Raw genomic sequence first — 56,904 nt, forward strand, 5'->3', positions numbered from 1 at the left:
TGACCAGCACGATGACAGCGCCGACGACGGCGACGAGCAGGCTGTAGAGGTTGAAACCCGAGACGCCGGGCTCGCCGAACTGGTTGAACAGGAAACCGCCGACGACGGCGCCGACGACCCCGAGCAGGATGTCGACGACGAGCCCCTGGCCGGTGTTGTTGACGACCTTGCTGCCGATGAAGCCGGCCACGAGGCCGAGCACAATCCAAGCGAGAAGTGACATGGTCCGGCTCTACTTTCTCTCGGCGTGCGTCCGCTCGCGACCCAGCATCACGTGCGGGTCCAGCGCTTTGGTCGCGGCTCTGGGTTCGACGACGCGTATGCGGCTTCGATGGCGGCGATCTCGGCGGTGGCCTCCGCCTGGATCGCGTGGTCGCCCTCGATGATACCGATGGCTTCCTTGATCAGGGCTCGGATATGATCGGGCGAGAGCACCTTCCGACCCCCGGCCACGCGCATCTCCTCGTATCAACCCCTCGGGATGATCTTCTGAGATGCTCGCGTGAGCAGAGCTACCACCGTGTAATCAGGTGATTTAGTAGAAGTTCCGACTATTTACATAAAGTACATTTACACCAAGTTGGCTTGGTAGTTCTGTCACGGTTTTCGTCGTTCTCAGCCCCGGTGCCGTGTGTTCGGCCCGATACCGCGCTCCTGCGCCCACACCACCACCGCGCTGCGGCGGTTGACCCCGAGCTTGCGGTACAGCCCGGACACGTGGTTGCGCACCGTGTTCGGAGACAGTTTCAGCTCGGCGCCGATCTCCCGATCGGTCGCGCCCCGACAGATCCGCGTGAGCATGTCCTGCTCGCGGATCGTCAGGTTCTCGACACCGACCGACGGCCGACCGGAGCGCGGCGGATGGCGCAGGGTCGCCAGCTTGTCGATCACCCCGTGGCTGAACCACGATGCGTCGGCCATCACCGCCTCGATGGCGCTGATCAGCTCGCGCTCGGAGCGCTTGCGACTGGTGATGTCCTGCAGGACGCATAGAACGCACGCCTCGTCGTTGATGCGCACCCGCTCGGCCGAGACCAGACAGTCGATCTCCGTGCCTACCGCATCCTGCAGCACGGCCTCGAAGCCGCGAACGCTGCCGAGCCGCCTCAAGTCCCGGGAGAACCTGCGCTGCTCGGCGCGGTCGACCCAGAGTGCGAGGTCAGCGAGCGATCGGCCGTCCGCAGTCTCGGGGGCCTGCCCGAAGGTGGTGACGAAAGCTTGGTTGACGCTGGTGATCTCCAGCCCGTCCGCGTCCATCAACGCGCTCGGCACCGGTGAGAGGTCGAACGCCTTGGCGAAGCGCTCCTCGCTGTGGCGCAGGGCCATCTCGGCTTTGCGGCGATCCTCCAGGTCGGCGAAGGTGAACAGCATGCACGGTTCGATGCCGCCCGGGCCTGGCATCTCGATGGCGTGCCCGGCCACGATCACGTAGCGGCCGCGGCCACACGGCGTGGCGAGCTGAGCCTCCATCTGTGGGATGGTGCGGCCCTCGTGCAGGCGATGGATCGCCATCTCGCGCCGCTCGGCCTCGCGCAGCAGGTCGATCTCGCAGAACGATCGGCCCAGCACATCGTCGCGATGGTAACCGGTGAGGTCGAGGAAACCGTGATTGACCCGCACGAAGCGCAGATCGGTGATCCGGCAGATGATCGCCGGGGCCGGGTTGGCGTTGAACATCCGCTCGAACCGGGCCTCGGCCTGGTAGCGCTCGCTCACGTCCTGCATGACAAGGGCGAGGCCGTTGGGCGTGCCATCCGCATCGGTCGTCACTAGGCTACGGATGCGGTGCATCCACCTGTGTCTCGGATCCCGGGTCGGGGTCAACTCGACGACGATATCGCGGAACACCTCGCCGGCCAGCACGCGGTCCAGGGGATGCTGCAGCGGGCCGATCTCGCGATGATTGCGGTAGTGCAGCGTGAAGTTCGCGCGGTACTCGGACACGGTAGCGCCGAGATCGCCGACATCTGTCACCCCATGCATCATCACGGCGGCATCGTTCGCGTAGGCGATGGTCTGATCCGGCTCGATCAAGATCACGCCCTCGGACAGGCCGGCCACGATCTGCCGCATCTGCATGTAATGAACCGCATCGGCCATCGGCGTATCTCCATCCGAAGCGCCAACGCTCGAATGCGAGGAAAAGCTCAGACTGCCGCGTTTGAGTGTCCTTGATCTGACCGATCGCCCTGAATGAACTGGTCGAGCAGATCTCGGGCCGGGGAATTACGTCTATGAGCGTGCGAGGAGGTTGTTACACACAAGTTGCAGTTTGGGCCGGCGGCTTCCGGTGATGAACACGACCTCGACCGTGCCTTCATCCATTGTCGTGACGTGGAGGCGGTAGCCCATATTTGTCGCCAGCATACGCGCCTGGTCCAGCGTGCCGGCGGCCAACAACATCGAAAACTCGGCTATGCCGGATGCAAGTTGAGCCGCGAGGAGACCGATTTCGACACCTTCGTCAAAGGTCTCGTCGCGGCCAGCGAACCGCAGGCGCAGACCGGGCACGACGTGGATGTGGCGCATGGCTAGTCCCTCTGGACACCTCGCACTGCACAATCGATGTGGTTAACGTCGCGTTAGCGGCGGCGTGCTCTCGGAAGATCCAAAATCCTACGCGACCGCTACGAGGTGGGAGCAGCCTCTCGAACCCGGGGACACGCTCGGTTCCAGAACGCCGCGTTATGCGAAGGCAGCGCTAAGACGGAGGAGTCGACGAGCCGTGCGTCTTGAGGGCGGTCCTCACCTTCGCCAAGCCCGCGGAGGCGACATCGGGATAGGGGCAGATCCGTGCCATCTCACCGGCCCGGCGGCGCGCCGTGTGCGGCTTGGCTAGCAGCGGCACCGTGGCGAGCGCGTCGAAGTAGTCCATCCAGTACCGAGGCTTCATGGGCCGTGGATCACTCGATCTTAAACCCTTCGCTGACGGCATGGTCGTTTCCGATCGGCAAGCTGCATACTGGAGCGAACATCCTACCAAAGGGGTGAACGCAGCCTCAATCGCTCGCGCCGATGACAAGCGGCCATGTTCCAGCGTGGCCGTTCCAATGATCTGCCTTATTGGAACGCAACGGTAGGTAGTGCGATCATCTATGTACGAAAAAGGACCGTTTTCCCGACGATCGCTGGGCACGCATGTTGGGCCGCCAAAATGGCTGCAAGCCCGTCGGAAAACCGCGTCGGCTATTCAAACGTCGGCAAAACGTGGCTTTCTGACCCTAGGGGCGAGTATGCTATGAGGTCCGGTTTCCTGCATCGCGCAACCGAAAGCAGACCAGCGACTTTCGGCCAGGTTAGGTCATCCGCAGGACCTCTAAGGGCGGAGAAACGGACGCTCCGAAAGTGAGAGCAGCGTCGCCAACAGTCCTAGAGATGATTTCACTGCTGGGCTCAGACCTTCAGATGTCGATTTGATCATTCCGTTGCCGACCAACAATCTGCATCGAGTCCGGAGTGCAGGGGCAGCCGCCAGACTGGTAAATTTAGGGAACGATTTCAGTGCATTGCAAGCCGCCTCTCGGATGACGTTTACTATGTGGTCTCTGATGGCGGTTCGCTTCTTCAACCCGCAGTTGGATCTTCGTGCGCCGTCACGGGTGAGGTTTGAGACGAGAGAGGTCGCCCCATTTGCATTTTGTTCCACCGGATGTTTGCGAAATGAAGTGCCCGAACCTTGGTGGACGCTTGAGGAGGCCGTCTTGCCGGAGAGCAAGGCTTCGCCGGCCGGCGGCGAAGCCAGCTGAGATCGTGCAGCCCGAACCTCGAAGCCACGCCGTCGTCAACCGTCGAGCCAGGGATGCAACCTTGTCAAAGGCAGGCCGGGGTTGGGCTGTCGGCCTCTAAACATCGCTTCCCGCCTTTCGGCGGCCAACGCGGACGGACCCCCGCCCTCAGGCTCGTGGAGACGGGCATCGTCTAGGAGGGCTGGGGCGACCCGTTCCTCCATCCTGAGCGGCAACGTTGCCGATGCCGCCCTTGCCGCCGATGCCCTTCGGTCCTTGCGATCCGGCGATCCCCGTCCCGCCTGGCTGGCGGTGGAGGCTCGGAGCCCGTTGTGGGCTGGCTATAGCCAAAGCTCCATCCAACATTTTCTCAACACCTTCGCTGGTGTTCGACGACCGTTGCCGGTCTTAGGAGCGGGTGGTGAGAAATGGTTACGACGCCGCTGCTACCTATTTGCGCCGCTGTGTTTCGTCGATCGCCGCCGCGATGGTCGTGTACGTCAGCAACAAGTTGATCGCCGCCCAGACCCGTCCTGTGGCGTAGATGTTGCCGGTCGAGACGGGGTGGTTTGGGGTCATTGGCGCCCCCAGGTAGTAGAGGAAATGCGCGGGGATTTCCTGCTCCGTCGTGTCCGGAAAGTGTGGGTGCCACCGGGTGATCACCTCGTAGCGATCGACGTGGTGGATTTATTGCAGCCGCCCGCCCCAGCGGAAGGCCATGTAGTTCGGCGGCTGCGCCGGCCAGCCGAAGGCCGGGGGATGGAAATACCCGCGGTGCGTTGTGACGACTTCGACGAAGCTCGGCAAACTCGAAACCGAGTGCCGCTGCCCATCTCTGTGGAATGCAGATCCGAGCTTGATACCGCCTGTTTTGGACACAAGGCGTTCAGTTACCCATCGCGAGGAGCCTAGCTCGCAAGGCCACCTAAGCTGCCCTTAGTTCCTGAATCACCTGCAGCGTGCTCGCGCGCTGCTCGACCAGACACTCAATCAATGATGTCAGGTCGGCACCCGCTCGGGCGGCTATCTCGACCTCATGGCATAGCCGCGATAGGCCGACGAAGCCGAGCGCGCCCGCTGCCGAGACCAGGGTGTGTGCGTCGTAGGCGATCTGCTGCCGGTCGGTTTCGTGCGGGCGGAGGCGTTCGGCAAGTTCGCTGGCGAGAAGGCCGAGCATGTCGCTGAACCGGATGGCTCCGAAGCTCTCCTTCATCTCCGTGAGCACCACCGTGTCCAGCACAGTGGGATCGATCCGGGGACCATGTGTCGGACCCGCCATATCGGCAGCCGCGAGCCGTTTGACAGGGGAACCGGCCCAACGGTCGATGACGGCGAGCAGTTCATCGCGGCGGAATGGCTTGCCGACGTGATCGGTCATCCCGGCATCGCGAAACTCGGCAACCTGCTGCGGCAGCACGTTGGCGGTCAGCGCGATGATCGGCAGGGCGGATGCGGAGTTGTCCAGGCCGCGGATGCGGCGCGTCGCACTCATCCCGTCCATCACTGGCATCTGCACGTCCATCAGGACGAGATCGTAGCGTTCAGCCCGGACCGCGCGCACCGCCTCCGCACCGTCGGCAACCACATCAACCGTATGGCCAGCCGCCTCCAACAGGGCACGGACGAGATCCTGGTTGAGCGGCACATCCTCGGCGAGCAGGAGGCGTCGGCCCTGGCGTACCGGGTTGGCACCAGCCTCGGCCACCATCGGTCGGGGAGATTGCGCCCGGTGCAGGCTGACCTCGAACCAGAAGGTCGATCCCTGCCCATCGTCACTCTCGACGCCGATCGCCCCGCCCATCAGCTCGATGAGCGACTTGGAGATTGCGAGCCCCAGGCCCGTGCCGCCGTAGCCGCGTCTGTACGAGCCATCGACTTGGCTGAAGCGCTGGAACAGGCGGTCAAGCTTGTTTGCCGGAATGCCGATGCCTGTGTCGGCCACGGTGACGGAGAGCCGGACGGGGTCGAAGCCGGCACCGACGGTGACGCGCAGCGCGACCCGACCCACTGTGGTGAACTTGATGGCGTTGTTGAGCAGGTTCAGCAGCACCTGCCGCAGGCGATCCTCGTCGCCGGCGAGCCAGACTGGCAACGCAGGGTCGAGATCGACATCGAGGGCCAATCCCTTCGCCTCCGCGAGCCCGCGCACGATGGACACCGCATTGTCGATCAGCGTGACAGGCGAGAACGGCCGCACCGCGATCTCGACCTCACCGGCCTCGATCTTCGAGAAGTCGAGGATGTCGTTGACGACGGTGAGCAGCGCCGCGCCGGCCGAGCGGATGCGCTCGCCGAACTGGCGGACACGGCCGCCGATCCCCGGCTCGTCGAGCAGCAGGTCGACGTAGCCGATCACGCCATTCAGCGGCGTACGGATTTCATGACTCATCGAGGCCAGGAACTCGCTCTTGGCCGCGCTGGCGCGCTCGGCTCCCTCCCGGGCCGCAAGCAGTGCCACCTCGTCCGCCTTCCGAGCATCGATATTGCGCACCGACGCGACGAACCCTGTGATCTGACCGGCATCATCTTGCAGCCGCTTGAGCGAGGCTTCGACCCAAACCCAGCGTCCGTCGCGATGGCGAAGTCGGTTTACGTGCACGGCTTGCTCGCGCTGGCCGGCCGACATCTCGGCGAGGAGGGCGTTCAGACTGGCTGCGTCCTCGGGATGGATCGCCTGCTGCGGGCTGGTACCGAGCAGCTCGCGCGGTTCGTAGCCCAGCAACTCGCGACTGGCGGGCGAGACGTAGAGGCGCCTGCCGGACAAATCCATGTGCGTGACCATGTCAGAGGCCGCCTCCGACAACAGGCGGTAGCGCGCCTCGCTCGCGCGCAGCGCTTCGTCCGCCGCGCGGCGAGCCGTGATGTCACGCCCCGAGATTACGACTGTACGGTCGTCCGGGGTGCGTCCGCCGAGCTTGAACACCGACTCGATCCAGACGTAGTGCCCGGCCTTGTGGCGCAGGCGGTGGACATGTGTGGCCTGCGGGTGCTCCGGCGAGAGGGTACGGTAGGCGGCAACGACTCCAGCCATCTCGTCGGGATGGATGATCTCGGCGGACGGCAGGACGGCATATTCCTCGGGCTCCCAGCCCAGGATTGGCCGCACCGCCGGTGAGACGTAGCCGCGGCGCCCCGTCATCGTGGGCTTGAACACGATCAGATCACTCGTGTTCTCGGCGAGCAGGCGGTAGCGCTCCTCGCTGTGCGCGAGCTCGACCTCCGCCTGTTCTCGCCGTCGAAGATCGCGGAGCAGTCTCAGGCCGAGCCCGATGAGGACGGCGAGCAGCAGAACGAGGACGGCGGTGCGCCCGAGGGCACTGGCGCGCCAGGAAGCCAGAGCCTCGTCCTCCGAGATGGCGGCATAGGCGACCACAGGGAACACGCTCGCCGTAGCGAAGCCGGCAAACCGGGTCGTGCCATCGATCGGCGAGACGTAGCGTCCTACCCCGGATGGGCGCTTGGGGAGGTCATCCCGGAAGAGGGGCGTGGCCGACAAGTCACGTCCGATTAGGTCATTGAGAAGAGGTTGGCGCGCCAGGATCCTCCCTTCGCCTGTCAGCAAAGCGATCACCCCACCTGATCCAACGTCGAAGCCGGACAGGCGTTGGACGAAGCGCTCGACGTTCACGGTCGCGGCCGCAACGCCGGCAAAGGTGCCGTCCGGGTTCTGCAGGCGTCGGGAGACGAGGATGATCCAAAACCCCGAGGATCGGCTCCGGATAGGCTCGCTCAGATGCGGGGCGAGCGAGCCGTTGGCCTTGTGGAACCGGAAGTAGGCCCGGTCAGCGTTGTTTACCCCCGCCGGTATTTGGGCCAGCGAACTCGCGATCCAGTTGCCGTCGGCGTCGTAGACGAACAGCGCGCCGACGTTTTCCAGCGACCGCGTGGCCGTGGCCATGCTTCGGCTGAGTCGATCGAGAGCTTCCGGAGACCGTCCACTGTTCTGAAGCCGCTCCGTGATGCCGAACAGGACCGTATCCGCCAGCCTAAAGGTGGCATCGGCCTCCCGCGCGACGGCACGTGCGACGTTGAGTGCGGACTTTTCCGTTTGTTGGATGTCCGCTGCGCGCTGGTCCCATTCATGCCACACCTCGAGGCCAACGAGCATCGAGCAGATGATCGCTCCGAGAAGGGCGAGCCGTCGGCTGACGTACCCGGCCGCGAGTGCTTTCATGGTTGGGCCAGCTCGGTGGTCGACAGGCGCGGTTCCGCTTCCGAGATCTTGGTTCACACTTCAATGACGTTCGGTAAATGTCGCTCTGCGCGTCGACATCGAACGTCTCGGATCGCGCTGCGTGCTGGCCCTGACGTTCCGCCGGAACACCGACCGGTAGTAGTGCGCGTCGAGGAAACGGAGAGCCGGCCTCAAAACCTCTTCCATCGCCGGCAGCGAGCTACTCGCGGGAATGGTGAAGCGGGCGCGGTCTGCAAACGGCTGGTCGATTGGGGGGATCAAGCGACGGTTCGCACCTCTACGATATCATGGATCGCCAGCTTGGCCCGCTGAAGGGCGGCCGTCTCGTCCGATCCGGTCGAGATGGCCCTCTCAAGAGTTTGGCACGCTGCCGCCAAGCGCGTGTAGCCGAGGCTACCAGCCATGGCGATCAAGGCGTGCGCCTCCTGCGCGATGAGCGGGCCTGCCGCCTCGGGCGGGAAAGCGGCCTTGATCCGCGCGTGCAGGTCACCGGTGAGGCGTTCCACCTCGGCCGCGCCGATCGCCTCCCGGAGGCGCTGAACCCGCGCTTGGTCGCGGATCGGGTCCAGGCTGGGTTTTGGCGGTACGGTCGGGGCGACGGTCAGGCCGGCCGTAGCGGCAGACAGCCCGGCCGAGGTCAGCCTTACGATCAAGCCGTCCTGAGCCGGCTCGCAGATCGCCAGGTCGTGCTCAGTCAGAAACAGGATGGCCGCCATCGCGGCGCTGCGTTCGAGGCCCGCCGCCAGGACCGTCGCGGACACCCCATCGGCGGCGGACAAGGGCAGGCTGCGTTCCCCGACATAGAGCCAGGCCAGCAACTTGCAGGCGGCTGCATCGCTGTTCCGGATGGTCGCGGCGAGCGCCGCACGGCGCTCGCCAAAGGCGCGGCAGATCTCCGCCAGCCCGGTCCACGCCCTCGGATCGTTCACCCGGAAGGCGGTGTCGCAGGCTCGCCCGAGACGTCCGGTGAGGTCGATGGCGGGCAGAAGATGCGCGGGGCTGCCGGCCGGGTGGGCCCGGAGCTGCAGGAGGCCTTCTTCACCGCCGATCAGGATGACGTCGGCGACCTCGACCGAGCCGACGACGAAGGCGTGGCCCACGGCGGCGATGGCCTCGGCGCCGAGATCCGGGTACAGGACGGCCCGCGGCCGCCCAGCCATTCCGCGGCGGCGCCAGAGCGCCTCGGCGGGCAACTCCGCGGCGACGGGAGCCGCCGGTGGCTCGTCCCGTTCCCGCAGGCGGTCGAGCGTCGCGTAGAGCAGTCCGGGCTCGATCGGCTTGACCAGGATCGCGTCGAACAGCGCGTCCGCGCCGCGGCGCGAGGCGAGCCCGTGGCGGTCGGCCGTGATCCCGACGAGGCGGACGTGTCCGTGTGCGCCAACGATCTCGCGCATCAGCCGCGCTAGGGCGTAGCCGTCCATCTCGGGCAGGTGATAGTCGATCAGCACGATGCCGTGACGGCGCTCGCTCAGCAGGCGCAGCCCCAGGAAGCCGTCGGCCGCGCTGTCGAGCGCGTATCCCCGCGCCGTGAGCAGGGTGCCGATCAGGTCGCGCGAACCGGGGTCGTCCTCGACCAGCAGGATTCGGTCGGTCATGCGGTCCTCATGGGCGTCCCGCGGAACGAGCGACCGGGCCGCGGAGGGCTTCGGCTGGCAGGTCCGCGACGATAGCCTCGGTCTGAGCGGGGGGCTGGGCGCCGACGAAGGCCCGGCTCAGCGCCGCCGGGCCGGGTCCGGCATCCCGGAGGGCTCGACCATCGTCCGGGGCTGCGGCCACGTCGGGCACGCCAAGGTAACGCCGACCCGCCGGTAAGGCGACGGCCGGCTCGGCGGTCCCGGCAGGTTCCGCGTCCGGCGGCCTGACGGCGGTGCGGAGCCGCGCGTGCCGGTGCGCCACGTCGGGGGCGCGAGAAGCCGGTATCCCGGTCACGGGTGTCCCCTCGTAGCGCGGCACGAGCCTGATCTGGTTCACCGCCGCCGCCATCGCGTCGAGGGTGATGTCATCGCGGCACAGCCTGACCCGAAGCGAGAGCGGGCCGGAGCGTCTGGATTCTGGGTCGAGATCCGGGGGGGCCGCGATCCATTGCCAGGCATACAGACAGCGGGCACCCCCCGCCGCCCGGCCGACCGCGAGTCCGTAGGGCCCATAAGCATTCGCGGCCGGACGGGTCACGACATGCATCACCGTTCCGGGGAAGGCCGCCGCCAGTTCGGCCCGGATCCCGGCCTCGGTCGGCCGTTCGCCGGGAGCGAGATCCCCGTCCACCGCCTCGGCGCCAGCGCCCGCGCGGGGTATGCGCAGCAACACGAGATTCTGCCGCGCTTCACCGCGTGGCGCAAGGCTCAGCGAGACGGCTTGCTCGAACCTGTCCGCCGCGTCGCGCTCCTGCAGGCGCACCGGGCGACCGATCCAGTTCGGGAGCACGGCGATCGGCGTGCCTGACCGCGCCGGCGCGGTCGCCCGCGTGGAGTCGTGCCGCCCGTCCAGCACCGCGTCCAGGCTGGCATAGCGCGCGCCGCCAGCTGAGGAGCGCACCTCGTCGCGGGCCGTGCAGGCGCCGAGGGCGAGGGCGGTCAGCGCCAGGGCCAGGGATGTTCGGGCGGTGAGCATCACGGGGCCTTCTCTCGCACGATCTGGTTACGCATCGCTTGCGGCGCGCCGAGTGAGCCAGTCGTCGCCGGCACGCCCCGGTCTGGGACCGGGGGGACCTGCGCCTGGGCCCGTGCCGGCCCGTCGGCCGGGGCTGCATGTTCGTCCGCCCAGAGCGTCCCGCGCGGTGCCGGGCTCTCCGCGGCACCGGGCTGGCTCGCCTGCTCGGCGCCGTTCCAGGCCGGCAGCAGGGAGAAGCCGTAGCGCTCGTAGGGCATCGGCCCAACGCCCGGCACGCGCCGGGCGATGGTCGGGGGCCGGCCGCGTGGGCGGTCGGACCAGCGCGTCTCGGCGACTGGTCCGTTGGTTGGGGCGGAGCGCAGGTCGTTCTCCATAAGCACGGCGACCGGGAAGTCGCCACGCCGGATCACGGGGGGCGCCGGCGCGCGGATGGCGATGACCTCGTCGGGCTGCGGCACGCGCCCGTTCTTCGCCGCCCCGCTCGAGGACGCGAGGTCGAGATAGCCGGATGCCGGCCCCGTGACCGCCCTGGTAACCCGAACCGGGGCACCCTCACAGGGCATCGGTCGGCTGACCGTAGGCTGGAAGAGCAGACCGACAACCCGCGGGAACAGACCGTCGTAGCGATTCACGACATCCAGAAACACGCGCTCCTGATGCATCCGGCGCAGCGACAGAGCGTAGCCGTAGACCGTGGCCTCCTTGGGGAACCATGCGACGGCGCGACGGAACCAGCTGAGCGCCGTATCGAACTGGCAGCGGTTGTAGGCGTACCAGGCGAGCGCCTGCGCGCCCTCTCCCGACGCCGTGGCGAGTGTGACCTCGGCGTAGCGCTTCAGGCGGTCCGGCTCGATCGCGGGCGCGTCTTCCTTCGTGAGCTCCGCCTCAAGGAGATCGATGAACAGCAGGGTGTTGTTCACCAGCGGCTCGCGCCACGCGTAGGCGACGTCCTCAGCGTCGCGGCGCAGTCCGAGGAGACGCAGGGTATGGGCGAGGCCGTGCGCCACCATGGCATCGCCGCCGCGGGCGATGGCGCGCTTGAACCAAGTGAGGGCAGTGGGCAGGTCGTGTCGCCTGAAGGCGAGCCAGGCCACGAGCGCCGCCTGGTCGGGGTCGGGCGCGGTCTCCGCGTAGGCCTGGAAGACGAAGAGGTCCTCGGGCGGTACGGACTGGTCGACCTCGTCGTGGAGCACCGCGCCGATGCGACCCCGGATGAGGTCCACGTGGATCGCGTCGAGGTCCCGGGCGGGCCCGAGCGCGGCGAGCCGGTCGACCTCTTTCATCGGCAGGATCTGCATCGCCCGCAGGAGACTGACCCGCCGCTCCTCTGGCCCGAAGCGGCCGGCGGTGAGCACGGCGCGGAGGAGATCGAGGGCCTGCCCCTGGCGCTCGGTGCGGCCGTAGGCCTCGGCGGCGGCCCAGACCACTTCTGCGTCGGCGGCCTCGATGTCGGACCGGCGGCCCGCCGCGAAGATTGCCAGTTCGGCCCAGCGGCCGGCCTTGGCGAGGGACAGGCAGGACTGCCGCAGGGCGCGCGCAGCCAGGGCGGCCTGCAGGGCGGCCGATGGCTTCCAGCCCGGCTCAGCCTTGGCCCGGGCAGCGAGTGTGGTGCCGAGATCCGCATCGCGGCCGGCCGCGAGGAGGTCCCAGAGTCCGTCCTCATCCTCGCCGCCGGCGCGCGCGGTCCAGATATCTGCCGGCGGCTGCCAGCCCGGATAGCGCCGTCGCAGCCGCTCTGCCTCCGCCTCCACCCGCGTGCGCTGATGCTGGCCGGCGTAGTAGCGCAGGGCGGTCTCGTCCGGCTTGGCAGCGTCGATGGTCCCGGCGACGGCCGGTGCGACGACGAGCAGGGCAACCATGAGGATCAGCGCGGCGCGCATGCCGGATACCTCGAACGCAGGGCCGCCAGGGCCAGCAGGTGCAGGGTGACGGGGTAGTAGTTCTCGCTCTCGGCTCGCACGCGCATCAGGGCCGACGGGAACGGCGCCCCGCGGCTCGCGCAGGCGCCGAGCGCCGGGATGGCGGCGTATCCGGTTTCGGTGAGCCGCGCCACGACCCGGCCCGTTTCCGTCTCGATCAGGGGGAGGCCGGTCTCGGGCTTCTGCCACAGGGCGAGGAACGGCGCGTAGAGGTCCGGATCGGTGACCCCCGCCATGGCGAGGTAGAGCGGGATGCGCAGGGCGTTGTAGCCGAACTGGACCGGGAACCCGTCGGCTGGCCGGGGTGCGGCCCCGGACAGGGAGATCCACTCCACCGGCAGCCCGCCGGCCCCGAAGCGTGCGGCCGCGATCAGGCGGCGCCCGCTGCGCGCCAGCGCGCTCCAATCGAATTCGGGTGCGAGCAGCGAGACGCGGTCGAGGGCCGGGAAGATCCAGTACGACAGGTTGACCACCGGCCCGTCGGGACGCTCCTCGGCGGAGAAGCCCGCCACCGCCGGCAGGAGCAGCGGACCCTGCGGGGCGCGCGGCAGGATCAGCTTGCGCCCAAGCTCGACGGCGATCCGCCGGCCGGCGGCTCGGTGTGAGGGATCGTGCCACGCCTCGGCAGCCTCCGTGAGCGCCCAGGCGACGAGCAGGTCGCCGTCGGAGGCGTCGTTCATGTCGGCGACCGCGGGGCGCTTGTCCGGCTCCCACCGCCACGCGAGGAGCTGGTCGTCGCGGACCATCAGGTTCGCCCTCGTCCAAGTCCAGACCCGCTCGAAGGTCTCGCGGTCGCCCGCCGCCACGGCGAGCAGCATGCCGTAGCCCTGGCCCTCGCTGTGGCTGATGCCACCGTTGGCGGTATCGACCACGCGGCCCTGCTCGGTGATGAACCGGGCCTTGTAGGCCCGCCACGCCTCACCGTTGCCGAGGGCCCCAGCGAGGGCCGGCGCGGAGCCGGCCATCACCGGTCCGGCCGAGCTCACGGCCAGGAACGTCACGGCCAGGAAGCTCATGACCATCCTCAGGAAGGGGGCGCCGTGCACGAAGACGCTCATTCCGATCTCCGTCCGAGGTTGCGCACGAGCAGGTGAGTCGAGCCGGCGAGACCGCCCGCCAGCAGCAGGCCGAACAGGCCGTAGAGGCCGGCATGCAGGGAGAGCCAGCCGGCCGCGATGCGGCGGAGGTTGCCCGGCGCGGGAGGCAGCGTGGCGACGTAGCGGGGCTCCGCCGCAGCTTCGACACTCACGGAGCCGTCGACGGACGAGAGCGCGGTGAGGCGGCCCTCCGGACGCGTCCAAACCCGCGGATGGACGAGGCACGCCACCGCCTCCCGCAGACTGACGGCACTGGGGGCCGTGACCAGGGTCAGCAGATCGTCCTCGGCGGGCCCGGTCACGCCCTGCGCGAGGAGGGCTGCCGCCTCCGCCAGGATTGGGCCGCCCGCCCGCGCCGCCGGTTTCGCGTCCGGCCTGGCGGCCGCTTCTGTGACCGCCTCGGGTACCGGGGGCGCCAGCGCGCTGCAAGCCGCGATGGCGTCTGTGCGGAGCACCCGGCGCCGCAACGCCGGGCCGCTCTCCCGTGCCGGTGCGGCTTCACGGTCGGCCCAGGCGTCCAACAGGGCCTGCGGATCGAGGCCTGCAGCGGTCAGGATGGTCCCGTCCAGGGTCCTGGCGGGGGACACGACGAGGGTCGGTCCGGTTATGCCGGCGCGGCCGGCGGCGAACGCGAAGGGGAGCACCCGGCCGGCGGCGAGGCCAAGCCGCGCAGCGAGCGTCGCCGCGGCCGCCATGGTGTCGCGATCCGGGGCCGGGACGACGAGGGTGGGACGTCGCACCGAACCTGCGTACGGAAAGGCCTCGGCGACGGTCTCGGCGATCTCGGGCTGCCGCCCGACCCGTGCCAGCGGCGGGAGGATCAAACGACTCGAGCCGGCGAGGAACAACCGCTCCGTGGGTACCCCCGTCTCATCCGGGCAGGTTTGGTCGTCGGTGCGGGGCAACTCCGCGCGGATCGCGATCCGGTTGAGGCCCGGTCGGAGCAGCCGCAGCGGCAGGAACACCGAACGGCGGTTCATCGCCTCCCCGCCCGTCCGTCCGAGCGGCGCGCTGGCCGCGTTCGCGCCGTTGATCTCCACGACGATCTGGGCGCCGGGCGCGAGGCCGGCCGGATAGCCTGCGTCCAAATCCAAGATCAGCTTGTCGTAGTCGGCTGGCATGAAGTCGTGCGGCAGGGCGAGGTCGAAGGCGATCCGGTGGGTCCGTGCGGTCACGTGCGCATCCGGGATACCGAGCTCCGTGAAGGTGAGGGTCTCCCCGCCCGAGACCCTGCGGCCGCCGACGTCGGCGAGCGAGCGCAGGCCTGCTGGCGTCCCCAGTGGTTCCACGCGCGACAGAGCCTTTAGCTGCGCGAGCGCGGCGGCCACATCGGCATCCTCTGGTCCGGTCACGACGAGGATGGGGCGGCGCTCCGCCGTCCGCGGCAGGAGCGCAAGGCGCGGCCCGGTCACGGGACCGAGCGATGCCAGGTCAACGCTCCCGGCGAGTTCGGCCACGCGGCCGACTGCGAGTGCCAGCCCGTCGCCGTCCTCGGCGGCTGGGCCGAAATCGGCCGCCGGCTGGATGAAGCGGCCGGCCAGGACGGTAGCCTGGAGGGCCGCCAGTGCCCGCTCCACGGTGCGAAGGCTCAGCTTCTCACCGGTCTGGATCAGGCGGACCGGTACCGCCCCGTCGGGGCCGCCTCGGATCGCCGCGAGGTCGACGGGATCGGACGGCCCCCCGGAACTCGCAAGCAGGCCGGTCGTCGCGGGATCAATCTGAGTCCAAAGCTCGTAGGTCGCCGGAACGGAGCAGTCGACGCGGTGGCGCTGCGCCACCGTGATGTCGACCCGGTTGAAGCCCCGCGACATCCCCCCCGGCGGTACGTCGAAGCTGAGGCTGCGGGCGCCCCGGGCCCCGTCGATGGCGGCGCTCCCCAGTACGAGACCGTTGAGACTGACGGTCAGCCGAGCAGTCTCGGGAAGGATCGAGACCGCGGCCACGTAGCCAACCTGGAAGCGGCCCCCGGTCCGCGCCTCTGCCTCGGTGACGTAGAGCGGGAAGCTCAGGCGGCCGTTCTCGCCCCAGAGCCGCATCGCTGCCGCGATCACGGGCAGCCGGCGGAGGACCGGGCCGGTCTCGGTCGCGTCAGCCGGGATTGGCCGCGCGGCGGCAACCGACTCGGCCGGGGCGACGATCGCCGCCCGTCCGGTCGCCGGCAGCATCAGAACCGGGGCCGCTCCGACCCCCGAGAAGGTCTGGGCCGAGGCGCCTGCCGCACAGGTGAGGAGGATGGCCACGAGAACTGGGCGGAGACCGTTGCGCATGGGGCTTCTCAGGCAGCGGAGCGGATGGAGGCGGGAGGCGCCGGCTCGCGGCCGAGCGCACGAAAATCTGGACCGCGCACGAGGTCCGCGCGGATGGGCTCGGCGCGGATGGGTACGGCGCGTTCCGACCCGGCCAGGGCGAGGATCTCCGCGAGCCAAGCCGTCGGGTCGAGCCGCGGCTCGGCGGCGGCCCCGGTGGGGGCTTGGGCCGGAATGGCGGCGGAGACCGCGGTGGGAGCCTCGGCAGCGGCGAGTTCGGCGACGGCGCGTCTCCAGGCTGCGTCCGTCAGCGGCATGCCAACGGAAGCGCCTGCTTCGGCCTGGGCCGGCTCCTGGGGCGGTATGGGGCGCGCCTCGACGAGCGTTGTCGCACTTCCCGGAACGATCGGTGGCACCGGGACCTTCGCCACAGGGACGGACATCACCTCGGCCGTCGTAGCGGAGAGGAGGGCGCCATCCAGGGTGACGATCGGGGGGATAAAAGGCGTCGGCGCCGCTGCCGCGATGGGCGCGACGACCGACCCTGCCGTGACCGACGGGACCTCCGACTGAGTTCGGCGAGCCGGCGCAACTATGGTCGGGGCGGGCAGCGTCCGCGCGGCGGGCGGGACGATGCGGCGGTCGCGCAGTCCGTACGTGATGGCTCGAACCGGCTCCGTGACGCCCCAGGCGAGGAATCGCAGAGTTCCGGAGAGCAGGTTCTCGTGCCGATGCCGGCCGGAGAGGAACGCCCGAAGGGCAGACACGTCGCCGTACATCAGTTCGGCGAGACCGCGGAACATGGCAGGGTCGGAATCCGGGAAGGCCACGTCCCAGGTGTCGCCGGAGAGACCGCTGCCCTGACGGAACGTAAGGGGGCCGCAGGTGGCCCCGGCGAGGACGATCCGGCCCACGCTTCCCGCTCCGGCCGAGGTCGGCCACGCCGAACCGTCGCAGCGGCGCAGGCGGCAGCCCTCGGTCGAGGCGCGCTCCACCATCACCTCGAACACCGCGCCGCCGACTGACGCGACGGCGCGCCGATTCACCGGCAGGCTATGGCTGCGCTCCGGCTGCCGGCGTTCGGCCACGACGCCGAGCGCCGCGCCCGCGATCACGAGGTTGAACAGGCACCAGAGCCCGACCACGAGCATCAGGCTGGTGACGCCGGGCTCGTAGAGATAGCGCCACGTGGCCGTCGCGCAGCCCGCCATCAGTGCGCCGAAGATCGCGAAGAACGGCCAGGCCAAGCTCGACAGGTGATCGCGGTCGAGGCCGACGCCCTTGTTGGTGACGTTGAAGCTCGGCTTGCGTGGAGACAGCATGACCGAGACGATGGAGCGGGCGAGATAGACGCCTTGCACGTACTCGTAGAGTTCGGAGACCCACGGCCAGCGCACGCGGCCGTAGAGATAGTTCTGCATCATCATGTTGGCGACCACGTAGGTAGCCGTGAAGGCCAGGGCCTCGTCAATCGACGAGACGAAGATCTTCACGTCGAAGAAGATGTGCAGAAGTGGCGCCAGCATGAAGATGAGCCGCGGTAGCGGGAAGAACCAGAAGGTCATGCTTGACAGGTAGCAGAGCCTCTGGATCGGCTTCAGGCCGCGCTTCAGCAACGGGTTCTTCAGGAGCATGATCTGGAACATGCCCTGGCACCAGCGCGCTCGCTGGCCGATGAAGTCCGCGAAGGTCTCCGGCTGGAGGCCCGCGATCAGCGGCCGGTCCACATAGGCGCTGGTCCAGCCGCGGGCGTGGAGCTCGAAGGCGGTCTCACAATCCTCCGTGATGGTGATACCCGAGAAGCCGCCGACCGCGTCGAGCGCGGCCCGCCTGAGCAGCGCCGCCGAGCCGCAGAAGAACGAGCCGTTCCACTTGTCGAGGCCGGCCTGCGTGACGCCGTAGAACATCTCGTTCTCGGACGGCATCTTCGAGAAAGTGCGCAGGTTCCGTTCCAGCGGGTCCGGGTTGATGAAGACGTGGGGCGTCTGCACCAGAAACAGCTTCGGATCCTGCGCGAACAGGCCAATCGTCTCGCGCAGGAACGGGCGGAACGGCGCGTGGTCGGCGTCAAGGACCAGGACGAGGTCGGCACTCGCCTGCGTGAGCCCGTTGTTGAGGTTGCCGGCCTTGGCGTGCTCGTTGCACGTCCGGGTGAGGTAGTGGGCGCCCAGCGCAGTGCAGAGCGCCTGCAGCTCGGTCCGGCGCGTCCTCGCCGCCTCGGCCCGGGCGGGATCGGCATCGGCGCATTTCTGATCGGTGCCGCCGTCGTCGAGCAGCCACACGGTGGCGCGCCCGGCCGGATAGTCGAGGTTGCGCGCCGCCGCCAGGGTGACGCCCAGGATCTCCGCGGATTCGTTGTAGGAGGGGATGAAGATGTCGACGGTGGGGAGTTCCGCCTCGGGTAGCACCGGCGCGGCGCCACGCGCCAGCGGCTCGACGTTGATGATCAGGCTGACCGTGAGGATCAACACGCAGTAGAGTTCGGCGAGCGCCAGCACCACGCCGAGCCCGAAGCTGACGGGATCGTCGAGCGCCGGCAGCGTGCCGGTAAGGCGCCAATAGACGTAGCGGATAACCACGGTCGTGCCGAGCGCCAGGAAAGCCATCCGGGCGAGGCCCCGGCGCGGAAACAGCACCCAGAGCGCCACCATCCCGGCCCCGGCCGCGGCGCACAGCGCGAGCTGGGCCGCCGGGCCGACGGGCTGGACCAGAAATCCGATGGCGAGTGTGGCGCACAGCGCCCAGGTCGCCCAGAGCAGGCCCATCAGGATGCGTGGTCGCGCGGCCCGGGCGGGGGCCGCCGTCCCCACGGCCATGATGGTCGCCCCCGTCACCGGGCTGTCCAGCGTCGTGGTGCCCATCAGAAGCCCGTCCGCAGATCGAGGGAGGTGTAGAGGCCGCCCTTGCGGACGTGGTCGTGGACGTAGCCGGCCGACAGTCCGAGCTGCAGCGCGCCGATCTGCATGCCGCTCAGGTGGCCACCGACCCGCCACTGCCGGTAGTAGTCGTCCCCGAGGGCCGTGAATTCCGGCCCCACATACCCGCCGGCGAGCGCCGCGACGCCGAACCGGACGCGACCGTAATAGGCGTTGAACGTCGTGGCGTAGGAGCCGGTAGCGTGGAACATCGTGAAGGCGGTCGGCCGGGCATAGTAGTCCAGGGCCGTCTTCAGGCCGACGCCGGTGCGCGCGGCGGTCTCGCTCGCCCCGGACTGCGCGACCTCGTCATGGCGGACGTTCAGCCCGACGAAGCCGGTGAGCACGCTGTCCGGCCCGACGAGCGCGTAGCCGGCCATCGCGGCGAGGTCGGTCTGCTGGCCGACGGCGCGGGCCGCGCCGGGGCTCTCGGCCCGGTACGAGCCGATCAGGCCATCGACCCGCACGCGGATACCGCTGGTGAGCAGGTCGCCTGCAGGCGCTGCCGTCACGGTGGCGCTGGCGAATTGCGAACCTTGCGACGCGATGGCCGCAGAGGTGTCGACGGCCACGATCCAGGCGTCGGGGCCGGACGGCGGCTCGGCTCCTGTATACCAGTCGGCCGCCTGTGCGACGGGGCAACCCGCCGTGACCAGGGCCGCGGCGCACCCGATGAAGCTGCGGTGCATGTCGATACGCTACGTGACTTGCAGGACGCCCCTAGGATCCGGCCAGCAGCCTTAATCGGTCCTTGCCGAAGCGATTAGGATGCAGAGCAAAGACGGACTAGGCCGCTATCGGTGCCGGAGAGTGCAGTCTTCGGAAGAAGAAATCAGAGATCATGTCGGGTCCTTGCAGCACTGACACGCATCCGCGCGCGCCGCGCTTGCGCGTTCGGCCTGTGGATGGGTGATTCGGGACTAGGCCGACTTGCCTAGTCCGGCAGCGAGGATCCGCGGGCCGGTCGCCGCGGCAGCCGCCCGGTTGGCGACGCCGAGGGTGCGCAGGAGCGCGGCGACATGCACCTTCACGGTGCCCTCACCGAGATCGAGACTTCGGGCGATTTCCTTGTTGGATCGGCCGGCCACGATGAGTTCGAGCACCTCCCGTTGACGGCGGGTCAGCACCACCTCGCCGGCAGGCGGCGCGGACGCGCTGGGCGGCGGCTCGGCCATGAAGGGCGGCACGTAGATCGCCCCCTCGAGGATCGCCGAGACGGCGCGCAGCACCTCCGCAGTACCCAGCGTCTTGGGCACGTAGCCGTGGCAGCCGGCAGCCAACGTGGTCAGCACGTCGGCGCGCGCGGTCGAGGCCGAGACGATGGCGGCCTTGACCGCGGGATAGCATTCGCGCACGGCTGCCACGGAACCTGCGCCGGCCATGCCGGGCATCTGCAGGTCGAACAGGGCCAGCGCCGTCTCGGGTGTCGCGGCGAGAGCGGCGAGTGCCTCGTCCAGGCTCGCCGTCTCGATTACATGGGCGAAGCCGAGCTGCCGGGTGAGCAGGGAGGCCATGGCGAGGCGGAAGAACTCATCGTCGTCTGCCAGGATCGCGACCCGGCCGCGGGTTGCGCGATCCAGTCCCGCCGTCGCCATCACCGCGCTCCTGTGGCGGTCCGGGCGGGGACAAGACCGCCGGCCAGCATCGCCCGCGTCTCGGTGATGGCCGCGACGGCGAGGGCCTGTGTTCTGGCCAGGAGCTCGTCGAACGCAGCGTCCTCGGTCGCCCGCTCCAGGGCCGAGCATGCTCGGCTGAGCGGCATGAACCCGAGAAGGCCGCTCGCCGCTGCCAGTGCGTGCGCCTCAGCGCGCAGGACCGCGCGCTCGGCCGCCGTCCCCGACGTGCTGGGCCCAGCGGCGTGACCGGGACCTGGGTCGCAGGTTGCGCCGGAGATCGCGAACGCATCCTCGGCGCGCGCCTGGAACTGTCCCAGCAGCCGGGTCAGCGTGTCCGGAGCGATCAGCGCCATGTTGTCCGCGTGGCGCGCAGGGTCGAGCGTCGGCTCCGCGTCCGGAACTGCGCCGGCCGCCCTGTCCAGCCACCGTGCCACCACAGCGCAGAGCTCATGAGGCTGGAACGGCTTTCCGAAATGGTCATCCATCCCGGCGGCCCGGAAGGCCTCCACCTGATCCGGCAACACATTGGCGCTCAGTGCGATCACCGGCACCTGGGCGATCGGACCCGGCAGGCAGCGAATCAGCCGGGTGGCCATCATGCCGTCGAGGCGTGGCATCTGAACGTCCATCAGCACGAGGTCGTAGTTGGCCGCCTCCACGGCACGAACCGCGCCGATACCATCTGTTGCGACGTCAACCGTGTGGCCGGCGGCCCTGAGCACGGTGCAAGCCAACTCCCGGTTGATGTCCACGTCCTCCACAAGGAGGATACGCCCAGCTGGTCGTTGCCCTCTCGGACCGGACGGGGCGTTCATGGTGAGGGCGAGGGCCCGGGGCAGCGCCAGCGTGAACCAGAAGGTCGAGCCGCTGCCGGCCTCCGACACGAGGCCGATTGCGCCATCCATCAGCTCGACCAGCTGGCGGCTGATCGCGAGACCGAGACCGGTGCCGCCGTAATCACGACGGATCGAGCTGTCGGCCTGCGAGAAGCGGCGGAACAACCGCTCCTGCCGGTCGGGCGAGATGCCGATACCGGTATCCGTCACACTGAAGCGGATCCGCTCGCCACGCGGGCTCACCCCCTCGTGGCGGAGGCTGACGGTCACGCTGCCCCGCGGCGTGAACTTCACCGCGTTGTTGAGGAGGTTCAGCAGGATCTGCCGGAGGCGCCCCGAATCACCCACGAGGTAGCTCGGAACGGCGTCTTCGACCTGTGCGACGAGGTCGAGGCCCTTGGTAGCCGCCGACGTTCCGACGATGCCGAGACAGGAATCGACGAGCGGGCGAACCGCGAACGGCGCGGGATCCAGGCCTACCACGCCGGCCTCCACGGACGAAAAATCGAGGATATCGTCCACGACGGTGCGCAGGTTCGTGCCCGCCGTCGCGGCGAGCTCCGCGTAGCGTCTGAGATCGTCATCGAGCCGTCCGGACTCCACCAGCAAACCGGCGAAGCCGATCACCGCGTTGAGCGGCGTGCGGATTTCATGACTCATGGCCGAGAGGAACTCGGTCTTGGCGGCGTTGGCGCGCTCCGCCTCGATCCGCGCAGCCTCGGCCGCCGCCTTCGCGTCGAGCAGCGTACGTTCGCCGTCCTTCCGGGCGGTGATGTCGAGGGTCAAGCCGTTGATTCGCACCGCGACACCGTCCCGGTCGAGTTGACGACGCCCGATTGCCTGGATCCAGCGGCGACCACCTCCGACTGTGGGGACCCGGAACGCGACGTCGAAGGTCTTGCCCCCGGAGGAGGCCTCCCGCACCGCCCGCAGAGTCGTCGCGCGATCGTCCGGAGCGACCCGGCGCATCCAGTCGGCGACATCCATCACCGCCGGGCGATCCTCGGGCAGCCCGAGACGGCATGCGCTTTCCGGCGACAGGATCACCTCGTGGGTCGCGAGATCGATGGCAAACAGTCCGGCCCCAGCCGCTTGCTGGGCCAGGCGCAGGAGCTCACCCTTCTCCGCCAGCGCCTCCCGGGCTACCACGACCTCGTCGATGTCGAGGGCAGATCCTAGCCAGCCGATCAGGTCGCTGCCCATGTGCAGGGGCCGGAACACGAATTGGTGCCAGCGAAAGCGACCGTTCCGGTCGCGGACGCGACCCTGGACCTCGCCAGAGCGGCCCTGCACGCGCGCCTTGGCGTAGGCATCGCCGATCTGGCCGGCGTCGTCAGGGTGGAACCGGTCGGTGCGGGCAGCACGGGTGGTGGGGATCGGTCCGCAATAGGCCTCGAAGGCTTGGTTGACGTAGACCGTCTCACCGGTGTCCGCGCGCTCCATCCAGACGAGTTGCGGTAGCGTATCCACGAGCGCCCGGTAATGGTCTCGGCTTGTGCGCAGGTTCGCGTGGGTCTGCTCATGGTCGAGTGCCTCCCGGACCGTGACGACGCGGTGGCCCGTGCCGGGAACCTGCCGGACAACCAGCACCGTCGTGATCCAGCGTGCGCCTGTGCCGCGCATGCGGACAACGGCTGTGTCGGGACCGTCTGGTTGTGTGGTGGCAGCGAGAGCGACTTCGTCCTCCGGGTGGATAACCTCGCGCAAGCACTGCCCGATCAGGGCAGTGCCCTCCGCGCCGAGGAATGCCTGGCCCCCCGCAGATGCGTAGATCACCCGACCCGCTGGATCCAGCCGGAGGATCAGCCCGGCGACCGCGTCGACGATCTGGCGCAGCGCCTCGGTTTCGGGGCCGAGCGGCGTGCGAGACGGGGTGCTCATCGCCGAGAGGCTCGGCCAAAGGCGGTGCCGCACTGGCCGAGGTAGTCCGGAGCACGAGCGCGGTGGAAAAAGGGCTGAGCTGTTGTCATCGAAGGCGAAAGTAAGCGGGTGCCGGGCTGCACGAACGAGCGCAGTCTCATGCCTGAAGGTTAACTATCGCTTTACCTTAATGCGAGTTATGACATTTATCACGGAACGATCTTGAGACTATTATGATCGAGATGCATTCGCTCGGGTCACGGTAGCGGCATGCGAGATGGCGGTGACCGGCGCGCGGCGCCCCGATTTCCGGTGACACTCTCGGCTCGGGTCCGAGATGTGGCTCGCACCTATCGAGCGACGATTCTCGATGTGAGCTCGGGCGGCCTTCTGATGGCAGTGCCGGGAGCCTTCACGGCTGAGCCTGGCACTCGGCTGGAGATCGAGGCGGTGGTGATCGGCATCGTGCAGGTGTGCGTGGTTGCGACCAGCGCGCGTGGCGTCCATCTCCGCATCGACGCCGATGCGGAGGCCTATGGCCTCGCCGTTCGAAGGGTATCGCGGATCGCGCAGTCTTGGTAGCACCGGTGTCAGGTGTTAAAGTCGAGCAACCTTGAACTTGTGAGGTCTGAGCTTCGCGCCCCATCGCTCCCGTAGCCGATGGTCCTGCTTTGCGACCGCTGCACCTGTTGGATGAAGGATGCGAGCGTGTCGCTGGGGTTCGGGCGAGCATCCGGCACCGCCGCTGACGCGTTGGCACCGTCATCCGTACCAGCGGAGGCCGACGTTCCCGTGTTCTCGATGACGTCGGCCGCCTCAAGTTCGGGCGCGCTCAGCACTTGCCGGATCACACCGGCCTGATCACCCGTGATTTGGCCGGCCGCGACTTGGTTCTCGATGAGGGCATCGATCCGGTCCCTGATCCTAGACGGGTCGAGGGCTGGTGCGGACGCTGCCGATGCCACGTCGATCTGTGTCGAGGGATCGGTCTGGCTTACTGCAACATTGCCGGTCACCTCGGATCGCTCAGTGCCCCCGTCCAGAACGCGCTGCTTCAGGGACGCGTATGATCCGGATGGCAGTCCTGAAACGGAATCCATTGTAGTACGTTCGCTAATCCGGCGGCTTCAGCATATCGTCTTGGTATGGGGTGGTAACGTTAAGGGCGGTTTAAATCGTTTCGGGGAGGACCAACTCACAAAGGCCAAACGAGCCGTCCCATCCCGGTGTCCTGAGAGATTCAAACCGGAATGTCGGCGTGATCAACCTCGTCGGTGACGACGAAGGCGGATCCGTTTATCGGGCACCGCGACTCGCCTGTACCGCGGCGCTGGCCCTGGGTGGCCTCAGCGGACGGTGCTGAGGTCGAAGTCGCCTGGGCCGCCAGTCTTGATGCAGCTCAGTCGGGAGAGATGAAGCCTGAAGGCTTCGACCCCACGCTGGGTCTCGGCAGCCTCCTCGCCGTCCCGAAAAATCGTACCCTTCCCGATGTAGTAATTCCAGCTGTCGACCTTGAGGTGATAGCGGCTGTGCCGAACGAAGTAGATCTTGTTGGCAAGTAGCCATTCGATGAGGGCGCGCGTCTCTGCGCTGTCGCCGTCATGATGGTTCGGCGGGCGCTGCTTGAGTTTGGGCATGTAAAGCTCCTCCTGTATTGAGCGATGAAGGCCCCATCCTATGGGCGCGGATCTCCCCGTAGGAAAAGTTCATCGGGGTATGGCTAGAGGAGTGATCGGAGCATATGTATTGGGAAGAGTATGTATGTTGTCGTAGGAGTTATTTGTTGTCCGTTTTGTTTCATCCTTCCTTTTCAATTCTAATTCCTAGTCAACGGATTTTCCACTGTCGACGGCGACCCTTTTAGCCCTATGGGTAGAGCGTTTCGGCTGCGGGCCCCGGCTGATCCGATGTCTACCAGCATTCGGTTGCACGGTGGCTTGAGGGATGACGGCGGGCAGCTTTAGGATCTCGCGATGGAGTGCGCGGATTTCCATGTCGCCGTAGGTGTCACTGATATCGGCGGCGGCATGGCCGAGAATCGCGCGTCCCAAATCTGCAGCCACCTCCCAGCGTCGAAACAGCGTCTTCATGCGGTGGCGCCAGGCGTGGTTCGGCTGCAGGCGCGGGTTGTCGATGCCCAGGCGACGCACCCATCGACCGAGCAACTTGGTGCCGTTGCCGCCCCGGCTGCCGAAGCGGTCTGGTTTCAGGCCGGGGAAGAGCGGGCCTGACCGGATTCCCTCTGCGAACGTGCAGAAGCCCGCCTCGATCAGGGCCGGGTGCAGGGGAACGAAGCGCTCGGAGCTCCGGGTCTTCAGGGAGCCGGCCTCGGGAGTGAAGTGCAGGCACCGGATGCCGTCGCGTTCGACCACATCCTCCCGGCGCAGCTGGCAGATTTCGTGGACGCGTGCGCCGGTATAGGCGCACAGCCACGGCACCCAGCGGTAGATGGGATCGCGCTCAGCCGCTGCCGCCCCGAGAATCAGACTGGCCTCGGCGTCGCTGAACGGGATCTTGCCCTCAGACGCCTTCGCCTTGGTCGAGACGCCGACGCGGGTCGCCGCGTTGGCGGACAGTCGCTTGTTGTCGACGCCCCATTGCAAGATGGTCCGGACGGGGCCGAGCTTGCCGTTGCGGATCGTGGAGCCGGCGAGGCCCTGGTCGAGGAGTGCCTCCTTCCAGCGGACCAGATCCACACCGCTGACCAGCGCCGCGTCGTCGTGGCCCAGGAAGGCAGCGAGCTCGTCGAGGACGCGCGGGAAGGTGTAACGCGTCTTCTCGGCGGGCTGGCGTTCCTTAATCCATCCAGTTGCCAGGTCGCGGAAGGTGATCGCCGGCCCGGACGGGATGGCCGGATCCGTCGGCCAAGGAGACAGCGGGATTGATCGATCGCCAGCCGGCGCTGGATGTCCGTAGTTACCCCGGGCGTAGCGCTGCAGGGTCTCGGCGCCGCGTTGCATCGCCATGGCGATCGCCTCGGCGAGCATGAGTCGTCCAGCCTCGTCGACCTGGAGGCCCTGGGTTCTGAGGCAGGCGTCCGCCGTCGTCAGACACCACTCCTGCATAGGCCGGCGCTGCATGAACGTCAGATCGAAGGTGAGCAGGGCGGTGTCCGAAGTCGATGGTGCCGGGGACGGCGGCGCGGATGCCCAGAGATCGGCGCCGACTGCCGGATCCCAGAGCGTCTGCCGCCGCGGGTTGTCGGCGTGCTGGGCCACGAGCCAGGTCTCGATCGGCGCGGCGATGGCGTGGGCCTCTCGTTCGCTCAGCGTCTGCGGCCCCTGCTGTAGGTTCGCCCACTGACGCTCCAGGCGTGCGAGCGCCTCGGCATGGAGCCGCTTGGCCTCGACAGGATCGCGGGTGCCGAGACTCTGCTTGACCTCCAGCTTGCCGACGAGCGGACGCAGGGCGTCCGGTACGCGCTTGCGCAGCCAGTAGATGCCGGTGCGGGGATGCTTGAACGGTCGCGCCATGGCGAGGGGCATTGTGTACCACCCGTGTGTACCACAGGCAGCCCGGAAAGCCATTGCATATCAGTAAGCTACGGGATCCACGCCGCTTTCGGCGGTGGTGGCGGAGACGGAGGGATTCGAACCCTCGATACCCATTTCTGGGTATGCTCATTTAGCAAACGAGTGCCTTCAGCCGCTCGGCCACGTCTCCGGCGCCTTGGCTCTAGAAGGTCGGGCCGGGCGGGTCAACCCGATCCCGGCGGGCTGCCGCCACGCGGCGGCGCTCGACATGCTTGGCGATGCGCAGATGCCGCGAAATCGCGTAGTTCATCGCCGTCAGGAAGCCGTAGGTGCCCCGCACGAAATGGCGGCGGCCGAGATAGGCCTTCAGGAAGTTGCCCGGCAGCTCGACGAAGACGCGCCAGCTCGGAATCACCACGCCCCTGGCTTCCAGGTCGTCCGCCTGCTGGTCCGAGTAGCGGTTGAGCTTGTCGAGTTGATCGCCGAGCGAGCGCACCGAGAAATGGTGGATCACCCCCCTGAGCCGGCCCGCCGTCACCCCCGGCTCCAGAGCCACCCGGTCGTGGACCGGCGAGGCCGAGTAGCGGCCCCGGTCCTTCCGGTAGAGCCGCACCGGGGTGAGCCGGTAGGCCAGCGGGTGCGGACGCGCCTCGCCGGGGAAGATCTCGGCGATGCCGATCCGCCACGCCGACCGGCGCGGCTCCCCGGCCGCGAACAGGGCGCGGATCTCCCGGGCGAGCGTGTCCGGCACCACCTCGTCGGCGTCGAGATTCAGGAGCCAGACGTGGCGGCACTGCTCCTCGGCGAAGCGCTTCTGCGGCCCGTAGCCCGGCCAGGGATTGTGGATCACCCGCGCGCCGAGCGATTCCGCGAGCGCCTGCGTGCCGTCGGTGGAGCCCGAATCGACCAGCACCAGGTCGTCGGTCAGGTCGCGCACCGCCCGGAGCGTGGCGCCGATTCGGTCCGCCTCGTTGTGGGCGATGACGAAGATCGACAGGGGGAGGGGACCCGCGGCCCCCGCCCTGGGCCCGCCCGCCGGCGTGCCGCTCACGCCAGCCAGTCCGGGACCCGGTCGAGGGCGACGAGCGCCTCAACGTCGAGGCGCGGGCGCACCACGGCGGCGCGGTCGCCGCGCACCAGAACCTCCGGCACCAGCGGTCGCGTGTTGTAGGTGCAGGACTGGACCGCCCCGTAGGCGCCCGCGCTCATGACGGCGATCAGGTCGCCGGCCTTCACCTCCGGCATCTCGCGGTTGAGGGCGAGGTAGTCGCCGCTCTCGCAGACCGGGCCAACCACGTCGACCACATGCCGCGGGGTGTCGGGCCCCGGCGCGGCCACGGGGCGCAGGCCGTGATAGGCCTCGTACAGGGTCGGGCGAATCAGGTCGTTCATCGCCCCGTCGACGATCACGAAGGTGCGGCCCTCGCTGTGCTTCACGTAGAGCACCCGGGTCACCAGGATCCCGGCATTGCCAGCGATCATCCGGCCGATCTCGAAGACCGGCCGCAGGCCGAGCGGTGCGAAATGCGGCCGCAGGGTCGCGGCCAGTGCCGCCGGGTCGGGGGGCGGGGCGTTGTCGTCGCGGTAGGGGATCCCGAGGCCGCCGCCGAAATCGATGTGGCGCAGGGGATGGCCCGCCGCCAGCAGGTCCCGGGCGAGACCGGCGAGCAACCGCGCCGCGTCCGCGAAGGGGGCGAGATCCGTGATCTGGCTGCCGATATGCATGTCGACGCCGTGCACCGCGAGGCCCGGCAGGGCGGCCGCAGCGGCATAGACCGCCGGCGCCCGGCTGATCGGGATGCCGAACTTGTTCTCATACTTGCCGGTGGAGATCTTGGCGTGGGTGCCGGCATCAACGTCCGGGTTCACCCGGATCGAAACCGGCGCCGTGCGGCCGAGCGCGGTCGCGGTCTCGGACAGGACCGCCAGCTCCGGCTCGCTCTCCACGTTGAAGCAGAAGATGCCGGCGTTGAGCGCGGCCTCCATCTCGGCGCGGGTCTTGCCGACGCCGGAGAACACGACCTTGCCGGGGTCGACGCCGGCCGTCAGGGCCCGGTGCAGCTCGCCCCCGGAGACGATGTCCATCCCGGCGCCCTGGGCCGCGAGGGTGCGCAGCACCGCCTGGTTCGAGTTCGCCTTCATGGCGAAGCAGACCAGGGCGTCGTCCCCCGCGAAGGCCTCGGCGAAGACGCGATAATGCCGTTCCAGCGTGGCGGTGCTGTAGCAGTAGAACGGGGTACCGACCTCCGCGGCGAGGCCTGTCAGGTCGACGTCCTCGGCGTGCAGCCGGCCGTCGCGGTAATGGAAATGGTGCATCTCGGCCGTGTCTCGTCTGGCGCCGGGCAGGGGGTGTTTCCCGTGAAACATCCGGACCCGGAGAGCGGTCCGGAGTCCCGGCCCCCGCCCTCTACAACAGCGGATCCAGAATGAAAGGCTCCGTCGGCACACGGTAGCCCCGCCGCGCGCCGCGGCTGGTCTGGACCGGCGCGTCGGTGCCCCCCGGTGGCACGGCCGCCACCGACAGCTCATCCCCGGCGCGGACCGAGGCCGGGTCCGGCTCCGGCGCGCCGCCGCCGAGGCCGACCGACACCGGCAGGGTCCGGCGGCCGTTCACCGCGTCGGGGGCCGAAGGCGTGGCGGCCGCCGCGGGGGCGGTGGTCTGGGGCGGTTCCAGGGCGCCGCGCCGCCCGCAGGCGGAGAGCGCCAGGGCGGCGAGGCCCGCCGTGGCGAGGATCTTCAGGGCGGGGTTCGACAACATCGCGCGCGGGTCCGGCCGTCTCGGCACCGGGGCACGGGGCACCGGCGGGAGCCCGAGCTTAGCGGTTGCGGCGGCCGGGCGCGAGCGCGCCGCCGCAACAGGACGGAATCGCGATCCGCGACGCTCCCTCAGCCGCGACGGTCCCTGCTGTCCTTCGCGCCCTGCCGGCCCTTGGACGGGGTGTTCTGGCCCTGTTCGGCCTCATAGGCGTCGATCGCGCGGCGGCAGTTCTCGCTGAGCTTCTTCCAGTTCTTCTGGAAGCAGGCATCGGTGGCCGGATCGTCGGGCGCCAGGTTGCCGCAATAGGTCAGGTAGTCGCCGGTGCAGTACTTCTTCAGGGTCTCGTTGCCGCGCTTCGACTGCTGGGCCGCGGCCGGCAGCGTCAGGGCAGTGGCCGCCGCGATGGCGAGGACGAGTGGCTTCAGGCGCATGGGTATCCGTACCATCAGTCGACAAGGAACAGTGCAGAACGGGTCGGCGCTGCGATGGGGCCTTCGCGTGGTCGAAACAAGGCGGGCGGCGCGGGTTTCGGCGCGGGGCCCGGCGCGTGGGTTCGGTCAGACGCGTTCAGGCTGCGGCACCGGGTAGGCGGCCCGGGGCATTCGGCCCTGGCTCGTCACGGCGTCGGCGACCTCTGCGATTCGCCGTCGCAGATCCGCGTTTTCCCGCTCGATGCCGGCCTGTCGGTCGGCTGAGCGATCCGCAAGTGTCAGGGCCAGGGCCTCCTCGGCCGCCTTGAGGCTCGCGCGCAGATCGTCGCGCTCGGCCGCCACCGCCTTGGCGTCCGGATCGGCCGCCCGGATGCCGGGCTGCCTCAGGCTCAAGAGGGTGTCGAGGAGGTCGGCATGGGCCTCTTCCAGGGCCTGGAGCGTGGCGAGGCTCGCCGTTCCATCCTCGCGGGCCAGGGCGAGCTCGGTCTCGAGTTCCCGGGTCTTGGCCTGGACCTGGCCGATCTCGGCGTCCCGGGCCGCGACGTCGCGGGCGAGCGCGGCGACCCGCATGGTCCCGGCGCCGAGCGCCGCCATCTCGGCCTGGCGCTTGGCCTCCGCGGTCTCGGCCTTGCGCTCCAGGCGGCGCTGCTGGACCGCGAATTGCGCGCGCAGGAAATCCCGCTCGGCCGCGATCTCGGCCGGCGACAGGGGCAGGCGCGCCTCGGCCCGCCGCCGGGCCAGCCGGGCGGCGCGGGCGTTGAGCGCCGGCAGCAGCAGCAGGCCGCACAGGCTCGCCGCCAGGAAGCCCAGCGCGAAGATCATCACCGCTTCGATCACGAGGGAACAACCCGCGCATCCGGCCGGACGACCCGGCCCGTCTTCACTCTAGCCCAGGTTGATCGGAAGGGTGAAATCCGATCGTCGCGCCGATCCATCAGAACGGATTCCAGGTCGGCTCCCGGGTGAACTTCAGATAACCGACATTGATCCCCAGTCGCGCGCCGACGCCGCTGCGGATCGGGACCACGATGATCCGGTCGTTGACCACCGCGGTCATGCCGAAGCCGCCGACGAGATAGGCCGAGCCGTCAACGCCGGCGAAGCGGCGATACAGGTCGCGCACGTTCGGCAGGTTGTAGACGAGCATCATGGTGCGGGCCCCGTCGCCGCCGACATCGAAGCCGACCGACGGCCCCTGCCAGTAGATGCGCCGCTGGCCGGCATTGCGGGTGTAGAGCGTGCCCTCGCCGTAGCGGACCCCCGCCACCACGGCGCCGCCGCCCTCCTGGCCGAGGATGTAGCCGTTCGGCTCGCCCCAGCGCCGGCCCGCCTCCTCGACGGTCAGCGCGAGGCCGCGGGAGACCGAGCCGAAGAACCGGTGGCCCGACTCCACGACCTCGCCGGGGCGGAAGGTTTCGGGGGTGTCGGCATCCCCGCCGCGCGCCAGGGCGGCCCCCGGGAGGCCGAGGGCCGTCCCCAGGGGGGCGCCGAGCGCCAGGGCGAGGCCCGCGCGCAGCAGGCGGCGCCGGTCGGGGCCGCAATCGTCTCGTGCCGTCATCGTTGTCTCCTCGCCCGGTTCGATTATCGGTTCGTGCGATGGATCTGTGCCGCTCTCGGCCCGCCGGGCCCGCGATCCCGCGGGTATCCGGTCGGATGAGTCGGACCAGCTTCCGGGGGAATTCGCAAGATGTGGTTAACGCGTCCTGAGCCCGCAGCCCGCGCGCCGCGCCGGATCCGCACGGTCGCGGTCTGCGCCGCCCTGATGCTGGCCCGGCCTGCGGCCGGCGAATCGGTGGGGGCACCGCTCGTGCTGCTGACGCTCAACGGCTTCGATCCGGTCAGCTACTTCCTGGAGGGCGGGCCGGTCGCCGGGACGGGCCGGTTCGAGCTGACCTGGGGCGGACGGGTCTGGCGCTTCGCCAACAGCGCCAACCGCGAGGTCTTCCGGGACGATCCGTCCGTCTACGCCCCACGGCTCGGGGGCTACGACGCCGCCGGCATCCTGGAGGGCCGGCTGGTGGATGCCGATCCCCTGGTCTTCGCGGTGATCGGCGACCGGCTCTACCTGTTCCGGGACGCAGGGCGCCGCACCCGGTTCCTGGCCGATCCCGGCCTCGCCGGGCGGGCGGAGGCCGCATGGCCGGGCCTGCGCGACCAGCCGGACGGGGCGCCTACGACGCCGCGCTGAGCGTCGGCCGGCCGCCGCCTGTGCCGCAGGAGCCGGGCAGCGTGAGGCGCTGGGCCAGGGACGGGTCGCCGAGCGCCGCGAAGGGTCCGTTGCGGTGGTCGGGCCCGTGCTGTCCGTAGCGGATCGGGCCGCCCCCCGGCACCACCACGCAGCCCCCGGCGGCCGCCACGATGTGGTCGCCGGCCGCCGTGTCCCATTCCATGGTCGGGCCGCAGCGGACGTAGAGGTCGGCCTCACCGGCGGCGATCAGGCCGAACTTGAGCGCGGAGCCGACCTGGCGCGTCTCCATCACGGGGAGCGCGGCGAGGCAGGTCTCGGTTGCGACATCGCCGTGCCGGCGGCTGCCGAGCGCCAGGAGGCCCGCCTCCGGCACGGCCCGCGCGTGCACCGGACGCCCGGCGCCGGGGCGGCCCGCGGTCACGGGGCCCTCGACGGCCCAGGTGCCCGCCCACCAGACCCGGTCGAGACCCGGCGCCGCCAGGGCCGCGGCCACCGGGCGCTCGCCCGCCACCAGGGCGATGTTGACCGAATAGTCCGGCGTTCCGGCCAGGAAGTCGCGGGTGCCATCCAGAGGATCGACGAGGAAGAAGGTCTCGCCCGCCGTCGCCGCGGTGCCCAGTGCCCCCGCTGCGGCCACCCGCTCCTCGGCCACGACCGGGATGCCGGGGAAGCGCTCGGCCAAGGCGGCGACGATCAGATCCTCGGACTCGACGTCGGCGGCACTCCAGGGGGTGCCGTCCGGCTTCAGGGCGTGGGGGCAGGGGGCCCGGTGATAGCGGCGCAGGATCTCGCCCGCCGCGCAGGCGATCTCGGCGAGCGCCACGGCAATCCGCTCGCGCTCAGGCCCAGAGATCGTCGCCGCGCCCGTCATGGTCCCTCCCAAGACCTCTTTGAATGCCCGACCGGGGGAGGGATGTCGACGGTTTTCCGTACGCATGGGACCTCGATCCGGAATCGGGCGTCGGTCCGTCTGGGGACGGTCTCGGTCCCGATGCTGCGGCTGCCGACCGAGCGACCGCATCTGGCGTCCGGGCGGGACGCATCTCAAGGGCTGGCTGCCAGCCTCACGGACCGCCGGATCTGCGCCTGCAGGGCCTGGCTCCGGCGCCGGTGGCGGCGCAGCTCCGCCGCGAGGCTGCGCGCGTCCGGCAGGCCCAGGGCCTTGGCGATCTGCCGGGCGGCCGTCCCGGACGGCTCCCCGGCGGGATCGGCCATCACCAGCCGTTGCCATTGATAGACCGCGTCGAGGAACCCGTAGGTCTCGGCCAGGGCGTCGGCCGCCGCGTCGGGCAAAAGGCCGCGCGCCGCCGCCCCGCGGAAGGCCGCCGCCGCGCCGAGCCCGATGCAGTCCGGCCAGTCGTGCGCGTGGCTCAGCACGATGGCCTGGGCCAGGAAATCGAGGTCGAACAGGGCGCCGGGGGCGAGCTTCAGGTCGTAGGGGCCGGCATGGCTGCGCTCCCGGGCCACGAGTGCCCGCATCGCCCCCGCCTCGGCGCAGACTGTGGCCGGCTCGCGCGGGCGGGCGAGGATCGCGGCGATCTCGGCCATGACGGCCGCCCCCAGGGTGGCGTCGCCCGCCACGATCCGGGCCCGGGCCAGCGCCATGTGCTCCCACGGCTCCGCCGCCTCGCGGTGATAGGTCACAAAGCCGCTGAGCTGCACGGCCGGCGGGCTGTGGCTGCCGTAGGGCCGCAGCCGCAGATCGACCGCGTAGAGCCGGCCACGCCGCGTCGCCGTGGTGAGCGCCGCGGTGAGGCGCTGCGCCAGCCGGTTATAGGCCACGACCGCATCGAGCGGGCGCCGCCCGTCGCTGGTCCGGTTCTCGGGATCGAAATCGTACAGGAACACGAGGTCGAGGTCGGAGTCGGCGCTGAGCTGGCGCGATCCGAGCCGTCCGAGCGCCAGGACGCAGCACCGCCCCCTCGGCACCGCGCCGTGATCCTGCGCGAAACGCCGTTCCTCCGCCTCCAGGCTCAGCGCCACCGTCGCGTCGGCGATCGCCGCGTAGGCCTCTCCGGCCTGCCGGGGCGTGAGGATGCCCGAGAGCAGGCGCGCTCCGGTCACGAAGGTCATCTGCCGGGTGGCGTCCCGGCAGCAATCCAGAAACTCCTCGTGGCTCGCTGGCTGGCCGACCAGGGCCCGGTACTGCGCGTACACCGCCTCCGGATCCGGATCCGGCGTGACGAAATCCGGGTCCAGCACGGTGTCGAGGACGTGTGGGCTGAGCCCCACCGTATCGGCGAGGCGCGGCGCCGTGCCCAGGATGTCGGCAAACAGCAGGCGCAGGCGCTCGTGGGCGCGCAGGATCGCCAGCAACTCCGCCACGGCCGGCATCCGCGCGAAGGCCCGGTCGAGGGCGAGCAAGGCCGCGTCCGGATCGGCGGTGCCGCCGAGCGCCCGCAGCAGCGCCGGCAGCGTCTCGGCCAGGATCTCCCGGGCCCGCCCGGTCCGCAGGGCCGGGCGGCGGCCGCGGTGCCAGCCCTGTACGGTCTCCCAGGCACGCTCCGGCTCGCGGAAGCCGAAGGCCGCCAGCCGCGCCAGGGTCTCGGGCTCCGGCGTCTCGCCCGCACCGAAGACGAGGGCCGCCTCGGCGTCGGGGTCGTCTGCCTCGAACAGCAGGGCGTAATGGGCCTGGACCCGGCCGGCCTGATGCAGGAACGCCGCCACGAAGGAAGCCAGATCCGGGAAGCCCGCGAACAGGGCGAGCCCGGTCAGCGCCTCGGGGCCGGTCGGCAGGCGCTGGGTCTGCTCGTCGCGGACCATCTGGATCCGGTGCTCCAGGGTCCGCAGGAAGCCGTAGGCCTCGGTCAGCTCGTCCCGGGCACGTCCGTCGATCCAGCCCGCCGCGGCGAGCCCCTCGAGCATCGCCACGGTGGAGCGGCCCCGCAGGGCGGGCTTGCGACCGCCGAAGACGAGCTGCTGCGTCTGGACGAAGAACTCGATCTCCCGGATCCCGCCGCGGCCGATCTTGATGTCGTGGCCGGCCACCGCGAGGGTCTCGTGGCCGCGGACCATGTGGATCTGCCGCTTCAGGGCGTGGATCTCGGCGATGGCCGGAAAGTCGAAATGCCGCCGCCAGATGAACGGCGCAAGTTCGGCCAGGAACGCCGCGCCGGCCGGGATGTCGCCCGCGATCGGCCGGGCCTTGATGAAGGCGGCGCGTTCCCAGTTCTGGCCCAGCGTCTGGTAGTAGTCGAAGGCGAAGCCAGTGGAGAGGGCCACCGCGGTGGAGCCCGGGTCCGGCCGCAACCGGTAGTCGATGCGGTGGACGTAGCCCTCGGCGCTCCGGTCGGACAGGAGCTTCACCAGCCCCTGCGCCAGCTTGACGAAGAACGGTTTCGGATCGCCGCCGGTGGCGGAGGCCGCGGCTTCGGTCTCGTAGAAGATCACGAGATCGATATCGCTGGAATAGTTCAGCTCGCCGCCGCCGAGCTTGCCGAGCCCCAGGACGATCAGGCCGGATCCGGCCTGCGGTGCCTCCGGATCCGGCGGTCGGAAGCGCCCGGCCGCCATCCCCTGCCGCAGCAGCGCCTCGGTGGCCGCGCTCACCGACGCGTCGGCGAAGTCGGACAGCGCCCGGGTGACGGCCGCGACGTCCCAGCAGCCGCCGAGATCGGCGAGCGCCACGAGGAGCGCGTGCGCCTCCCGGTTGGCGCGCAGCCGCCGGCCGACCTCTGCCAGGTCGGGATTGGCGCCGCAGGCCGCGCCGACCGCGCGCTGGCGGGCGATGATGTCCCGGCTCGCCGCGTCCGGGGGCTGCTCCAGCAGGGCGACCAGGCGCTCCGGCGCCCGCCGGCAGGCCTGCCAGAGGAACGGGGAATGGTCGGCGAGCCCCAGAAGCAGATCGCGGCAGGCGGGCGTCAGGAAGCCCGGCGGAAGAGCGGGCGCGATCTCGGCGAGCCGGGCCTCGGCGGTGTCCCGATCCGCGACGCGGAGGCGGGGGTGGAGCGTGTCGCGCAGGGAAGCGGTCGGCATGGGGCGGGTTCAGGACGTTGGCGATCCGCCGCGACTGGACCCGCGGACCATGGGGCTAACCCGAAGGCCGACGACGCGTTTCATGCCGCATCCTTCCTGGCGCAGCCTCGAATCGCGTTGCCGAGTCGAGGCTTTGATCACCGATCCGTCAATCCCGGTAACGCTTTTCAAAGGCCGGCGTGGCGTTTATCCGTGCGGACCGGCCGTCGCCCCCGGTCCGGCCCGCCGCGCGCGCGGACTCCTCTGGGCGACGTGTACGCCGGATGCGGCGGTCGACGAACGGCCGCCCGTCGGGGCCCCGGCCCGCAGACGCCCGAACCAGATCCCCCCGGAGCCGCACCATGTCGTCCCCGAACTCGCCGACCCTGACCCTCGACGGCCTCGATCTCGCGGCCCTGCTCTGCTCCCGCGTCTGCCACGACGTGATCAGCCCCGTCGGCGCGATCGTGAACGGGCTCGAAGTCCTGGAGGACGACCAGGACGAATCGATGCGCGTCTTCGCGCTGGAACTGATCGGCAAGAGTGCCCGGCAGGCCTCGGCGCGGCTGAAATTCGCCCGGATCGCGTTCGGAGCCGCGGGATCGGCCGGTGCCTCGATCGATCTGGCCGACGCCGAGAGCGTCGCCAAGGGGATGTTCTCCGACGACAAGACCAAGCTGACCTGGAGCGCCCCGCAGGCGCTGTTCCCCAAGAACAAGGTCAAGCTGCTGCTCAACCTCGTGATGATCGCCACGACCGCGATCCCGCGGGGCGGCGTGATCGACGTCGTCGTCTCCGGCGACAGCGCGGCGCCGACCTTCGTGCTGAAATCCAAGGGTTCGCATGCCCGCATCCCCCCGCACGTGGAGGAGCTGATGGCCGGCAGCCCCGAGAGCGGCACGGTCGATGCCCATGGCATCCTGCCGTTCTTCGCGGGCCTCGTCGCGCGGGCCGCCGCCATGAATGTTCGATTCGCCATCCAGGATGATGAGGTGACGATCACGGCCGCGCCGACAGTGATCGAGGCATCCGATGAAGCTTCCGGTGAGGGTTCCGGTGAGGGTTCGAACACCACGCCGGCGTGAAATTCGGAAAAACTCTGGCGCGGGGCGGGAACTGAAACGCTTCCCTAACCGCGCCCGAGTAAGTACGGTGCGCGAGACCTTCTCTCCGTAACGAGTAGCCCCTATGGACGACCTGCTTCGCGAGTTCCTGACTGAGAGCGGCGAGCATCTCGATACGGTCGATGCAGAGCTCGTCCGGTTCGAGCAGGATCCGAATAACGAGACGATCCTGCGGAACATCTTCCGGCTGGTCCATACCATCAAAGGAACGTGCGGGTTTCTCGGTCTTCCGCGCCTCGAAGCCTTGGCGCATGCGGCCGAAACCTTGATGGGCCGGTTCCGGGACGGGCTGCCCGCCACCTCCGCCTCGGTGACCCTGATCCTGCTGACCCTGGACCGGCTGAAGGAGATCCTGGCCGATCTGGAGGCGACCGGAACCGAGCCGTCAGGGTCGGATGACGACCTCATCTCCGCCCTGGAGCGCATGGCCGAGGGAACGCCCGAGGCATCGCAGCCGGCGGCTCCCGCGCGGCCGCCCGAGCCCGTGCTGCCCGATCCGGTGGTCCGCGAGCTGAAGCCCGGCGAGGTCTCCCTCGACGATCTGGAGGCTGCCTTCCTGGCGGCCCCGGGGCCGGACGAATCGGATTTCGCGGCGCCTCCGCCCGTGGCGGCCGCCGCCCCCGTATCTGCGCCTGCTCCGAAGGCTGATTCGCAGAGCGCTCCGGCGCCGGTCGAGACTGCCGAGGTCGAGCCCGCGCGTGCCGAGAAGGCCGAGGGTGGCACCGAGGGCGAGGCGACCCCGGGCGAGACCACCGCCGCCGCCAAGAACAATCAGACGATCCGCGTGAGCGTCGATACGCTCGAGCACCTGATGACGATGGTCTCGGAGCTGGTGCTGACCCGCAACCAACTGCTCGAGATCGCCCGCCGGCACGAGGATTCGAGCTACAAGGTTCCGCTGCAGCGCCTGTCCCACGTCACGGCCGAGCTGCAGGACGGCGTGATGAAGACGCGCATGCAGCCGATCGGCAACGCGTGGCAGAAGCTGCCGCGCGTGGTCCGCGACCTCTCGGCGGAACTCGGCAAGCAGATCGACCTCGTGATGGTCGGCGCCGAGACCGAGCTCGACCGGCAGGTCCTTGAGGTGATCAAGGATCCGCTGACCCACATGGTCCGCAATTCGGCCGATCACGGGCTCGAATCGACCGCCGATCGCGTGGCGGCGGGCAAGCCCGCCCGCGGCACGATCCGGCTCGCCGCCTATCACGAGGGCGGCACGATCACGATCGAGATCGCCGACGACGGCAAGGGCCTGAACCTCGCGGCGATCCGCCAGAAGGCGGTGCAGCGCGGGCTCGCCTCCCAGGCGGATGTCGACCGGATGACCGACGCGCAGGTCGCCAAGTTCATCTTCGACGCGGGCTTCTCCACGGCGGCGGCGGTGACCTCGGTCTCGGGCCGCGGCGTCGGCATGGACGTGGTCAAGACCAACATCGAGACGATCGGCGGCCTGATCGACATCGCCACCACGGCGGGTCGCGGCACCACCTTCACCATCAAGATCCCGCTGACGCTGGCCATCGTGGCGGCGTTGATCGTGCGGGCCGGCGAGCACCGCTTCGCCCTGCCGCAGGTGGCGGTGCTGGAGCTGGTGCGGGTCGATGCCGGCGCCCAGCGGGTCGAGCGGATCAACGGCGCGCCGGTGCTGCGCCTGCGCGAGCGGCTGCTGCCGATCGTCTCGCTCACCGGCCTGCTCGGGCAGAATGCGGCCGGCACCGAGACGGAGCAGGCCGGGTTCGTGGTGGTCGCCCAGGTCGGGCGGGAACGCTTCGGCATCCTCGTCGACGAGGTCTTCCACACGGAAGAGATCGTCGTGAAGCCGATGTCGGTGAAGCTGCGCCACATCCCGATGTTTGCCGGCAACACGATCCTCGGCGACGGGGCCGTGGTGCTGATCGTCGATCCGAACGGCGTCGCCCGGCAGGTGGCGCAGGGCGTCCAGGGCAGCGGCGGCCACGCGGATGCCGACGATGACGAGGCGAACGAGGTGGCTGACAGCAAGACCACGCTCCTGGTGTTCAAGGGCGGCCAGGGCAGCTTCAAGGCGGTGCCGCTGTCGCTGGTCACCCGCCTCGAGGAGATCGAGTGCGCGAAGGTCGAGCAGCTGGGCGGCCGCGCGCTGATCCAGTACCGCGGGCGCCTGATGCCCCTGGTGCCGGCCGATCCGGCGATCACCATCAAGTCGGAAGGCACCCAGGCCCTCGTGGTGTTCTCGGACGGCGACCGCGCCATGGGGCTGGTGGTCGACGAGATCGTCGACATCGTCGAGGAGCGCCTCGACATCGAGATCGCGGCCGACCGCTCGGACCTGATCGGCTCGGCGGTGCTCCGGGGTCGGGCGACCGACATCATCAACATCGCCCACTTCCTGCCGCTGGCCTACGACGACTGGGCGCGCGGCCTGAAGCGGCCCGAGCAGCTCACCAAGGTCCTGCTGGTCGACGACTCGGCCTTCTTCCGCGACATGCTGACCCCGGTGCTGAAGGCGGCGGGCTATCAGGTGGTCACGGCGGCGAGCGCCGAGGCGGCGCTCAACACGCTCCAGTCCGATCCGGTGATCGAGGTGGTGGTCACCGACCTCGAGATGCCGGGCCGCAGCGGCTTCGACCTCGTGGCCGCGATGCGCCGGGCCGAGCCGCGGCTCGCCGCGCTCCCGGTGATCGGCCTCACCGGGGCGATCGGCGCCGACGCGGTGGAGCGGGCCCGGATCCTGGCGATCGCCGATCTCGTGGCGAAGTTTGATCGGGCCGGCCTGATCTCCGCGCTGGCCGAGCTCAGCGCCGAGACGGTCTCGAAGGCGGCCTGACCGCCGCGCCGCCCGCCCAATCTCGATCGAACCGATCATCCGGAGAGTTCCGATGCAGGCTGCCAATGCCAACGCCACCGGCGCCCAAGCGAATGGCGCCACCACCAACGGCGTCGAGACCGGCGCCACCGACGATTTCGTGACGGTCTTCGTCGGCGAGACCCTGTTCGGGCTGGCGATCGAGCGGGTCCACGACGTGTTCGTGCCGTCGGGGGTCACCCCGGTGCCGCTCGCCCCGGCCGAGATCGTAGGCCTCCTGAACCTGCGCGGCCGCGTGGTCACCGCCATGAGCCTGCGCCGCCGCCTCGGCCTGCCCGATGCGCCTGACGAGGCGGACGGCTCGAAGGCCAATCCGAAGATGGCGATCGGCCTGGAGCAGGCGGGCGAGACCTTCGCGCTGGTGGTCGACGGCGTCGGCGAGGTGCTGAAGCTCGGCGCCGACAGCCGGGAGGCGGTGCCGATCAACCTCGATCCGCGCTTCCGCAACCTCGCCATCTGCGTCCACCGTCTCGACGGGCGCCTCCTGGTGATCCTCGACGTGGACGCGCTCCTCGGCTTCACGCCTGCCGGCGCCAAGGCGGCTTGAGGGAGAGGGCCATGAAGGCGCCGCACGAGACCAACTGCTTGGTCGTGGACGATTCCGCGGTGATCCGGAAGGTCGCCCGCCGGATCATCGAGGATCTCGGCATGAACGTCAGCGAGGCCGAGGACGGCAACGCCGCCCTGGAAGCCTGCGCGGCGAACATGCCGGACGCGATCCTGCTCGATTGGAACATGCCGAACATGGACGGCTACGCCTTCCTCCAGGCCCTGCGCCGGAGCGAGGGGGGTGAGGTGCCGAAGGTCCTGTTCTGCACCACCGAGAACGATATCGGCGCGATCGCCCGGGCGCTGCGGGCGGGGGCGGACGAGTACATCATGAAGCCCTTCGACCGCGACATCCTCGCCGCCAAGCTCGAGCAGGTCGGGCTCGTGGACGACGCAGCCTGACGTTTTCGCGCCCCGCACCCGTTCCCGCATCCGCGGCCCTGTACCCGAGGCACCCATCATGGCCCTGAGCCCCGCGGTCGCACCGCTGCGCAATCCGCCGAATCAGAGCACGACCGGCTCTGCCGCCGCGATCCGGGTGCTGGTGGCCGACGATTCCGCCGTGGTGCGCGGCCTCGTGGCCCGCTGGATCGGCGAGGCGGGGTTCGAACTGGTCGGCACGGCCTCGAACGGCCGGATCGCCATCGAGATGATCGCCAAGCACGACCCGGACGTGGTCCTGCTCGACATCGAGATGCCGGAACTCGACGGCACCACGGCGCTGCCGCGCATGCTCGCCATGAGCCCGAGCGTGCAGGTCGTGATGATGTCGACGCTGACCACGCGCAACGCCGACATCTCGCTGAAATGCCTCGCCCTCGGGGCGGTGGATTACATCGCCAAGCCGGAGAGCAGCCGCGGCGTCACCACCTCGGACGTGTTCCGGGCGGAATTGATCGAGCGGGTGCGGGTTTTCGGGGCGGCCCGGTCCCGGACCCGGCGCCCGACCTCCGCGCCGTCGGCCCATCCGGCGCCCGTCGCCTACGCCCCCGCGCCGTCGGCGCATCCGGCACCGGCCGCGGCGCGCCCGCCGACCCCCTTCACCCTGCGGCCGAAGGTCCGCAGCCGCACGGCCCCCCGCGCCCTGCTGATCGGCTCCTCCACGGGGGGGCCGCGGGCGGTCGGCGAGATGCTGGAAGGGATCGGCGCGGCGGCCCTGCGCCGCCTCCCGGTGCTGATCGTGCAGCACATGCCGCCGATCTTCACGGCGGTGTTCGCCGAGCACCTGACCACCCGCACCGGAATCCAGGCCGCCGAGGGCAAGCCCGACGAGCGGATCGAGCCCGGCCGCATCTATGTCGCCCCGGGCGGCCGCCATATGGGCCTCGCCGCGGGCCCGAACGGACCGGTCATCAAGCTCACCGACGGGCCGCCGGTGAATTTCTGCCGGCCGGCGGTCGACGTCCTGTTCAAGGACGCGGCGGTCGTGTTCGGCGCCGCCACCGCCACCGTGATCCTCACCGGCATGGGCTCGGACGGCACCAACGGCGCCCGGGCGCTCACCGAGGCCGGGGGCCCGGTCCTCGCCCAGGATGAGGCGACCAGCACGGTCTGGGGGATGCCGGGCAGCGTCGCCCGGGCCGGCCTCGCCGAAGCGGTCCTGCCCCTGTCCGACCTCGCGACGGCTTTGCGCGCCATGATCACGGGTCAGCCGGCATGACCGAGCTTGAATTCGAATTCCTGCGCAGCTTCCTCAAGCAGCGCTCCGGTCTCGCGCTGACCGCCGAGAAGCGCTACCTCGTGGAGAGCCGGCTCACCCCGATCTGCCGCCGCTATGGGATCGGGAGCCTCGGCGAACTGATCAACGCGCTCAAGCTCGGCCGGAACGGCGCGATGGAGCGCGACGTGGTCGAGGCGATGACCACGAACGAGACCTTCTTCTTCCGCGACCGGATCCCGTTCGACCTGTTCCGCGACACGCTCCTGCCGGAGGCGCTGATCCGCAACGCCAGCCGCCGCAAGCTGCGGATCTGGTGCGCGGCCTCGTCCACCGGCCAGGAGCCGTACTCGCTCGCCATGCTGCTGCAGGAGGCGGCCCCCCGGATGCCGGGCTGGCAGGTCGAGATCGTGGCCACCGACATCTCCACCGAGGTGATCGAGAAGGCCAAGGCCGGTCTCTACAGCCATTTCGAGGTCCAGCGCGGCCTGCCGGTGCAGTGGCTGATCAAGTACTTCAATCAGGTCGGCGAGCAGTGGCAGATCGCCCAGAGCCTGCGCAGCATGGTGGATTACCGCCAGCTCAACCTGCTGCACAGCTTCACGGCGCTCGGCCAGTTCGACATCATCTACTGCCGCAACGTGCTGATCTATTTCGACGCGCCGACGAAGTCGGACGTGCTGGCACGGCTTGCCGCCCAGCTCGCGCCGGAGGGAGCGCTGTTGCTGGGGGCGGCCGAGACGGTGATCGGCCTGACCGACCGGCTCGCGCCCCATCCGAAGCATCGCGGCCTCTACACGCATGCCGCGCCGGCGGCGCGCCTGGGCGAGACGGCGATGCCGCTGCGGGTCGCGGCCGGCGTCTGACGCCGGTTCCCGGGCATCGCCACGGAGGTCGCGCGCCCGCGCGCCGCCTCCGCGGGGAGGCGGGCAGATCCGGATTTCAACCGGCCCCTCACATTGCGAGCGCCCCGGAAACGCGGTCTTAAGAAGCGCGTGGGTAATTTGCACACGGACCCGCCGCCGGGCGATTCCGGCAGATCCGTGCCCCGAGCCTCCCGATGAGTAGCATCAGTTCCACCACGACGGCGCAGCTCTACGCGCCGCGCTGGTCCAGCCAGGACAGCCCGCAGACGCGGATGGCCGATACGATCAGCAGCGCGCTGTCGGCCGGCAGTCTCAGCAGCACCGACGCCAGCGCCCTGACCAGCGCCCTGTCGTCGATCGATTCGAGCCTGACGGGCGACGGCACCGGCTCGGCCAGCGGCACGCAGGCCAAGCTCGACCCGTCCTCCATGAAGGACCGGATCGACAGCCTGATCGCCGATCAGGTGAGCAGCGGCAGCCTGACCAGCGATCAGGCCACCGAACTCAAGAACCTGTTCGCCAGCCACGGCCAGAGCACCCAGACGGCTGACGCGCAGGGCGGTAATGTCTCGGATGCCGGCGGCCCGCCCCCGGGGCCCCCGCCCGGCCCGCCGCCGGGCGACGCCGCCTCTGACAGCAGCCTGTCCGGTTCGTCGAGCAGCTCCGACCCGTCGTCGGCGAGCGATCTGCTCGCCAGCTTCCTCCAGCAGCTCCAGGGCAGCCAGTCGTCCAGCACCGGCTACGGGGCGAGCGGCACCAGCACCGGCACCACTATCTCGGCCCTGCTGGTCGACTTCCGGAGCTGACGCGACAGCGCCCCGGCGATGCGCCCATCGTCCGGCGCATCGCCCGCCTGCGCCCGGCGGGGTCGACCCCGGCCCCGCACCGCGGCATCGTCCCTCCGGCATTCGGGGGCCGGCGACGGCGGGGAGACGCGGCATGGCGGTAGGAATGACGGCGGAACGCGGGCTGCCCAAGGTCGCGTTCATCGGGACGGGCGGGACGATCTCGTCCCTCGGGCGCGACGCCCTCGACATCCTCGATTACACCGCCACCGACCGGCGCCTCGACGCCGGCGGCATCCTGGAGGCGGTCCCGGACCTGGCGGGGGTGGCCACGATGGTGCCGGTCCCGTTCCGGGCCGTGCCGAGCCCGGCGATCGGCTTCGCCGAGTGGCGCGACCTCGTCGGCCTGTGCGCGCGCCTCGCGGCCGAGCATCCCGACCTCGCCGGCATCGTGATCGGCCACGGCACCGCCACCCTGGAGGAGACCGCCTACGCGTTGAGCCTCACCCTGACGGTGGACCTGCCCGTGGTGCTGGTGGGCTCGCAGCGCCCGATGAGCGCGCTGTCGACCGATGCCAAGCTCAACTTGGTCGCGGCGGTTCGCACCGCGGCGGCACCCGAATCCCGCGGGCGCGGCGTCCTCGTGGTGCTCAACGACGAGATCCAGGCGGCCCGGGAGGTGACCAAGACCTCGGTGGCCCGGCTCCAGACCTTCCGGACGCCGGATTTCGGGGTGCTCGGCCATGTCGATGGTGACCATGTCCGGTACTATCGCCGCTCCGAGCGCGCGCACGCGCCGGGCACACCCTTCGACATCCGGACCCTGGCCGCGCTGCCGCGGGTCGACATCGCCTACGGCTACGCCGATGCCGACGGCACCGCCGTACGGGCGTTCCGGGCCGCGGGGGCCCGGGGCCTCGTGGCGGCGGGGCTCGCCCCCGGCATGGTCGCGCCCGGCGAGGCGGAGGCTCTTGAGGCCGCTGTGGCCGCCGGGCTCGTGGTGGTGATGTCGACCCGGGCCGGGAGCGGCGTGGTGCCGCTCACGACCCGCCTGCGCGACCGGGGCATCCTCAGCGCCGACAACCTGACCCCGCAGAAGGCCCGGATCCTCCTCGCCCTGGCGCTGACCGTCACGGCGGAGCCGGAGGCGGTGGCGCGCCTGTTCGCGACCTATTGAGGCTTTGCCGCGCCCGATGCCGCTGATCGATCCCGTCCGCTCCCTGCTCCTCGTCATCGACGTCCAGGTCCGGCTGATGCCGGCCATCGCGGCGGGTGCCGAGGTGATCGCCAACACGGGCCGCCTCAAAGCTGCCGCCGGGCTCCTCGACGTGCCGGTGCTGGTCACAGAGCAGAATGCCGGGGGCCTCGGGCCGACCGTGCCGGAGCTTGCCCCCGAGCCCGGGACGGCCTTTCCGAAGATGAGCTTCGGCGCCACGCGGGCGCCGGGCTTCCTCGACCGCCTGCCGGACGACCGGGACTGCGTGGTGACCGGCTGCGAGGCGCATATCTGCGTGCTGCAGACGGTGCTCGGTCTGCTGGAGGCGGGGCGGCGCGTCGCGGTGGTCGCCGATGCGGTGGGCTCCCGCAAGACCGAGAACCGGGATGCGGGACTCGCCCGGATGGCGGCCCACGGCGCCGAGATCGTCACCACCGAGATGGTGGTGTTCGAATGGCTCGGCACCGCCCGGCACCCGCGCTTCCGCGAGGTCGTCCGGCTGATCAAGTGAGGCCTCGTCCCGAACGGGGATCCCGAAGGGCGCAGCCCTTTGGTGGGGTGTCGGCGTGAAACCCCGACGAACGGATCCCCGGCCCCTGGAAGGGGGTGGGCGAGCCGTACCGCAGGGCTCTGCCCTGCACCCGCCAAAGGACCCGTCCTTTGGAATCCCGTGACTGGGCCGTGATCAGCCTCCGTCGAGCGCCGCCCGGGTCTGGGCATCGGGGCCGATATCGTCGGTCCCCGCCATGCCCAGCACCTCGATCAGCCGGACCCGGGCGCGGCTGACTCGGCTCTTGATCGTGCCGACCGCGACGCCGCAGATCGCCGCCGCCTCCTCGTAGGTGAAGCTCTGGGCGCCGACCAGGACCAGCGCCTCGCGCTGGGCGGCCGGGAGCTGGTTCAGGGCGCTCTGGAACTGCGCCATCTCCATCCGGACCTCCTGCTCGGGCAGGCTGGTCAGCCGGGCGGCATGGACCCCGTCGGCATCCTCGACCTCACGCTTCCGCTTGCGCTGCTCCGAGTAGAACAGGTTGCGCAGGATCGTGAACAGCCACGCGGTCAGGTTGGTGCCCCGGCGGAAGCTCGCGGCGTTGATCCAGGCCCGGACCAGGGTGTCCTGCACGAGGTCGTCCGAGCGGTCGAGATCGTAGGTCAGGGAGAACGCGAAGGCCCGCAGCGCCGGGATCGCCCCGAGCAGGAGATCGCGCATCTCGGGATCGGCGCCTGACGGGGCCGGGCCGGATCCGCTCCCCGCAGGGGCGGCTTGGAGCAACAGGGTCATGGCTGGGCCTCCGTGTCGGCGAGGGCGTCGAGGAGCGTCAGGAGCCGATCCGGGACCGGCAGGGCCAGGACGTCCGCGTAGTGCAGGCGCAGGCCACGCCCGATCCGCTCCTGGACCGCCGCATCGATCGCGCGTTGGGGCGCGGGGGGGCGCCGTGCGGACGGGAACGCGACGACCGTGTCGGCCGCATCCGCCCGCGGGGCGGTGGAGACCGCCCGCTCGTTCTTGCTCCCCGACATGGTTGCGCCCCGTACCGTGCGCGATGGCCCCGCGGGGTCCTGCGATTCGCCGCTTCGGTCCGTCGCCGGGCCGTGGCGGAAACGCGTCTCATCGCCTTCCGGCGGCGCTGTTAGGCCTTACGGATTTAATCGGTTCTGAATTACGCATTCAGGTAATCTTAATCTTGAAATGGCCCAGCTTATCTGAGTTTTTGCAAAATATATCTTCGGTTACAATCCAGCAATACTTATTTATAGCTTGGCCGTAGTGAATATGAGCCGCGCGGCCTGAACGGCGGATGACCGGCGCGGACGATCCCGGCTTCGCGTCCCCCATCACCCGCAGAGGGGGAGGGAAGGCGCGTGGGGTGCCAACCGACGCTCTGGGGGATCAGGAACGCCGTCCGTCAGCGGACGTCCGGACGCGGATCCGGAACGAAGCCGTCGCGGTTCGGCATCCGCACCGCCGCCAGGGCATGGGCGTCGAGCACCGCCCCGTCCGGCACGAGCCCGTTCAGGTTCAGGATGTAGGCCGAGACCGCGTAGACCTCGTCGGCGCTGAGCGATTCCGGCGCGTTCATCGGCATGGCCCGGCGGATGTAGTCGAACAGGGTCGGCGCATAGGGCCAGAAGCTGCCGACCGTCTTGAGCGGCTTGGCCGAGGCCAGGCTGCCCTGGCCGCCGACCAGCGGATCGCCGACCCCGCCCTCGCCACGCGCCCCGTGGCAGGCGGCACACTGCGCCTCGAACACCGCGTGGCCCTGCGCGACGCTGCCGCTGCCCGGCGGCAGCTTCCGGCCGTCGCGGTCGATATCGATGTCCCAGGCCGCGATCTCGGCCGCGGTGGCCGGGCGACCGAGGCCGTAGCGCTCCGCGGCCGAGGCTGCGCCGGCAAGGCCGAGCAGCAGGAAGGCGGCTGCCAGCGCGCGGGCGTTACGCATAGCCATTGGTCACCTCGCCGCTCTCCGCGATGCGCCAGGGCACGGTCGCGTTGTTGTGGTAGAAGGACTTGAGCCCCCGCACCGCCGTGAGATCGGACAAACTCGGCTGCACGTAGCCGGTCTCGTCGATCGCCCGGCTCATGAGGGTGGTCGGCTGGCCGTCCCAGGTCCAGGGCAGGCGGAAGCGGGTCAGCGCCCGGGTCAGGACCGGTTCCTGCAGGGCCGCCTCCTGCCAGCTCCTGCCCCCGTCGGTCGTGACCTGCACGCCCCGGATCTTGCCGCGCCCGCTCCAGGCGATGCCGGTGATCTCGTGGAAGCCGGGGGCGATCCGCTGGGTGCCGGAGGGCCGGGTGATGATCGACTTCGCCTCCATGACGAAGGTAAATTGCCGCGCCGTGCCGTCCGGCATGGAATCCGTGTACTTGGCGGTCTCCTCGCGGGAATAGGCCGGCTCCGCCGTCACGTTGAGGCGGCGCAGCCACTTCACGTTCATGTTGCCCTCGAAGCCGGGCAGGAGCACCCGGAGCGGATAGCCCTGCTGCGGCCGCAGGCGCTCGCCGTTCTGGCTGTAGACCAGCAGCGCGTCGTCCAGGCACTTTGCGATCGGGATGCTGCGGGTGAGGGCGGCGGCGTCGGCCCCCTCCGCGACGACCCATTGGGCCTCCGGCTTGAGCCCGGCCTCGCGCAGCACCGTGGCGAGGCGCACGCCCGTCCATTCGGCGCAGCTCACGAGGCCGACGAGGTCCGAGGCCGTCTTGCCCTTGATGGCCTCGAAGCCCGGATTTCCGGAGCATTCGAGGAAGTGGATGTGCGATTCCGACGGGAAGCGGCGGATGTCGTCCATCGTCAGGATCAGCGGCGTCTCGACGAGCCCGTGGATCATCAGCCGGTGCCGGGCGGGGTCGATGTCGGGGATGCCGCCGTGGTGGCGCTCGTAGAACAGGCCGTTCGGCGTGAGGATGCCGTCGAGATCCTGGAGCGGCGTGCGGCTCGACGCGGAGGTGTACTGCTTCAGGCCCTTGGGCACGTTGCGGATCACGTCCGCCTCGAAGCGCGAGGGCGTGCCGTAGGTCTGGCTGCCGACATCGGCGCCGGGCGCCTTCATCCACGCCGGGATGGCGGGGGGCGCGGCCTCCTCCGCCTGGGCACGTCCCCCCACGAGGGCGGCCGCCGCGGCCGCACCCTGGACGAGGAAGCGCCGCCGGGCCGGCGGATCGTCGGGATCGCGCGTCATCGCTTGTCTCTCCAGTCGATCGGCCCCCCGGGGGAGGATACCGGGTGAGCCCGCCGGCGCCTACCGGATCCCGAGCCCCGTGATGAGGCACAGGCTCACCGCGACGAGGACGGCGAGCGAGGCGGTGACCGCCAGGGTGACGCGGCCGCCGACCCGGGCCAGGACGCGGACATCGACGCCGAGGCCGAGCGCCGCCATGGACAGGATCGTGAGCACGCCCGCGAGCTGGGTCAGCGGCTTCACGGCGGCGTCCGGCACGAGGCCCAGCGAGCGGAAGGTCGCCAGCGCCAGGAAGCCGAGGATGAACCACGGCACCAGCTTGGCCAGCCCGGGACGGGCCGGGGCGGGCCGGGACGCGGCGGAGTCCGCCGTCGCCTGCGGCAGCCGGGGGGCGATCAGCGAGAAGGCCACCACCACGGGGCCGAGCATCAGCACGCGCACGAGCTTCACCAGGGTGCCGACCTGGGTCGAGAGCAGGCTGACCGGCACGGTGGCGGCCAGCACCTGCGGCACCGCGTAGACCGTGAGGCCCGCAAGCACGCCGTACTGGTTGTCGCTCAGGCCCGCGAAGGGCACGAACAGCGGCAGGCCGAGCACCATCAGCACGCCCAGCACGGCGGTGAACGCGATGGCGGCGGCAATGTCCTTCGGCTCGGCGCCGATCACGGGGGCCACGGCCGCGATGGCCGAGTTGCCGCAGATGGCGTTGCCGCAGGCCACCAGGATCGCCATCCGGGCCGGCAGCCCGAGCGCCCGGCAGATCGCGACGCTGGCCGCGATGCCGATCACCACGGTGCCGACGATGCCGGCGAGCAAGGCCGGACCGGAGGCGAGGATCGCCCCGAGACTCAGGGAGGCGCCGAGCAGCACCACGGCGACTTCAAGGAGCTGCTTCGCCGAGAAGGCGATGCCGGCGCGGAAGCGCGCGTCCGGCGTCCAGGTGGTGCGCACCGCGATGCCGATCAGGATCGCCAGCACCAGGGCTTCGACGTAGGGGTGGCCGGTGGCGCGCTCCTCCAGCGCCTGGGCGGCCATCGCCACGGCGGTGATCGCCGCGCACAGGCCGATGCCGGGCAGGAGCGAAAAGCCGAGGCCGGTTCCGGCGGCCCGGGATGCGGCGCCCGCGGCGGGTTTCGAGGAGGCGTCAGCGCTCATCAGGGTCGCTCCCCGGAGGACGGACAGTCGGCTCCGTGCCGGTGACGCCCCCAGTCAACGCAGGACCGACAGGTAGTGGACCTCCTGCGTCAGGCAGGTCGAGAGGCGCCATTCCACCGGCCGCTCCTCCAGGTCGATGGCGATGCGGTCGATCTCCAGGGCCGGCGTGCCGGCCGGGGCCTGGAGCAGATCCGCCTCGCGGGCACCCAAAGCCACCGCCTTCAACCGCTCGTTGGCGGTCGCGATCGTGATGCCGTAGCGGGTCGCGTAGAGGCTGTAGAGCGTGTTGGGCAATTCGAGTGTGGCGATGCCCGGGAACAGGTTCGCCGGCACGCTGATCGTCTCGGCCACGCAGAGCCGCGCGTCGACGGCGCGGACGCGCGCGATCCGCACCACCCGGGCGGTACGCACGAGGTCGAGCCGCCCGCGCTCGTCGGCGCTGGCGGCGGCCTCCACGATCCCCGTGACGCGGCTGGTCGGCATGCCGACGCCGTCATCGTCCGGGCGCAGCTTCAGGAAGCGGAAGACGCTCTGTTTGTCGTCGTGGTCGGCCACGAAGGTGCCGCGACCCTGGCGGCGCACCAGCAGGCTGTCGGCGGTCAGCGCGTCGAGGGCCTTGCGCACCGTACCCTGGCTGACGCCGAGCTCGGCGGCGAGCTGCCCCTCGCTCGGCAGCATCTGGCCGGGCTGCCAGACCGCGTCGGCGAGGCGCTTCAGCAGCATGTCGTAGACCTGCCGGTACAGCGGCCGGAAGCCGACGCCGCCGGGGCGTCCCGCACCTGCCTGCCCTTCGCCTGACCGTTCCATCGCGTGACGACGCCGAGCCCCACCTGCGGGCAGAGCGTCGAAGGTTGTGTCCAGCACCGCTCCCTCCCCTCGCTTACGTCGGCCCGCCGAGCGGGGCAATACGCTTCACAGCGCCTTGATTTCAGCCACGAGCGTGTCGGCCACGTCGAGCCCCGCCTCGGCCGCGCGGCGCAGCGCCAGCCGGCGACCGCCCGGCAGCCGGGCCCCGTCCTGCCCCTCGATCGCCCCGGCCAGCACGGCGAAGCGCTCCGGCGCGTCCGGGCTGAGCGCCGCCGCGTCGAGGGCGATGATCAGCTGGCCCGTGCCCGGCGGGTCCCCCGCGGCGTCGAGGAACGAGGAGGCCTCCCCTGCAAAGCGCGCGCCGACGAGCCCGGCGGCGAGCAGCTCGACCATCAGGGCGAGCGCCGTGCCCTTGGCGTCGCCCAGCGGCACCATCGTGCCGTCGAGGGCGGCCTTCGCGTCCGTGGTCGGGCGCCCCTCGGAATCGAGGGCCCAGCCCTCGGGGATCGGCGCGTCACGCCTGGCCGCCCCGACGATGTTGGCCCGGGCGACCTTCGAGAGGGCGAGGTCGATCACGATCGGCGCCCGGCCCGGCAGCGGGCACGCGAAGGCCAGCGGGTTGGTGCCGAACACGGCCTGCCGCCCGCCCCAGGGCGCCATGGCGGCGGGCGTGTTGGCGAAGAGGAGCGCGACGCAGCCCCGCTCGGCCAGCGCCTCCACCGGCCGCCCCGCGGCGCCGCAATGATGGGAGCGGCGGATGCCGGCCGCCGCAATCCCCTGGTGGCGGGCCAGCCCGGGCAGCGCCTCCAGGGCGAGGTCGAGGGCCGGATAGGCGAAGCCGTAAGCGGCATCGATGGCGAGCAGGCCCGGCCGCGGCTGTTCCGCCCGGGGGACCGCGTCGCCCGCGACCTTGCCGGTGCGGACCTGCGCGCCGTAGGGCGCGACCCGCGACAGGCCGTGACCCTTCAGGCCGTCCGCCTCCGCGCCGACCAGCGCCCGGGCGACGCTCCGCGCCGCGGCCCCGGCGGTGCCGCAGCGGATGAGCGCCTGGGCGGCGAGGTCCTCGGCCTCCGGCCGGGTCAGGACCGGCATCGGCTCAGCGTTCCGTGAGGTGGCGGCGCACCGCCCGGGCCGTGACGGACGAGACGCGCACGTTCGATTCCTGGGTCACCCCGGCGATGTGCGGCGTCAGGATCAGGTTCGGCACGTCGGCGAAGACCGCGCCGGCCTCCGCGTCGAGGGGCTCGCGGTCGAACACGTCGAGCGCCGCGCCGCCGAGATGGCCGGCGCGCAGGGCGGACGCCACCGCGGCCTCGTCCACGATCCCGCCCCGCGCGGCGTTGATCAGCACCGCGCCCTTCGGCATCCGGGCGAGGGCACCCGCGTCGATCAGGCCGCGGGTCTGGTCGGTGAGCGGCACGTGCAGGGAGAGGACGTCGCTCTCCGCGATCAGCGCGTCGCGGTCGAGGCGGCGCACCGGGCCGTGATCCGGCGTCCAGGCGGGATCCCCGGCCTCCACGAACGGGTCGTGGGCGGCGATCGCCATCCCCAGGGCCGCGGCCCGGCGGGCGGTCTCCCGGGCGATGGAGCCGAAGCCCAGCAGGCCCAGCCGCTTGCCGCCGATCTCGCGGCCCATCAGAGCGTTGCGCGGCCACGTGCCGGCGGCGACGCGGGCCGTCGCCCCGTAGGCGCCGCGCAGCAGCAGCATCGCGGTGGCCACGACGTACTCGGCCACCGCCCCGTCATTGGCGCCGGTCGCCGGGTAGACCGCAATGCCCCGGTCCTGGCAGGCCGGGACGTCGATGTTGTCGAGCCCGACGCCCAGGCGACCCACCACCTTGAGGTCCCGCGCGGCCTCCAGCATGGCGCCGCGCACCTGGGTCCGGTTGCGCACGATCAGGGCGTCGGCACCGGTCAGCGCTGCCGCCAGCGCGTCCGGCCGGTCGACGAGGCCGGGATCGTATAGGGTGTCGAAGCCCGCGAGCTCCGCGGCGATCGCCGCCTCGTCCATGAACTCGCTGATGACGACTTTGGGCATGGGCACTCCTTCTCAGGTCGACGGCACGGCGGCCAGCAGAGGACGGCGGAAGGCCGCGGCCGGCTCGTCGGGGGGAGGCGTGTCCGCGGTCTCCCCGTCGTCGAGCAGGTCGAGATCCGGGGTGATGCGGCCGTCGAGCACCGCCCGGGCCTGGGCGAGGTCGATCTTGCCCTCCCAGCGGGCGATCACGAGGGTCGCCACCATGTTGCCCACCGTGTTGGTGATGCAGCGCAGCTCGTTCAGGATGCGGTCGATCCCGATGATCAGGGCGATGCCCGCCACCGGCAGAAGCTGCGAGGCCTGGAGCGTCGCGGCCAGCACGAACAGGATGGCGCCCGCCACCCCCGCCACACCCTTCGAGGTGACGAGCGCGATGGCCAGGATGCCGAGTTCCTGCTCCCAGGTCAGCGGGATGTTGAGGGCCTGGGCGATGAAGCCGACCGCCATGGTCAGGTAGATGCACGAGCCGTCCATGTTGAACGAGAGCCCGGCCGGCATCACGAGGCCGGTGACGCTCTTGTCGACGCCGAGCCCGTTGAGCTTGGCCATGATCGGCGGCAGCACCGATTCCGAGCTGGTGGTGCCGAGCAGGATGAACAGCTCCTCCCGGCTGTAGCGGAACAGCTTCCACAGGCTGAGGCCCACGTAGAAACGCATCACGCCGCCGAGGAAGACCGCGATGAATACGAAGAACGTCAGGTAGAGCGAGACGACCAGCAGCCCGTACTGGGCCAGGATGCCGAGGCCGAACTTGCCGATGGTGAAGGCCATCGCCCCGAAGGCTCCCACCGGTGCCACGTGCATGATCAGGCCGACGACCTTCATCAGCACCTCCCCGAAGGCGTGGACCACCTTCAGGGGGAACTCGCCCTTCTTGCCCAGCATCGCCAGGCCCATGCCGACGAGCACCGAGAAGAACATCACCTGGATCAGGTCGCCCTTGGCGAAGGCGTCGACCGCGCTGTGCGGGATGATGTTGGCGATGATCTCCATCGGCGATTGCGCGTGGGCCTTGCCGGCGATGCCGGCCACCAGCTTGGAATCGAGGCTCTCCACGGTGGCGTTCACGCCGTCGCCGGGGCGCAGCAGGTTGACGAACAGCAGGCCGGCGCCGAGCGCCACCGTGGTGGCGGCCTCGAAATACACGATCGTCTTCAGGCCCATCCGCCCGACGCTCTTCAGGTCGCCGACATGCGCGATGCCGACCACGACCGTGCAGAAGATGACGGGGGCGACGATCATCTTGATCAGGTTGATGAACATGTCGCCGAGGATCTTGCAGCCCACGGCGATGTCGGGGGCGACCACGCCGAGCGCGATGCCGAGGGCAATGCCGAGCAGAACCTGGCCGTAGATCGACCGCAGCAGCCTCATGCGTTCCTCCAGTGTGACAGGATGGAAGAACGCCGCGATGTGCCCCGCGGTTGTGCTCCCCTCGTGGTCCGGACCCCGTGGCGTCGGGGCGGCGTCCGCGGACCGTGATCCGAGGATGCCGGACTTAGAGCACTCTCCACCGAAGCGGATGCCGGCTCGGCGCAGGAGTGCGCGACGAAACAGGGACTGAGAGCCATGCCTGATGGCAACGCGATCGGGCATGGCTCTGGAGGTGCGCGTCAGGCGCTGCGGTAGAGCTTGGTCATCACGAATTCCCGATGGCCGAGGGATTCGGCCGCCGTGAGCCGGCCGTTGGCGGTGCGCACCACCATGTCGATCAGCGCGTCGCCGGCCTGCGGGATCGTCATCTCGCGGCTGAGCACGCCCGAGACGTCGACATCGATATGCTCGCCCATGGTGCGCACGGTGCGGGGATTGCCGGTGATCTTGATCACCGGGACGATCGGGTTGCCGATCACGTTGCCCTGTCCCGTGGGGAAGGTGTGCACCACGTAGCCCGCCGCCGCCATCAGGGTGACGCACTCGGCCGCCGCCGAGGACGTGTCCATGAAGTAGAGGCCGGGCCCCTTGGCGGGGGCCTCGGCGGGCTGGAGCGCGTCGATGAACCGGCATTCGTGGCCGATCTTCTCGAGGTTGCCGAGGGCCTTCTCCTCGATCGTGGTGAGGCCGCCCGCGATGTTGCCCTTGGTCGGCTGCGAGTCGGACAGATCGTCGGTCTTGTGGGCCTCGATCACGTCGTCCTGGTAGGCCTTCCACATCCTGTACCACTTGTCGGCGATGTCCGGGCTGGCCGCCCGCTCGCGACAGAGATGCTCGGCGCCGGTGATCTCCGAGGTCTCGCCGAACACCCCGTAGATCCCGTGCGGGATGAGCTTGTCGTACATGTTGCCGACGGTGGGGCAGGAGGCGAGGCCGGTGGTGGTGTCGGACTCGCCGCACTTGGTCGAGACCCAGAGGTCGGCGATCGGGCATGCCTCGCGCTGCAGCTCGGTCGCCCATTGCACGAAGCGCTTGGCCTGGTAGCTCGCCTTGGCGATGATTGCGATGTCGCCGTGGCCCTCGATGCCGAAGCCGCAGACCGGCTTGCCGGTCTTGGCGATGCCCTCGACCACGCGGTTGGTCCACTGGTCCTCGATGCCGATCACCACGACGGCGGCGACGTTCGGGTTCGAGCCGATGCCGATCAGGGTGCGGAAGTGAAGATCCAGATCCTCGCCGAACTGGAGCCGGCCGTAGGCGTGGGGCAGCGCCATCGTGCCCTTCACATTGTTGGCGACCGCCTCGCAGGCGGCGTTGGACAGATCGTCCAGCGGCAGGAGCACGACGTGGTTGCGCACGCCGACCCGGCCGTTCTCCCGGCGCCAGCCCATGAAGGTGGCGGCCGTGTCGTCCTGCGAGGCGCGCTGGGTCGCGAGCGCCGGCGTGGCGAACTGATCAGGGGCACCGCCGACGAAGGGGGTGGCGATCTCGTGTTCGAGCTGAGCGGCTTCCTTGAACATCGTCACCTCACCAGCGCTTCGTCTTGACGTTGTGAACGTGGACGTGCTCGCCCTTGGCGACGTCCTTGATGACCTTGCCGATGTCCTGGCCGTACTTGATGGCCGTATCGCCGGCCTTCAGGTCGGTGAGCGCGACCTTGTGGCCGATTGGGATGTCGTGGCGGACATGGACCGCGAAGGTGGTGTCGTTCTCGGTGATCACCCCGAAGGCGTCGGTGTCGGCGCTCAGGCCCTCGATCACCGCGACGGCGACGTTGTCCTGGGGGGAATGGGCGAGAAGATGCGGCTTGCGGTGCCCCTCGCCGGACGCGGCGTGGCTGCTCATGCGGTCCTCCTGGTCGTAATCGTCGGCTTCGCGGCGGCGACTTGTCTTATATAAGACTAACGAGAAGAGGGGCGTCAACGGGTGATTGTGCGACGGCGGTGATTGCATTCATTCGGGGTTGAAGCATCCGGCCCTGCAGGGCGCGACGTGCCCCCTCTCCCGTGCGGGAGAGGGTCGGGGTGAGGGATGAGAAGCTTCAGGATGGGGCGCGCCTTCGTGCGCTGGTGGATGATGAGCCCTATCCGGAAAGACCTGATCCCTCATCCTGTCCCTCCCCCGCACGGAAAGGGGACCCGCGCCGTATTCTGCAACCGCATCGCGGCCCACACTGTGTGGGTCTGACAGCTTCAAAGGACGGGGAGGGTGCGCGGCAGATCCAGGCAGCCTGTCCAGCAAGCGACTGACGCCACTCGCGCGAGTCGGTCGGGGTACTTCCCCAGAAACCGGGTACGACGCCCGCAGCTTGCCTCACACGCGAAGTCTTATATAAGATACATACAAAATGAGCCCGCTTCAGCGGGGCGGCGGTCCGGAGGACAAGGATGGCGGTTGCGCGGGCGTTTGCCATCGACCGGCCCGGGCGCCCCCGGTGAACGACACGCTCCTCCTCATCCTCTGCGTCGGCTGTGCCGGTCTGGTCTCCGGGCTGACGGGTTTCGCCTTCGCGCTGATCGCCTCCGGCACCTTGCTCTCGATCCGTACGCCGGTCGAGGCGACCGCCCTGGTTCTTGTCTGCAGCATCCTCTCGCAGGTGATCTCGATCCTGCGCCTGCGGACCTGGCCGCCGCGGGGCACCGCCTTCGCGATGATCCTGCCCGGCCTCGTGGGCGCACCGATCGGCATCCATCTTCTGCACGACCTCGATCCGCGCTTCATCAAGGTCGCGATCGGCACCTTCCTGTTGCTCTACAGCGGCGGCATCGCGCTTCTGCGCGCCGATTACCGGGTGGGATTCGGCAATCGCTGGAGCGACGGCGCGGTCGGTTTCCTCGGCGGCGTACTGGGCGGCATCGCGGGCCTGTCCGGGGCGCTGCCGACGGCCTGGAGCCTCGTGCGCGGCTGGGAGCCCCGCACCCAGCGGGCGGTCTACCAGTCCTTCACCCTGGTGATGCAGATCTGGGCGCTGACGATCCTCGTCACCCTCG

Annotated in this window: 50 protein-coding genes and 1 tRNA gene (1 of these 51 only partly in view); 12 read left to right on the forward strand and 39 right to left on the reverse strand. The window is 69.9% G+C overall.

Features of this window, described 5'->3' with window-relative positions:
- From MKK88_RS02155 to MKK88_RS02230, 16 genes are all read right to left on the reverse strand, one after another.
- Positions 1-223 (reverse strand): GlsB/YeaQ/YmgE family stress response membrane protein (locus tag MKK88_RS02155; RefSeq protein WP_243996945.1); only part of this gene is annotated, 223 nt, incomplete at its 3' end.
- A gap of 47 nt (positions 224-270) precedes the next feature.
- Positions 271-453 (reverse strand): hypothetical protein, encoded by a 183-nt coding sequence (locus MKK88_RS02160; protein WP_243996946.1) that lies wholly within the window; start codon positions 451-453, stop codon positions 271-273.
- A gap of 162 nt (positions 454-615) precedes the next feature.
- Positions 616-2,100: a PAS domain S-box protein gene (locus MKK88_RS02165; protein ID WP_243996947.1), complete on the reverse strand. Its 1,485-nt coding sequence runs from the start codon at positions 2,098-2,100 to the stop codon at positions 616-618.
- Between the two features lie 132 nt (positions 2,101-2,232).
- Entirely contained in the window at positions 2,233-2,529 is a 297-nt protein-coding gene (locus tag MKK88_RS02170) for a hypothetical protein (RefSeq protein ID WP_243996948.1), read from the reverse strand.
- 172 nt (positions 2,530-2,701) lie between these two features.
- A complete protein-coding gene (locus MKK88_RS02175; protein WP_243996949.1) occupies positions 2,702-2,893 on the reverse strand; it encodes a hypothetical protein in 192 nt (63 codons plus the stop codon).
- 1,282 nt (positions 2,894-4,175) lie between these two features.
- A complete protein-coding gene (locus tag MKK88_RS02180) occupies positions 4,176-4,388 on the reverse strand; it encodes a hypothetical protein (RefSeq protein WP_243996950.1) in 213 nt (70 codons plus the stop codon).
- 262 nt (positions 4,389-4,650) lie between these two features.
- Positions 4,651-7,899 (reverse strand): PAS domain S-box protein, encoded by a 3,249-nt coding sequence (locus tag MKK88_RS02185; protein WP_243996951.1) that lies wholly within the window; start codon positions 7,897-7,899, stop codon positions 4,651-4,653.
- A 278-nt stretch (positions 7,900-8,177) separates the two neighbouring features.
- The gene (locus MKK88_RS02190; protein WP_243996952.1) at positions 8,178-9,515 is read right to left on the reverse strand and encodes a response regulator; all 1,338 of its coding nucleotides are present in this window, start codon (positions 9,513-9,515) and stop codon (positions 8,178-8,180) included.
- Between the two features lie 7 nt (positions 9,516-9,522).
- Complete coding sequence (bcsN, locus tag MKK88_RS02195) at positions 9,523-10,530, reverse strand: cellulose biosynthesis protein BcsN (protein WP_243996999.1); 1,008 nt, start codon at positions 10,528-10,530, stop codon at positions 9,523-9,525.
- Positions 10,530-12,410: a hypothetical protein gene (locus MKK88_RS02200; protein WP_243996953.1), complete on the reverse strand. Its 1,881-nt coding sequence runs from the start codon at positions 12,408-12,410 to the stop codon at positions 10,530-10,532. The genes bcsN and MKK88_RS02200 overlap by 1 nt, the downstream gene beginning before the upstream one ends.
- Positions 12,395-13,507 carry a glycosyl hydrolase family 8 gene (locus MKK88_RS02205; RefSeq protein ID WP_243996954.1) on the reverse strand — a complete coding sequence of 371 codons (1,113 nt, stop codon included), beginning with the start codon at positions 13,505-13,507 and terminating at the stop codon, positions 12,395-12,397. The genes MKK88_RS02200 and MKK88_RS02205 overlap by 16 nt, the downstream gene beginning before the upstream one ends.
- The gene (locus tag MKK88_RS02210) at positions 13,504-15,813 is read right to left on the reverse strand and encodes a cellulose biosynthesis cyclic di-GMP-binding regulatory protein BcsB (RefSeq protein ID WP_243996955.1); all 2,310 of its coding nucleotides are present in this window, start codon (positions 15,811-15,813) and stop codon (positions 13,504-13,506) included. Before MKK88_RS02210 ends, MKK88_RS02205 begins: the two co-directional genes overlap by 4 nt.
- Before the next feature lie 8 nt (positions 15,814-15,821).
- Positions 15,822-18,557: a UDP-forming cellulose synthase catalytic subunit gene (gene bcsA, locus MKK88_RS02215; protein WP_243997000.1), complete on the reverse strand. Its 2,736-nt coding sequence runs from the start codon at positions 18,555-18,557 to the stop codon at positions 15,822-15,824.
- Between the two features lie 95 nt (positions 18,558-18,652).
- Positions 18,653-19,396, reverse strand: a complete 744-nt coding sequence (gene bcsS, locus MKK88_RS02220; RefSeq protein ID WP_243996956.1) for a cellulose biosynthesis protein BcsS — start codon at positions 19,394-19,396, stop codon at positions 18,653-18,655.
- Positions 19,397-19,627: 231 nt separating this feature from the next.
- On the reverse strand, positions 19,628-20,302 hold the full coding sequence (locus MKK88_RS02225; RefSeq protein WP_243996957.1) for a LuxR C-terminal-related transcriptional regulator: 675 nt from the start codon (positions 20,300-20,302) through the stop codon (positions 19,628-19,630).
- Positions 20,302-23,040: an ATP-binding protein gene (locus tag MKK88_RS02230; RefSeq protein ID WP_243996958.1), complete on the reverse strand. Its 2,739-nt coding sequence runs from the start codon at positions 23,038-23,040 to the stop codon at positions 20,302-20,304. Before MKK88_RS02230 ends, MKK88_RS02225 begins: the two co-directional genes overlap by 1 nt.
- A gap of 249 nt (positions 23,041-23,289) precedes the next feature.
- On the opposite strand from MKK88_RS02230, the gene MKK88_RS02235 reads away from it, so the two are divergent.
- Positions 23,290-23,601, forward strand: coding sequence for a PilZ domain-containing protein (locus MKK88_RS02235; RefSeq protein WP_243996959.1), 312 nt, complete (start codon positions 23,290-23,292; stop codon positions 23,599-23,601).
- An 8-nt stretch (positions 23,602-23,609) separates the two neighbouring features.
- On the opposite strand, the gene MKK88_RS02240 is transcribed toward MKK88_RS02235, so the two are convergent.
- The 10 genes from MKK88_RS02240 to MKK88_RS02285 all read right to left on the reverse strand — a co-directional run bounded on the left by MKK88_RS02240 (position 23,610) and on the right by MKK88_RS02285 (position 31,239).
- Positions 23,610-24,035, reverse strand: a complete 426-nt coding sequence (locus MKK88_RS02240) for a hypothetical protein (protein ID WP_243996960.1) — start codon at positions 24,033-24,035, stop codon at positions 23,610-23,612.
- A gap of 330 nt (positions 24,036-24,365) precedes the next feature.
- Positions 24,366-24,656 (reverse strand): hypothetical protein, encoded by a 291-nt coding sequence (locus MKK88_RS02245; protein ID WP_243996961.1) that lies wholly within the window; start codon positions 24,654-24,656, stop codon positions 24,366-24,368.
- Positions 24,657-24,842: 186 nt separating this feature from the next.
- Positions 24,843-26,504 (reverse strand): site-specific integrase, encoded by a 1,662-nt coding sequence (locus MKK88_RS02250; protein ID WP_243996962.1) that lies wholly within the window; start codon positions 26,502-26,504, stop codon positions 24,843-24,845.
- An 86-nt stretch (positions 26,505-26,590) separates the two neighbouring features.
- A tRNA-Ser gene (locus MKK88_RS02255) sits at positions 26,591-26,682 on the reverse strand.
- A 12-nt stretch (positions 26,683-26,694) separates the two neighbouring features.
- Positions 26,695-27,543 (reverse strand): glycosyltransferase family 2 protein, encoded by an 849-nt coding sequence (locus MKK88_RS02260; RefSeq protein WP_243996963.1) that lies wholly within the window; start codon positions 27,541-27,543, stop codon positions 26,695-26,697.
- Positions 27,540-28,808 carry a diaminopimelate decarboxylase gene (gene lysA / locus MKK88_RS02265; protein WP_243996964.1) on the reverse strand — a complete coding sequence of 423 codons (1,269 nt, stop codon included), beginning with the start codon at positions 28,806-28,808 and terminating at the stop codon, positions 27,540-27,542. Before lysA ends, MKK88_RS02260 begins: the two co-directional genes overlap by 4 nt.
- Before the next feature lie 91 nt (positions 28,809-28,899).
- Positions 28,900-29,250: an LPS translocon maturation chaperone LptM gene (lptM, locus tag MKK88_RS02270; protein ID WP_243996965.1), complete on the reverse strand. Its 351-nt coding sequence runs from the start codon at positions 29,248-29,250 to the stop codon at positions 28,900-28,902.
- Between the two features lie 128 nt (positions 29,251-29,378).
- The gene (locus MKK88_RS02275) at positions 29,379-29,681 is read right to left on the reverse strand and encodes a 3',5'-cyclic-nucleotide phosphodiesterase (protein WP_243996966.1); all 303 of its coding nucleotides are present in this window, start codon (positions 29,679-29,681) and stop codon (positions 29,379-29,381) included.
- A gap of 126 nt (positions 29,682-29,807) precedes the next feature.
- Entirely contained in the window at positions 29,808-30,518 is a 711-nt protein-coding gene (locus MKK88_RS02280) for a hypothetical protein (protein ID WP_243996967.1), read from the reverse strand.
- A 97-nt stretch (positions 30,519-30,615) separates the two neighbouring features.
- A complete protein-coding gene (locus MKK88_RS02285) occupies positions 30,616-31,239 on the reverse strand; it encodes a DUF1134 domain-containing protein (RefSeq protein WP_243996968.1) in 624 nt (207 codons plus the stop codon).
- Between the two features lie 129 nt (positions 31,240-31,368).
- On the opposite strand from MKK88_RS02285, the gene MKK88_RS02290 reads away from it, so the two are divergent.
- Positions 31,369-31,869, forward strand: coding sequence for a YHS domain-containing (seleno)protein (locus MKK88_RS02290; protein ID WP_243996969.1), 501 nt, complete (start codon positions 31,369-31,371; stop codon positions 31,867-31,869).
- Here the strand turns inward: MKK88_RS02290 and MKK88_RS02295 are convergent.
- The gene (locus tag MKK88_RS02295) at positions 31,853-32,740 is read right to left on the reverse strand and encodes a 3'(2'),5'-bisphosphate nucleotidase CysQ (protein ID WP_243996970.1); all 888 of its coding nucleotides are present in this window, start codon (positions 32,738-32,740) and stop codon (positions 31,853-31,855) included. The two genes, MKK88_RS02290 and MKK88_RS02295, sit on opposite strands and share 17 nt — an antisense overlap.
- 173 nt (positions 32,741-32,913) lie before the next feature.
- Positions 32,914-35,844 (reverse strand): bifunctional [glutamine synthetase] adenylyltransferase/[glutamine synthetase]-adenylyl-L-tyrosine phosphorylase, encoded by a 2,931-nt coding sequence (locus MKK88_RS02300; protein WP_243996971.1) that lies wholly within the window; start codon positions 35,842-35,844, stop codon positions 32,914-32,916.
- A gap of 341 nt (positions 35,845-36,185) precedes the next feature.
- On the opposite strand from MKK88_RS02300, the gene chpT reads away from it, so the two are divergent.
- From chpT to MKK88_RS02345, 9 genes are all read left to right on the forward strand, one after another.
- Entirely contained in the window at positions 36,186-36,908 is a 723-nt protein-coding gene (gene chpT, locus MKK88_RS02305; protein WP_243996972.1) for a histidine phosphotransferase ChpT, read from the forward strand.
- A gap of 103 nt (positions 36,909-37,011) precedes the next feature.
- On the forward strand, positions 37,012-39,753 hold the full coding sequence (locus MKK88_RS02310) for a hybrid sensor histidine kinase/response regulator (protein ID WP_243996973.1): 2,742 nt from the start codon (positions 37,012-37,014) through the stop codon (positions 39,751-39,753).
- Between the two features lie 52 nt (positions 39,754-39,805).
- Positions 39,806-40,339 carry a chemotaxis protein CheW gene (locus MKK88_RS02315; protein ID WP_243996974.1) on the forward strand — a complete coding sequence of 178 codons (534 nt, stop codon included), beginning with the start codon at positions 39,806-39,808 and terminating at the stop codon, positions 40,337-40,339.
- An 11-nt stretch (positions 40,340-40,350) separates the two neighbouring features.
- Positions 40,351-40,743 (forward strand): response regulator, encoded by a 393-nt coding sequence (locus MKK88_RS02320; protein ID WP_243996975.1) that lies wholly within the window; start codon positions 40,351-40,353, stop codon positions 40,741-40,743.
- 58 nt (positions 40,744-40,801) lie between these two features.
- Complete coding sequence (locus MKK88_RS02325) at positions 40,802-42,001, forward strand: chemotaxis response regulator protein-glutamate methylesterase (protein ID WP_243996976.1); 1,200 nt, start codon at positions 40,802-40,804, stop codon at positions 41,999-42,001.
- Positions 41,998-42,864: a CheR family methyltransferase gene (locus MKK88_RS02330; protein WP_243996977.1), complete on the forward strand. Its 867-nt coding sequence runs from the start codon at positions 41,998-42,000 to the stop codon at positions 42,862-42,864. Before MKK88_RS02325 ends, MKK88_RS02330 begins: the two co-directional genes overlap by 4 nt.
- Before the next feature lie 194 nt (positions 42,865-43,058).
- On the forward strand, positions 43,059-43,670 hold the full coding sequence (locus MKK88_RS02335) for a hypothetical protein (RefSeq protein ID WP_243996978.1): 612 nt from the start codon (positions 43,059-43,061) through the stop codon (positions 43,668-43,670).
- Between the two features lie 133 nt (positions 43,671-43,803).
- Complete coding sequence (locus MKK88_RS02340) at positions 43,804-44,826, forward strand: asparaginase (RefSeq protein WP_243996979.1); 1,023 nt, start codon at positions 43,804-43,806, stop codon at positions 44,824-44,826.
- A gap of 16 nt (positions 44,827-44,842) precedes the next feature.
- The gene (locus tag MKK88_RS02345; RefSeq protein ID WP_243996980.1) at positions 44,843-45,376 is read left to right on the forward strand and encodes an isochorismatase family protein; all 534 of its coding nucleotides are present in this window, start codon (positions 44,843-44,845) and stop codon (positions 45,374-45,376) included.
- Between the two features lie 174 nt (positions 45,377-45,550).
- Here MKK88_RS02345 and MKK88_RS02350 read toward each other — a convergent pair whose 3' ends face one another.
- The 11 genes from MKK88_RS02350 to MKK88_RS02400 form a co-directional block, all read right to left on the reverse strand.
- Complete coding sequence (locus MKK88_RS02350) at positions 45,551-46,147, reverse strand: sigma-70 family RNA polymerase sigma factor (protein WP_243996981.1); 597 nt, start codon at positions 46,145-46,147, stop codon at positions 45,551-45,553.
- On the reverse strand, positions 46,144-46,386 hold the full coding sequence (locus tag MKK88_RS34035; RefSeq protein ID WP_409566605.1) for a NepR family anti-sigma factor: 243 nt from the start codon (positions 46,384-46,386) through the stop codon (positions 46,144-46,146). Before MKK88_RS34035 ends, MKK88_RS02350 begins: the two co-directional genes overlap by 4 nt.
- 386 nt (positions 46,387-46,772) lie before the next feature.
- Entirely contained in the window at positions 46,773-47,312 is a 540-nt protein-coding gene (locus tag MKK88_RS02360) for a c-type cytochrome (protein WP_409566606.1), read from the reverse strand.
- Positions 47,299-48,540 carry a sulfite dehydrogenase gene (soxC, locus tag MKK88_RS02365; protein ID WP_243996983.1) on the reverse strand — a complete coding sequence of 414 codons (1,242 nt, stop codon included), beginning with the start codon at positions 48,538-48,540 and terminating at the stop codon, positions 47,299-47,301. Before soxC ends, MKK88_RS02360 begins: the two co-directional genes overlap by 14 nt.
- 60 nt (positions 48,541-48,600) lie before the next feature.
- Positions 48,601-49,695, reverse strand: a complete 1,095-nt coding sequence (locus MKK88_RS02370) for a putative sulfate exporter family transporter (RefSeq protein ID WP_243996984.1) — start codon at positions 49,693-49,695, stop codon at positions 48,601-48,603.
- Positions 49,696-49,749: 54 nt separating this feature from the next.
- Positions 49,750-50,559 (reverse strand): GntR family transcriptional regulator, encoded by an 810-nt coding sequence (locus tag MKK88_RS02375; protein ID WP_243996985.1) that lies wholly within the window; start codon positions 50,557-50,559, stop codon positions 49,750-49,752.
- A 48-nt stretch (positions 50,560-50,607) separates the two neighbouring features.
- The gene (locus MKK88_RS02380; RefSeq protein ID WP_243996986.1) at positions 50,608-51,594 is read right to left on the reverse strand and encodes an Ldh family oxidoreductase; all 987 of its coding nucleotides are present in this window, start codon (positions 51,592-51,594) and stop codon (positions 50,608-50,610) included.
- Between the two features lie 4 nt (positions 51,595-51,598).
- Positions 51,599-52,540 (reverse strand): hydroxyacid dehydrogenase, encoded by a 942-nt coding sequence (locus MKK88_RS02385; protein ID WP_243996987.1) that lies wholly within the window; start codon positions 52,538-52,540, stop codon positions 51,599-51,601.
- A gap of 12 nt (positions 52,541-52,552) precedes the next feature.
- Positions 52,553-53,914: a cation:dicarboxylate symporter family transporter gene (locus MKK88_RS02390; protein ID WP_243996988.1), complete on the reverse strand. Its 1,362-nt coding sequence runs from the start codon at positions 53,912-53,914 to the stop codon at positions 52,553-52,555.
- 239 nt (positions 53,915-54,153) lie between these two features.
- On the reverse strand, positions 54,154-55,434 hold the full coding sequence (locus MKK88_RS02395) for a UxaA family hydrolase (protein WP_279602028.1): 1,281 nt from the start codon (positions 55,432-55,434) through the stop codon (positions 54,154-54,156).
- Positions 55,435-55,441: 7 nt separating this feature from the next.
- Positions 55,442-55,759, reverse strand: a complete 318-nt coding sequence (locus tag MKK88_RS02400) for a UxaA family hydrolase (protein ID WP_243996989.1) — start codon at positions 55,757-55,759, stop codon at positions 55,442-55,444.
- 502 nt (positions 55,760-56,261) lie between these two features.
- On the opposite strand from MKK88_RS02400, the gene MKK88_RS02405 reads away from it, so the two are divergent.
- On the forward strand, positions 56,262-56,904 hold the 5' portion of the coding sequence (locus MKK88_RS02405; protein ID WP_243996990.1) for a sulfite exporter TauE/SafE family protein. 233 nt of this gene lie beyond the right edge of the window; only the first 643 of its 876 coding nucleotides appear in the window; its start codon is at positions 56,262-56,264; the stop codon falls past the right edge of the window.

The sequence above is a fragment of the Methylobacterium sp. E-005 genome (assembly GCF_022829725.1).
Lineage (GTDB): Bacteria > Pseudomonadota > Alphaproteobacteria > Rhizobiales > Beijerinckiaceae > Methylobacterium.

Coding starts and splice junctions, on each gene's coding strand:
- MKK88_RS02290 (WP_243996969.1), top strand. CDS start 31,369: ATGTGGTTAACGCGTCCTGAGCCCGCAGCCCGCGCGCCGCGCCGGATC.
- MKK88_RS02385 (WP_243996987.1), bottom strand. CDS start 52,540: ATGCCCAAAGTCGTCATCAGCGAGTTCATGGACGAGGCGGCGATCGCC.
- MKK88_RS02320 (WP_243996975.1), top strand. CDS start 40,351: ATGAAGGCGCCGCACGAGACCAACTGCTTGGTCGTGGACGATTCCGCG.
- MKK88_RS02325 (WP_243996976.1), top strand. CDS start 40,802: ATGGCCCTGAGCCCCGCGGTCGCACCGCTGCGCAATCCGCCGAATCAG.
- bcsN (WP_243996999.1), bottom strand. CDS start 10,530: ATGCTCACCGCCCGAACATCCCTGGCCCTGGCGCTGACCGCCCTCGCC.
- chpT (WP_243996972.1), top strand. CDS start 36,186: ATGTCGTCCCCGAACTCGCCGACCCTGACCCTCGACGGCCTCGATCTC.
- MKK88_RS02315 (WP_243996974.1), top strand. CDS start 39,806: ATGCAGGCTGCCAATGCCAACGCCACCGGCGCCCAAGCGAATGGCGCC.
- MKK88_RS02345 (WP_243996980.1), top strand. CDS start 44,843: ATGCCGCTGATCGATCCCGTCCGCTCCCTGCTCCTCGTCATCGACGTC.
- soxC (WP_243996983.1), bottom strand. CDS start 48,540: ATGACGCGCGATCCCGACGATCCGCCGGCCCGGCGGCGCTTCCTCGTC.
- MKK88_RS02335 (WP_243996978.1), top strand. CDS start 43,059: ATGAGTAGCATCAGTTCCACCACGACGGCGCAGCTCTACGCGCCGCGC.
- MKK88_RS02295 (WP_243996970.1), bottom strand. CDS start 32,740: ATGACGGGCGCGGCGACGATCTCTGGGCCTGAGCGCGAGCGGATTGCC.
- MKK88_RS02395 (WP_279602028.1), bottom strand. CDS start 55,434: ATGTTCAAGGAAGCCGCTCAGCTCGAACACGAGATCGCCACCCCCTTC.
- MKK88_RS02235 (WP_243996959.1), top strand. CDS start 23,290: ATGCGAGATGGCGGTGACCGGCGCGCGGCGCCCCGATTTCCGGTGACA.
- MKK88_RS02185 (WP_243996951.1), bottom strand. CDS start 7,899: ATGAAAGCACTCGCGGCCGGGTACGTCAGCCGACGGCTCGCCCTTCTC.
- MKK88_RS02350 (WP_243996981.1), bottom strand. CDS start 46,147: ATGACCCTGTTGCTCCAAGCCGCCCCTGCGGGGAGCGGATCCGGCCCG.
- MKK88_RS02360 (WP_409566606.1), bottom strand. CDS start 47,312: ATGGCTATGCGTAACGCCCGCGCGCTGGCAGCCGCCTTCCTGCTGCTC.
- MKK88_RS02300 (WP_243996971.1), bottom strand. CDS start 35,844: ATGCCGACCGCTTCCCTGCGCGACACGCTCCACCCCCGCCTCCGCGTC.
- MKK88_RS02400 (WP_243996989.1), bottom strand. CDS start 55,759: ATGAGCAGCCACGCCGCGTCCGGCGAGGGGCACCGCAAGCCGCATCTT.
- MKK88_RS34035 (WP_409566605.1), bottom strand. CDS start 46,386: ATGTCGGGGAGCAAGAACGAGCGGGCGGTCTCCACCGCCCCGCGGGCG.
- MKK88_RS02390 (WP_243996988.1), bottom strand. CDS start 53,914: ATGAGGCTGCTGCGGTCGATCTACGGCCAGGTTCTGCTCGGCATTGCC.
- MKK88_RS02205 (WP_243996954.1), bottom strand. CDS start 13,507: ATGAGCGTCTTCGTGCACGGCGCCCCCTTCCTGAGGATGGTCATGAGC.
- MKK88_RS02245 (WP_243996961.1), bottom strand. CDS start 24,656: ATGCCCAAACTCAAGCAGCGCCCGCCGAACCATCATGACGGCGACAGC.
- MKK88_RS02175 (WP_243996949.1), bottom strand. CDS start 2,893: ATGAAGCCTCGGTACTGGATGGACTACTTCGACGCGCTCGCCACGGTG.
- lysA (WP_243996964.1), bottom strand. CDS start 28,808: ATGCACCATTTCCATTACCGCGACGGCCGGCTGCACGCCGAGGACGTC.
- MKK88_RS02310 (WP_243996973.1), top strand. CDS start 37,012: ATGGACGACCTGCTTCGCGAGTTCCTGACTGAGAGCGGCGAGCATCTC.
- MKK88_RS02170 (WP_243996948.1), bottom strand. CDS start 2,529: ATGCGCCACATCCACGTCGTGCCCGGTCTGCGCCTGCGGTTCGCTGGC.
- MKK88_RS02165 (WP_243996947.1), bottom strand. CDS start 2,100: ATGGCCGATGCGGTTCATTACATGCAGATGCGGCAGATCGTGGCCGGC.
- MKK88_RS02285 (WP_243996968.1), bottom strand. CDS start 31,239: ATGACGGCACGAGACGATTGCGGCCCCGACCGGCGCCGCCTGCTGCGC.
- MKK88_RS02340 (WP_243996979.1), top strand. CDS start 43,804: ATGGCGGTAGGAATGACGGCGGAACGCGGGCTGCCCAAGGTCGCGTTC.
- lptM (WP_243996965.1), bottom strand. CDS start 29,250: ATGTTGTCGAACCCCGCCCTGAAGATCCTCGCCACGGCGGGCCTCGCC.
- MKK88_RS02210 (WP_243996955.1), bottom strand. CDS start 15,813: ATGCGCAACGGTCTCCGCCCAGTTCTCGTGGCCATCCTCCTCACCTGT.
- MKK88_RS02370 (WP_243996984.1), bottom strand. CDS start 49,695: ATGAGCGCTGACGCCTCCTCGAAACCCGCCGCGGGCGCCGCATCCCGG.
- MKK88_RS02275 (WP_243996966.1), bottom strand. CDS start 29,681: ATGCGCCTGAAGCCACTCGTCCTCGCCATCGCGGCGGCCACTGCCCTG.
- bcsS (WP_243996956.1), bottom strand. CDS start 19,396: ATGCACCGCAGCTTCATCGGGTGCGCCGCGGCCCTGGTCACGGCGGGT.
- MKK88_RS02330 (WP_243996977.1), top strand. CDS start 41,998: ATGACCGAGCTTGAATTCGAATTCCTGCGCAGCTTCCTCAAGCAGCGC.
- MKK88_RS02190 (WP_243996952.1), bottom strand. CDS start 9,515: ATGACCGACCGAATCCTGCTGGTCGAGGACGACCCCGGTTCGCGCGAC.
- MKK88_RS02225 (WP_243996957.1), bottom strand. CDS start 20,302: ATGGCGACGGCGGGACTGGATCGCGCAACCCGCGGCCGGGTCGCGATC.
- MKK88_RS02230 (WP_243996958.1), bottom strand. CDS start 23,040: ATGAGCACCCCGTCTCGCACGCCGCTCGGCCCCGAAACCGAGGCGCTG.
- MKK88_RS02200 (WP_243996953.1), bottom strand. CDS start 12,410: ATGCGCGCCGCGCTGATCCTCATGGTTGCCCTGCTCGTCGTCGCACCG.
- MKK88_RS02380 (WP_243996986.1), bottom strand. CDS start 51,594: ATGCCGGTCCTGACCCGGCCGGAGGCCGAGGACCTCGCCGCCCAGGCG.
- bcsA (WP_243997000.1), bottom strand. CDS start 18,557: ATGGGCCTGCTCTGGGCGACCTGGGCGCTGTGCGCCACACTCGCCATC.
- MKK88_RS02250 (WP_243996962.1), bottom strand. CDS start 26,504: ATGCCCCTCGCCATGGCGCGACCGTTCAAGCATCCCCGCACCGGCATC.